Annotated in this window: 53 protein-coding genes (2 of these 53 only partly in view); 17 read left to right on the plus strand and 36 right to left on the minus strand. The window is 74.0% G+C overall.

Going from position 1 to position 54407, the window contains the following annotated elements; all coding sequences use genetic code 11:
* The 4 genes in view from ABZ478_RS10100 to ABZ478_RS10115 are tightly spaced (at most 47 nt apart) and all read right to left on the minus strand, a layout consistent with a single transcriptional unit that may run on beyond the window.
* Nucleotides 1-46 carry the start of a YciI family protein gene (locus tag ABZ478_RS10100; RefSeq protein ID WP_359547067.1) on the minus strand. Its footprint begins 503 nt before the window's first position, so 46 of the gene's 549 nt are visible here — the first part of the coding sequence; its start codon is at nt 44-46; the stop codon falls past the left edge of the window.
* A 47-nt stretch (nt 47-93) separates the two neighbouring features.
* Complete coding sequence (locus tag ABZ478_RS10105) at nt 94-564, minus strand: GtrA family protein (RefSeq protein WP_359547069.1); 471 nt, start codon at nt 562-564, stop codon at nt 94-96.
* On the minus strand, nt 564-1514 hold the full coding sequence (locus ABZ478_RS10110; RefSeq protein WP_359547070.1) for a glycosyltransferase family 2 protein: 951 nt from the start codon (nt 1512-1514) through the stop codon (nt 564-566). The genes ABZ478_RS10105 and ABZ478_RS10110 overlap by 1 nt, the downstream gene beginning before the upstream one ends.
* Nucleotides 1508-4120: a YfhO family protein gene (locus tag ABZ478_RS10115; protein ID WP_359547073.1), complete on the minus strand. Its 2613-nt coding sequence runs from the start codon at nt 4118-4120 to the stop codon at nt 1508-1510. Before ABZ478_RS10115 ends, ABZ478_RS10110 begins: the two co-directional genes overlap by 7 nt.
* A 303-nt stretch (nt 4121-4423) precedes the next feature.
* Here ABZ478_RS10115 and ABZ478_RS10120 point away from each other — a divergent pair, with 303 nt between their 5' ends.
* The 3 genes from ABZ478_RS10120 to ABZ478_RS10130 all read left to right on the plus strand — a co-directional run bounded on the left by ABZ478_RS10120 (nt 4424) and on the right by ABZ478_RS10130 (nt 5716).
* The gene (locus tag ABZ478_RS10120; protein ID WP_359547075.1) at nt 4424-4858 is read left to right on the plus strand and encodes a carboxymuconolactone decarboxylase family protein; all 435 of its coding nucleotides are present in this window, start codon (nt 4424-4426) and stop codon (nt 4856-4858) included.
* A 160-nt stretch (nt 4859-5018) separates the two neighbouring features.
* Nucleotides 5019-5276, plus strand: coding sequence for a hypothetical protein (locus tag ABZ478_RS10125; protein WP_359547078.1), 258 nt, complete (start codon nt 5019-5021; stop codon nt 5274-5276).
* Nucleotides 5273-5716 (plus strand): DUF6314 family protein, encoded by a 444-nt coding sequence (locus tag ABZ478_RS10130; RefSeq protein ID WP_359547081.1) that lies wholly within the window; start codon nt 5273-5275, stop codon nt 5714-5716. The genes ABZ478_RS10125 and ABZ478_RS10130 overlap by 4 nt, the downstream gene beginning before the upstream one ends.
* On the opposite strand, the gene ABZ478_RS10135 is transcribed toward ABZ478_RS10130, so the two are convergent.
* The 3 genes from ABZ478_RS10135 to ABZ478_RS10145 all read right to left on the minus strand — a co-directional run bounded on the left by ABZ478_RS10135 (nt 5698) and on the right by ABZ478_RS10145 (nt 8357).
* Complete coding sequence (locus tag ABZ478_RS10135) at nt 5698-6291, minus strand: histidine phosphatase family protein (protein ID WP_359547083.1); 594 nt, start codon at nt 6289-6291, stop codon at nt 5698-5700. The genes ABZ478_RS10130 and ABZ478_RS10135 overlap by 19 nt on opposite strands.
* A gap of 73 nt (nt 6292-6364) precedes the next feature.
* Nucleotides 6365-6802 (minus strand): GNAT family N-acetyltransferase, encoded by a 438-nt coding sequence (locus tag ABZ478_RS10140; protein ID WP_359547085.1) that lies wholly within the window; start codon nt 6800-6802, stop codon nt 6365-6367.
* A gap of 82 nt (nt 6803-6884) precedes the next feature.
* A complete protein-coding gene (locus ABZ478_RS10145; RefSeq protein ID WP_359547086.1) occupies nt 6885-8357 on the minus strand; it encodes a PLP-dependent aminotransferase family protein in 1473 nt (490 codons plus the stop codon).
* On the opposite strand from ABZ478_RS10145, the gene ABZ478_RS10150 reads away from it, so the two are divergent.
* Nucleotides 8356-9270: a DMT family transporter gene (locus tag ABZ478_RS10150; protein WP_359547089.1), complete on the plus strand. Its 915-nt coding sequence runs from the start codon at nt 8356-8358 to the stop codon at nt 9268-9270. The genes ABZ478_RS10145 and ABZ478_RS10150 overlap by 2 nt on opposite strands.
* 19 nt (nt 9271-9289) lie before the next feature.
* The gene (locus ABZ478_RS10155) at nt 9290-9490 is read left to right on the plus strand and encodes a DUF1918 domain-containing protein (protein WP_359547092.1); all 201 of its coding nucleotides are present in this window, start codon (nt 9290-9292) and stop codon (nt 9488-9490) included.
* A 1-nt stretch (nt 9491) separates the two neighbouring features.
* On the opposite strand, the gene ABZ478_RS10160 is transcribed toward ABZ478_RS10155, so the two are convergent.
* Nucleotides 9492-10766 carry a family 10 glycosylhydrolase gene (locus tag ABZ478_RS10160; protein WP_359547093.1) on the minus strand — a complete coding sequence of 425 codons (1275 nt, stop codon included), beginning with the start codon at nt 10764-10766 and terminating at the stop codon, nt 9492-9494.
* Between the two features lie 177 nt (nt 10767-10943).
* Between ABZ478_RS10160 and ABZ478_RS10165 the strand changes: the two genes are divergently transcribed.
* Nucleotides 10944-11801, plus strand: a complete 858-nt coding sequence (locus tag ABZ478_RS10165) for a 3-hydroxybutyryl-CoA dehydrogenase (RefSeq protein WP_359547095.1) — start codon at nt 10944-10946, stop codon at nt 11799-11801.
* Between the two features lie 194 nt (nt 11802-11995).
* Complete coding sequence (locus ABZ478_RS10170; RefSeq protein ID WP_359547098.1) at nt 11996-12253, plus strand: hypothetical protein; 258 nt, start codon at nt 11996-11998, stop codon at nt 12251-12253.
* Here the strand turns inward: ABZ478_RS10170 and ABZ478_RS10175 are convergent.
* The 9 genes from ABZ478_RS10175 to infC all read right to left on the minus strand — a co-directional run bounded on the left by ABZ478_RS10175 (nt 12250) and on the right by infC (nt 21986).
* A complete protein-coding gene (locus ABZ478_RS10175; protein ID WP_359547100.1) occupies nt 12250-12795 on the minus strand; it encodes an NUDIX hydrolase in 546 nt (181 codons plus the stop codon). The genes ABZ478_RS10170 and ABZ478_RS10175 overlap by 4 nt on opposite strands.
* A 65-nt stretch (nt 12796-12860) precedes the next feature.
* On the minus strand, nt 12861-14201 hold the full coding sequence (locus ABZ478_RS10180; RefSeq protein WP_358932138.1) for a transcriptional regulator: 1341 nt from the start codon (nt 14199-14201) through the stop codon (nt 12861-12863).
* 292 nt (nt 14202-14493) lie between these two features.
* Nucleotides 14494-17016: a phenylalanine--tRNA ligase subunit beta gene (pheT, locus tag ABZ478_RS10185; RefSeq protein ID WP_359547102.1), complete on the minus strand. Its 2523-nt coding sequence runs from the start codon at nt 17014-17016 to the stop codon at nt 14494-14496.
* Nucleotides 17016-18137: a phenylalanine--tRNA ligase subunit alpha gene (pheS, locus tag ABZ478_RS10190; RefSeq protein WP_359547105.1), complete on the minus strand. Its 1122-nt coding sequence runs from the start codon at nt 18135-18137 to the stop codon at nt 17016-17018. The genes pheT and pheS overlap by 1 nt, the downstream gene beginning before the upstream one ends.
* Nucleotides 18138-18283: 146 nt before the next feature.
* Nucleotides 18284-19429: an ATP-binding protein gene (locus ABZ478_RS10195; RefSeq protein WP_359547108.1), complete on the minus strand. Its 1146-nt coding sequence runs from the start codon at nt 19427-19429 to the stop codon at nt 18284-18286.
* A 50-nt stretch (nt 19430-19479) separates the two neighbouring features.
* Nucleotides 19480-20340 carry an RNA methyltransferase gene (locus ABZ478_RS10200; RefSeq protein WP_359547514.1) on the minus strand — a complete coding sequence of 287 codons (861 nt, stop codon included), beginning with the start codon at nt 20338-20340 and terminating at the stop codon, nt 19480-19482.
* A 204-nt stretch (nt 20341-20544) separates the two neighbouring features.
* Nucleotides 20545-20928 carry a 50S ribosomal protein L20 gene (gene rplT, locus ABZ478_RS10205; protein WP_030381833.1) on the minus strand — a complete coding sequence of 128 codons (384 nt, stop codon included), beginning with the start codon at nt 20926-20928 and terminating at the stop codon, nt 20545-20547.
* A 100-nt stretch (nt 20929-21028) separates the two neighbouring features.
* Nucleotides 21029-21223 carry a 50S ribosomal protein L35 gene (gene rpmI / locus ABZ478_RS10210; RefSeq protein ID WP_003977225.1) on the minus strand — a complete coding sequence of 65 codons (195 nt, stop codon included), beginning with the start codon at nt 21221-21223 and terminating at the stop codon, nt 21029-21031.
* A 112-nt stretch (nt 21224-21335) separates the two neighbouring features.
* Nucleotides 21336-21986 (minus strand): translation initiation factor IF-3, encoded by a 651-nt coding sequence (gene infC / locus ABZ478_RS10215; protein ID WP_351664179.1) that lies wholly within the window; start codon nt 21984-21986, stop codon nt 21336-21338.
* 363 nt (nt 21987-22349) lie between these two features.
* Between infC and ABZ478_RS10220 the strand changes: the two genes are divergently transcribed.
* Nucleotides 22350-22706, plus strand: a complete 357-nt coding sequence (locus ABZ478_RS10220; protein ID WP_351664041.1) for a DUF1844 domain-containing protein — start codon at nt 22350-22352, stop codon at nt 22704-22706.
* Nucleotides 22707-22744: 38 nt separating this feature from the next.
* Here ABZ478_RS10220 and ABZ478_RS10225 read toward each other — a convergent pair whose 3' ends face one another.
* Nucleotides 22745-23524 (minus strand): SseB family protein, encoded by a 780-nt coding sequence (locus ABZ478_RS10225; protein WP_359547111.1) that lies wholly within the window; start codon nt 23522-23524, stop codon nt 22745-22747.
* A gap of 138 nt (nt 23525-23662) precedes the next feature.
* Here ABZ478_RS10225 and ABZ478_RS10230 point away from each other — a divergent pair, with 138 nt between their 5' ends.
* Nucleotides 23663-24700: a serine hydrolase gene (locus tag ABZ478_RS10230; protein WP_359547114.1), complete on the plus strand. Its 1038-nt coding sequence runs from the start codon at nt 23663-23665 to the stop codon at nt 24698-24700.
* Nucleotides 24701-24706: 6 nt separating this feature from the next.
* Here ABZ478_RS10230 and ABZ478_RS10235 read toward each other — a convergent pair whose 3' ends face one another.
* The 7 genes from ABZ478_RS10235 to ABZ478_RS10265 are packed head-to-tail and all read right to left on the minus strand — an operon-like array spanning nt 24707 to nt 32681.
* Complete coding sequence (locus ABZ478_RS10235) at nt 24707-25633, minus strand: hypothetical protein (RefSeq protein ID WP_359547116.1); 927 nt, start codon at nt 25631-25633, stop codon at nt 24707-24709.
* Nucleotides 25582-26850, minus strand: coding sequence for a cytochrome P450 (locus ABZ478_RS10240; protein WP_359547119.1), 1269 nt, complete (start codon nt 26848-26850; stop codon nt 25582-25584). The genes ABZ478_RS10235 and ABZ478_RS10240 overlap by 52 nt, the downstream gene beginning before the upstream one ends.
* The gene (locus tag ABZ478_RS10245) at nt 26847-27284 is read right to left on the minus strand and encodes a nuclear transport factor 2 family protein (protein WP_359547121.1); all 438 of its coding nucleotides are present in this window, start codon (nt 27282-27284) and stop codon (nt 26847-26849) included. Before ABZ478_RS10245 ends, ABZ478_RS10240 begins: the two co-directional genes overlap by 4 nt.
* The gene (locus ABZ478_RS10250) at nt 27281-28366 is read right to left on the minus strand and encodes a ketoacyl-ACP synthase III family protein (RefSeq protein WP_359547124.1); all 1086 of its coding nucleotides are present in this window, start codon (nt 28364-28366) and stop codon (nt 27281-27283) included. Before ABZ478_RS10250 ends, ABZ478_RS10245 begins: the two co-directional genes overlap by 4 nt.
* Before the next feature lie 2 nt (nt 28367-28368).
* On the minus strand, nt 28369-31137 hold the full coding sequence (locus ABZ478_RS10255) for a PEP/pyruvate-binding domain-containing protein (protein ID WP_359547126.1): 2769 nt from the start codon (nt 31135-31137) through the stop codon (nt 28369-28371).
* A gap of 3 nt (nt 31138-31140) precedes the next feature.
* Nucleotides 31141-31782, minus strand: a complete 642-nt coding sequence (locus ABZ478_RS10260) for an isoprenylcysteine carboxylmethyltransferase family protein (protein ID WP_359547129.1) — start codon at nt 31780-31782, stop codon at nt 31141-31143.
* The gene (locus ABZ478_RS10265) at nt 31779-32681 is read right to left on the minus strand and encodes an AfsA-related hotdog domain-containing protein (RefSeq protein WP_359547131.1); all 903 of its coding nucleotides are present in this window, start codon (nt 32679-32681) and stop codon (nt 31779-31781) included. The genes ABZ478_RS10260 and ABZ478_RS10265 overlap by 4 nt, the downstream gene beginning before the upstream one ends.
* Nucleotides 32682-33058: 377 nt before the next feature.
* Here ABZ478_RS10265 and ABZ478_RS10270 point away from each other — a divergent pair, with 377 nt between their 5' ends.
* Nucleotides 33059-33937 carry an NAD(P)H-binding protein gene (locus ABZ478_RS10270; protein WP_359547133.1) on the plus strand — a complete coding sequence of 293 codons (879 nt, stop codon included), beginning with the start codon at nt 33059-33061 and terminating at the stop codon, nt 33935-33937.
* A 47-nt stretch (nt 33938-33984) separates the two neighbouring features.
* Here ABZ478_RS10270 and mycP read toward each other — a convergent pair whose 3' ends face one another.
* Together mycP and ABZ478_RS10280 are read right to left on the minus strand one after the other, a co-directional pair.
* Nucleotides 33985-35184 (minus strand): type VII secretion-associated serine protease mycosin, encoded by a 1200-nt coding sequence (gene mycP / locus ABZ478_RS10275; protein WP_359547136.1) that lies wholly within the window; start codon nt 35182-35184, stop codon nt 33985-33987.
* Nucleotides 35181-37238, minus strand: a complete 2058-nt coding sequence (locus ABZ478_RS10280) for a hypothetical protein (RefSeq protein WP_359547139.1) — start codon at nt 37236-37238, stop codon at nt 35181-35183. Before ABZ478_RS10280 ends, mycP begins: the two co-directional genes overlap by 4 nt.
* A 270-nt stretch (nt 37239-37508) precedes the next feature.
* Between ABZ478_RS10280 and ABZ478_RS10285 the strand changes: the two genes are divergently transcribed.
* Entirely contained in the window at nt 37509-38711 is a 1203-nt protein-coding gene (locus tag ABZ478_RS10285) for an amino acid deaminase/aldolase (RefSeq protein WP_359547141.1), read from the plus strand.
* A gap of 31 nt (nt 38712-38742) precedes the next feature.
* Here ABZ478_RS10285 and ABZ478_RS10290 read toward each other — a convergent pair whose 3' ends face one another.
* The 4 genes from ABZ478_RS10290 to ABZ478_RS10305 are packed head-to-tail and all read right to left on the minus strand — an operon-like array spanning nt 38743 to nt 43536.
* Nucleotides 38743-39972, minus strand: a complete 1230-nt coding sequence (locus tag ABZ478_RS10290; protein ID WP_359547143.1) for a haloacid dehalogenase-like hydrolase — start codon at nt 39970-39972, stop codon at nt 38743-38745.
* Nucleotides 39973-39998: 26 nt separating this feature from the next.
* Nucleotides 39999-40781, minus strand: coding sequence for a 3-oxoacyl-ACP reductase (locus ABZ478_RS10295; protein ID WP_358932098.1), 783 nt, complete (start codon nt 40779-40781; stop codon nt 39999-40001).
* Nucleotides 40778-42151: an aldehyde dehydrogenase family protein gene (locus tag ABZ478_RS10300; protein ID WP_359547146.1), complete on the minus strand. Its 1374-nt coding sequence runs from the start codon at nt 42149-42151 to the stop codon at nt 40778-40780. The genes ABZ478_RS10295 and ABZ478_RS10300 overlap by 4 nt, the downstream gene beginning before the upstream one ends.
* Before the next feature lie 26 nt (nt 42152-42177).
* The gene (locus ABZ478_RS10305; RefSeq protein ID WP_359547149.1) at nt 42178-43536 is read right to left on the minus strand and encodes a glutamine synthetase family protein; all 1359 of its coding nucleotides are present in this window, start codon (nt 43534-43536) and stop codon (nt 42178-42180) included.
* 96 nt (nt 43537-43632) lie between these two features.
* Here ABZ478_RS10305 and ABZ478_RS10310 point away from each other — a divergent pair, with 96 nt between their 5' ends.
* Both ABZ478_RS10310 and ABZ478_RS10315 read left to right on the plus strand, forming a co-directional pair.
* Nucleotides 43633-44385 (plus strand): FCD domain-containing protein, encoded by a 753-nt coding sequence (locus ABZ478_RS10310; protein ID WP_359547151.1) that lies wholly within the window; start codon nt 43633-43635, stop codon nt 44383-44385.
* 67 nt (nt 44386-44452) lie between these two features.
* Complete coding sequence (locus tag ABZ478_RS10315; protein ID WP_359547516.1) at nt 44453-45127, plus strand: gamma-glutamyl-gamma-aminobutyrate hydrolase family protein; 675 nt, start codon at nt 44453-44455, stop codon at nt 45125-45127.
* Between the two features lie 30 nt (nt 45128-45157).
* Here the strand turns inward: ABZ478_RS10315 and ABZ478_RS10320 are convergent, their stop codons facing one another.
* A complete protein-coding gene (locus tag ABZ478_RS10320; RefSeq protein ID WP_359547153.1) occupies nt 45158-46087 on the minus strand; it encodes a LysR family transcriptional regulator in 930 nt (309 codons plus the stop codon).
* A 70-nt stretch (nt 46088-46157) separates the two neighbouring features.
* Here ABZ478_RS10320 and ABZ478_RS10325 point away from each other — a divergent pair, with 70 nt between their 5' ends.
* Nucleotides 46158-47315: a TDT family transporter gene (locus ABZ478_RS10325; protein ID WP_359547156.1), complete on the plus strand. Its 1158-nt coding sequence runs from the start codon at nt 46158-46160 to the stop codon at nt 47313-47315.
* On the opposite strand, the gene ABZ478_RS10330 is transcribed toward ABZ478_RS10325, so the two are convergent.
* The 4 genes from ABZ478_RS10330 to ABZ478_RS10345 form a co-directional block, all read right to left on the minus strand.
* The gene (locus ABZ478_RS10330; RefSeq protein ID WP_359547517.1) at nt 47227-47946 is read right to left on the minus strand and encodes a helical backbone metal receptor; all 720 of its coding nucleotides are present in this window, start codon (nt 47944-47946) and stop codon (nt 47227-47229) included. The genes ABZ478_RS10325 and ABZ478_RS10330 overlap by 89 nt on opposite strands.
* A gap of 8 nt (nt 47947-47954) precedes the next feature.
* Nucleotides 47955-48527 (minus strand): helix-turn-helix domain-containing protein, encoded by a 573-nt coding sequence (locus ABZ478_RS10335; RefSeq protein WP_143635319.1) that lies wholly within the window; start codon nt 48525-48527, stop codon nt 47955-47957.
* A gap of 417 nt (nt 48528-48944) precedes the next feature.
* A complete protein-coding gene (locus tag ABZ478_RS10340; RefSeq protein WP_359547159.1) occupies nt 48945-50756 on the minus strand; it encodes an ABC transporter permease/substrate binding protein in 1812 nt (603 codons plus the stop codon).
* On the minus strand, nt 50749-51828 hold the full coding sequence (locus tag ABZ478_RS10345) for a glycine betaine/L-proline ABC transporter ATP-binding protein (RefSeq protein WP_359547161.1): 1080 nt from the start codon (nt 51826-51828) through the stop codon (nt 50749-50751). Before ABZ478_RS10345 ends, ABZ478_RS10340 begins: the two co-directional genes overlap by 8 nt.
* A gap of 123 nt (nt 51829-51951) precedes the next feature.
* Here ABZ478_RS10345 and ABZ478_RS10350 point away from each other — a divergent pair, with 123 nt between their 5' ends.
* The 3 genes from ABZ478_RS10350 to ABZ478_RS10360 all read left to right on the plus strand — a co-directional run.
* Entirely contained in the window at nt 51952-52872 is a 921-nt protein-coding gene (locus tag ABZ478_RS10350; RefSeq protein WP_359547162.1) for a 5'-3' exonuclease, read from the plus strand.
* A 42-nt stretch (nt 52873-52914) separates the two neighbouring features.
* Nucleotides 52915-53763: a siderophore-interacting protein gene (locus tag ABZ478_RS10355; RefSeq protein ID WP_359547164.1), complete on the plus strand. Its 849-nt coding sequence runs from the start codon at nt 52915-52917 to the stop codon at nt 53761-53763.
* A gap of 97 nt (nt 53764-53860) precedes the next feature.
* On the plus strand, nt 53861-54407 hold the 5' portion of the coding sequence (locus ABZ478_RS10360) for an RluA family pseudouridine synthase (protein ID WP_359547166.1). The gene runs 407 nt beyond the window's last position; 547 of the gene's 954 nt are visible here — the first part of the coding sequence; the start codon lies at nt 53861-53863; the stop codon falls past the right edge of the window.

The following is a 54407-nucleotide window of genomic DNA, read 5'->3' on the forward strand; positions in this document are numbered from 1 at the left end:
GTGCCTCGGAGCCGGGCCGGTCGCGGTGGTGGCAGAAGAACTCCATGCCGCGGACCCTGGCGCAGCGAGGGCCGGTGCCTCAACCGGATTACGTCACGCGGGCGTCCCCGGCCGCTCCCGGACCTTCCTGCCGCCGGGCAGCATGATGCGGCGGGAGACGACGAACGTCACCGGGATCGCCGTCGCGGAGGCGAGCAGGGGGGCGAAGCGGTTCCCGGCGTGAAGGACGTCCACGATCACGTACACACCGGCGGTGGTGACGAGGAAATTGGTGACGTTCGTCAGCGGGAACAGCAGGAATTTCCGCCAGGTGGGCCGCGTCCGGTAGGTGAAACGCGCGTTGAGGAAAAAGGATCCGGCCATGCTGAGCAGAAATGCCAGAACGTGCGCGCCGAGATAGGGAATCCAGTGCAGGAACAACAGATAGAGGCCGTAGTACACGGCCGTGTTGACGGCACCGACCACGGCGAAGGTGACGATCTGTCTCGACGTCGCGGTCTGAATCGACGTCGCGGTCTGGCTCGGCCCCACGGTCTGGCTCGGTCCCACGGTCCGCTTCGGCATCAAGGGATGAGGTCTTTCGTTCGTTCCACGTTGGTCGCCTTCACCAGGAAGTGCGGACGCCCCTTCACCTCGTAGTAGATGCGGCCGGTGTACTCCCCGATGACTCCCAGCATGACCATCTGCACGCCCGCGAGGGCCGTGACGGCGGTGATGATGGTCACATAGCCGGGCGTGTCGACGCCGTGGACGAGGGCGGCGCCCACGATCCAGGCGGTGTACAGGCCCGCGCACAGCAGCAGTCCGGTGCCGAGCCAGAGGGCGGCGCGCAGCGGCCGGTTGTTGAAGGACAGCAGTCCGTCGAGGCCGTAGTTGAGCAGGCTGCGCAGATTCCAGGAACTGCGGCCCGCCTCGCGCGTCGCGTTCTCGTACTCGAAGGTGGTGCTCGGGAAGCCGACCCAGGCGAACAGGCCCTTGGAGAAGCGGTTGTACTCGGTGAGGGCCAGCACCGCGTCCACCACACGGCGCGACATCAGACGGAAGTCGCCCACGCCGTCGACCAGTTCGACGTCGACCAGGCGGTTGACGAGCCGGTAGTACAGCCGGGCGGTGAGGGTGCGGGTGAGCCGGTCGCCGGTGCGGGTGCGTCGGGCGATGACCTGGTCGTGGCCCTGTTCGCGCAGCCGGACCATGCGCTCGATCAGCCCGGGCGGGTGCTGGAGGTCGGCGTCCATCACGACGACCGAGTCGCCGGAGGCGTACCGGAGACCGGCGAGGAGGGCCGCCTCCTTGCCGAAGTTGCGGCTGAAGGAGACGTACCGCACCCGGGAGTCGCGCCCGGCGAGGTGCTTCAGCACGGCGAGGGTGCGGTCGCGGCTGCCGTCGTCGACGTAGACGAACTCCATGTCGTGCCCGAGCGGCAGCAGTGCGTCGGCGATCCCCTGGACCTCCTCGTGGAACCGCTCCAGGACGGCTTCCTCGTTGTAGCAGGGCGCGACGATCGATATCAGCATGGCGGGTCTCCCCCAGGACGCGTTCGGAGTGCGGCGGTCACGCGCTCGCGTGGCGGTGTGGTCGGGCGCGGTGCCGGGACGCGCCGGCGGCGCACGGTCCCGAGCGCGCCGAGCAGGGCGAGCGTCAGGAGCGAGGCGGCTCCGACGGCCGTGCCCAGGCGCAGGCCGGGCGGGTGGAAGGTGCAGGTGAGTGAGGTGGCGGTGCCGTCCAGGGGGACGGCGATCAGCCCGTGGAAGGACTCGGCGGGCCGGGGCCGGCCGCCGCCCGCCGCGCACCGCCAGCCGGCGATCCGGGGTGCCGCCACGACGGCGATCCCCCGGCTGTGGGCGGGCAGTTCGGCGCGCAGGGTGCCGTCGGAGACGGTGACCTCCTCGGCGCCGGTGGCCTTCAGGCGGGCGGCCGCGGCACGCAGGCGGCCGGTGTCCAGGCAGCCGACGGCGCCGCCGGGGACGCGGCCGGGCCGGTCCGGGGTCAGCGTGACACGCAGCGGCCCGGACGCCGGGGCCGGTCCGAGCGGCTCCATGGCGGCGCGGTTGCGCGGGTACGCGGACCGGAAGCGCGCGCCGGCGCCGGCGCCGTCCAGGCGCGCCGTGCCCGAGAAGCGCGGGGCCCACAGGTAGACCTGGCTGCCGGCCGGGCAGACGGCCGTGACCGTCGGACGGACCAGGGCGTTCCCGACGCCGACCCGGCCACCGCGGACGGCCCGCCCGGCGTCGTCGCGCACGGCGGTCCGGGGCACGGTGTAGACGCGGCTGCCGAGCAGCAGTTCCTGGTTGCGGTACGGCGACGGCCCGAAGCCCGTCCGTGCGGGGGCGCCGCGCACGGTCACCAGGGGCGGCACGTCCCGGCGGGTGACGGTCACCGGGCCGCCGTCGCCGTCGTGCGGCGGCTTCGACCGGTGCGGGTCCGGCGGGGAGTGCACCCGGGCGCCGACGGAGAGGACGACGTCGGTGACGGGGTTGTCCAGGCTCTGCACGCTCCGTCCGCGCGAGGTCCAGCCGCCGCCGAGCGCGGTGAGGGTACGGCTGAGCACGTCGGAGGTCAGGCTGCTGTAGTACTGGGCGCCCTGGCCGCCGACCAGCATCGGGTCGTTGGCCACGGTCTGCTCGCGGCCGGGGTCGGTGCGGTACCGGGGCCAGCCGTCGGCCCGGGCGGTCGCCGCCGCCTGCCGCTGCTGCCGCTGCCCCCAGGGCGCGTAGTCGTCCAGGTGGGCGAGGCGCGTCCGGGTGGCCACGGCGGAGGTGGCGGCGCTCTCGCCGAGCTGGGCGCCGATGAGGAGTACGGCGGCCAGGCCGGCCAGGGCCCGCGCCCGCCGTCCGGCGTCCGCGCGGCGCAGCAGGGCGAGGCCGCCGAGCGCGCCGGCGGTGGCGAGCAGCAGCACCGGCCAGGTGTGCGGGCGCACCATGTGGCTGCGGCTCGCGAGGGCCGTGATCAGGGCGAGCAGCCCGGCGGCCGCGGCCAGGACGCGCGGGGGCGGCGGGCCGTACGACAGGGTCTGCCAGGCGGCGATGACCAGCAGCCCGCACAGCACGAAGGCCTGCCGGTAGGGACTGCCCTGCGGAGTGGCGAAGGCGTGCCAGACGAGATGGGTGGGCGCCCACTGCAGCGACAGGGCCACCGCGAGCACGAGCAGGGTCCAGCCGGTGCGCACCCGGGCCGGGACCGCGCGGTGGAACGGCAGGGCGAGGGCGAGCAGCAGGGCGGTCATGCCGACGTAGAGGGCCGGGGAGCCGAAGCCGTACGTGGCCGGCAGCAGCCGTGCCGACAGGTCCTCGGCGGGCACCGGGGCGAAATCGCGGATCCGGCCCGGGTAGGCGTGTGCGGTGCCGAAGTAGACGACCGTGACCAGCGGGGCGGCCAGGCCCACGCCGAGTGCGGCCGTGAGGGTGGCGCGGCCGGCGGCCGCGAGCGCCCGCCGGCGGGGCAGGTCCGCGAGCAGCAGGCGGAGCAGCAGGACCAGGGCGGCGCCGAGGGTGGCCATGTAGGCGGTGTAGAAGTTGGCGGTCCAGGCGAGGGCCACGACGAGGGCGCCGAGCACCCGGCGCCGTCCGGCGAGGGCCCATTCGCCGGCCAGGCAGAGCAGGGGCAGGGCGATGAGGCCGTCGAGCCACATGGGGTTGTACGAGGCGTCGGCCAGGCTCCAGCCGCACAGGGCGTAGGAGGCGCCGAGCAGGCCGGCCGCCCACCGGCGTCCGGGCCCGAGGGCCAGGAGCAGGCAGGCCATGACGGCACCGGCCGACGCGGTCTTCAGCGCGGTGATCACGTACACCGCGAGGTCGATCTCGTGCCGGGGGAAGACGGCGACGAGCGGGGCGAACGGGCTGCCCAGGTAGGTGCCGAGGTCGGGCAGGAAGCCGGCGCCGTATCCGGACTGCCAGTTGACGAGGAGGCCGCCGTCGGCGTGGCCGTGCAGCAGGTCCCACAGGTGGGCGTGGAACGGCACGTACTGGTTGCCCAGGTCGTTGACGCTCCGGGTGCGGGGGCCGAACGGGTAGCTGCCCGCGAGGATGTCGGCGGCGCAGAAGGCGGTGAGGGTGACGGCCGCGGCGAGCAGGGCGGCTTGTGCCGTGGTGCGGGGCCCAGGGGGCCGGATCGAGCGGTCCATTGATCGGCAGGCCCCCAGCGAATTCATTTCCTCGATTTCGCCGGATTAGACGGGGCGGATTTCCGGATGGTTGTGCGCTCACCGAAAAGTGAGGACTCTCGCTCCGAATAGGGGAAACGCATTGTGAATTTCTCGTCGGGCAGGGAAACGCCGGATTTCACAGGGATGTTTTCAAGGTGAACCGGGCCCATGCGCGGCACCACCGGGGGCCGGGCTTGACCTGGAGTGCGCTCCAGCTCCTAGCGTTCCGGCAACGGCGAACGGCCGCCGCGCCGAGCGACGGCCCGGAAGGGATGTAGCGACATGAGCGAGAGCACCACCCGTGACGAGCGTTTCGCCCATGGCCTCGCGGTCCTGTGGAAGGTCGACGGCGAGGCCGGGCAGCGGGTCGTCGACTCGCTCTCGGACATCAGCCCCGAGCTGGGCCACCAGGTCGTGTCCTGGGCCTTCGGGGAGATCTACGACCGGCCCGGACTGGCGCCGCGCGACCGCCAGCTGGTCACGCTGGGCGTGCTCACCGCGCTCGGCGGCTGCGAGGCCCAGCTCGACGTGCACGTGGGCGCGGCCCTGAACGTGGGCCTCACCCCGGAGGAGATCACGGAGGCGCTGCTGCACTCCGCCGTCTACTGCGGCATGCCGAGGGCACTGAACGCCACGTTCGCCGCGAAGAAGGTCTTCGCCGAGCGCGGGCTGCTGCCGGTGGGGGAACAGCCCGCGCCCGGGGCTGCTCCCGCTTGATCTGGAGGAGGTGACGGAGTTCGCCGGGAAGGTGCGGGTGAACCTGTCGGCGACCCCGCGGAGGTCCGGGCGTAGCCGCCGTCCTCGGCGCTCCGGCTTCCGCCGCCTCAATGGGGCGGGCGCACCGGGGCGGCCGCGTGCCCGCTCGTAGACTCGGGGCATGCATGCGCTGACGCCGAATCTGATCGTGCTCGGCTGCCTCGCCGTGGTGCCCGTGGTCCTGATGAGACTCGCCCGTGCGATCCGGCGCCGCGGCTCGGTCGGCGGCGGTGTGGGCGCCGCACTTGCCGCCTACGAGGAGGCCTTCCGGGCGACGAGTCACGCCTCGCACATCGAGATCCGCGCCCAGGCCGACCGCAAGTCGCCCACCGGGTCGCCGGACGGTCCGCGACCGGGGTCCTGGAAGGGCCCGCGGTGAGCGGGGTCCGGCCCGTGCCCGATGTGCTGGCCCATCTGGCCGGGCGCTGGCGGGTGGAGCGGAGCGTGCGGGATCTGGCGGGCGGGGACGAGGGGCGCTTCGCGGGGGTCACCGTGTTCAGCCCGCTCGACGGCGGCGGGCTGCTGCACGAGGAGTCGGGGGAGTTCACCTGGCGCGGAGTGACACGGCCGGCGACGCGGACGCTGCGGTTCCTGCCGGGGCGGGAGCCGGGCACGGCGGACGTGCGGTTCGCGGACGGCAGGCCCTTCCACGAGCTGGACCTGACCTCGGGGCGGTACGTCGTCGGCCACCCCTGCGCGGCCGACTTCTACCGGGGCGAGTTCACCGTGGCCGACGCCGACCACTGGCGCACGGTGTGGCACGTCGGCGGACCGGCCAAGGACCTGGTGCTCACCACGGACTACGTGCGCGAGGGCTGAGCGAGGACGCCGTCGAGACGGAGGTTCCAGCGGCCCGAGCGGCCCGTGACGGTGGTCACCGACAGCGGGCGGACGTCGATGTTCCAGTACGCGGCGGGCGGCGCCTTCAGGGCGTACACCAGGGCCGCGCGGATCACGGAGGGCTCCGCGACCGCGACGATCCGGCCGCCGTCGTCGGCGGGTCGCGTGTCGAGCCAGCCGCCGACCCGGGAGATGAAGGCGAGCAGCGACTCGCCGCCGTGCGGGGTGGAGCGCGGGTCGGCGAGCCAGGCGTCCACGGACTCCGGCTCGCGGGCCATCGCCTCGCCCAGCGTCAGCCCGCGCCAGCGGCCCATGCCGCAGTCGCGCAGGGCGAGCTGGACCAGCGGGGCGTAGCCGAGGGCGTCGCCGGTGGCCCGGCTGCGCGGGGTCGGTGAGCAGTAGCGCAGTTCGGCCGCCGACAGCGGCAGCAGGTCCCCGGCGGCGCGCTGCACCTCGTCCCAGCCGGCCTGGTCAAGCGGCCGGTCGTCCTCGAAGCGCTCCGCGAGCAGCGGGGAACTGCGCGCGGCGGCGACGAACGTCACCCGAAGTGGCATGCGGTGATGGTGGGCCTCGTGGGTACGCAGGTCAAGAGGCGCCGTCCGGTGGTTACCGAGGGTATGGGCGTGCTCACTCGAAGGTGTGCACCATCCACCGCTCCGGGTGGTCGACCGCCCGGAAGCCGAGCCTGGCGTACACCTGCTGCGCGTCCTCGGTGGCCAGCAGGACGCGGCGCAGCCCGTACGGCCGCAGGTGCTCGCGGATCCGGCCGACGAACGCCGTACCGACCCCCTTGCCGCGTACGGCGGGGTCGACGTACACGTCGGCGAGCCAGGCGAACAGCGCCCGGTCGGTCACCACCCGCGCGTACGCCACCTGCTCGCCCGAGGCCGCGTCGTACACCCCGAAGTTGATCGACTCCGCCATCGCGCGCTCGTGCTTCTCGCGGGGCCGGCCGATCGCCCAGTAGGCGTCGGAGGACAGCCAGGCGTGGACGCGGTCCACGTCCACGCGGCCGGTCTCGGCGGAGAACTCGTAGCCTTCGGGCAGCTCGGGTGCGTCGCTCATGCCGGAATCCTCACAGCCCGCCGCGGCCGGCGTCGACTCGATTTCCCCGGCCGGACAAGGATGTCCGGGCCACGGCGTCCGGTCAGCGGGGTCCGGTCCCGAACACCTCGTCGCAGGCGGCCCGCAGCCGGCGCACCCCCTCCGTGATCTCCCCCGTGCCCGCGACCGCCGCGAAGCTCAGGCGGAGGTGGCCGGCGGGGGGTTCGGCGCTGAAGTAGGGGCGGCCGGGGGCGACGGCGACGCCCGCGCGCAGGGCGGCGGCGGTGAGCGCGGACTCCGCCTCGGGGCCCGGGCCGCCGGTGCCCGCCAGGCCCTCGGGGAGGCGCACCCACAGGTGGTAGCCGCCGGACGGGATGTGGGGCAGGGCGAGTTCGGGCAGACGGCGGGCGAGCTCGGCGGTCATGACGTCGCGGCGGGCCTTCAGCTCGGCCGACAGGGTCCGCAGATGGCGCGGCCAGGCCGGGGAGCCGACGAGTTCCAGCGCGGCCTCCTGGAGCGGCCGGGGCACGAAGAAGCTGTCCACCACCTGGATGGCGCGCAGCCGTTCCAGCACCGGCCCCCGGGCGGCCAGCGCGCTCACCCGGAAGCTGGGCGAGGTCGCCTTGGTCAGCGAGCCGACGTGGACGACGACGCCGTCGGGGTCGTCGGCGGCCAGCGGGCGGGGCAGCGGCCCGGCGTCGGCGTGCACCAGGCGGCGCACGAAGTCGTCCTCGACCACGAACGCGCCCGCCGACCGGGCGATCCCCAGCACCTCGGCGCGACGGCCGGGGGCGAGGACGGCGCCGGTCGGGTTCTGGAAGAGCGGCTGGCAGACGAAGACCCGGGCGCCGGTCGCCCGGAAGGCGTCGGCGAGCAGGCCGGGCCGGACCCCGTCGGGGTCGACCGGCACCGGGACCGGGCGCAGCCCGGCTGCGCGGGCCAGGGCGAGCATGCCCGGGTAGGTGGGCGACTCGACGAGCACCGGGGCGCCGGGCGGGGCGAGCGCCCGCAGGGCGGTGGCCAGCGCGGACTGGCCGCCGGCGGCGACGAGCACCTCGGCGGCGGTGACGGCCCCGCCGATGCCGCGCGCGAACCACTCCCGCAGCTCCGGCAGCCCCTCCAGCGGAGGCCTGCCCCAGGCGCCGGGACGCCGCCCGGCCCGGGCCAGGGCGGCGGACATCGCCCGCTCGGGCTGCAGGGAGGGGTGCGGATAGCCGCCGTTGAACTCCAGGACGCCCGGCGGCGGCGCGGCCAGCGAGACGGTGACCCCGGAGGCGTCCACGGTGCGCGGGACCAGTTCGGCTCCGTCGGCGCTCAGCGCGACCTCCTGCCAGGAGGTGTCCCCGGCGGGCGCGGTGGCGGCGCGCGGTCCGGCCCGGAAGGCACCGGCGCCGGGCCGGGTCACCACCAGCCCCTCGGCGGCGAGCTGGGCGAGGGCCCGGGAGACGGTCACCGGGCTCACCCGGAACCGCTCGACCAGGGCCCGGCTGGACGGGAGTTTTCCACCGTGGGAGTAGCGGTCCAGTTCCCGGCGCAGCCGTTCTGCCAGTTCACCCACACTGCTACTCTGTTCCATGAGAGTACAGAGTAGCGCTACTGCCACCACCCCGATAGCAGTCACCGCCCCCGCCGCCGAGCGCCGGGGCTTCGGCACCGGGCAGGCCGCGCTCGGTGTCCTCGCCTTCTCCCTCACCTTCCCGGCCACCGCCTGGGGCCTGGAGGGCTTCGGGCCCTGGACGCTGGTGGCCGTCCGCAGCGTGCTCGCGGCGCTCGTCGCCGGCGGCTGCCTGCTGGCCCTGCGCGTGCCGCTGCCCGAGCGCCGGCATCTGCCGGGTCTCGCGGTCGTCGCCGCCGGAGTGGTGTTCGGCTTCCCGCTGTTGACCACGCTGGCCCTGCAGACCTCCACCACCGCGCACGCCGCCGTGGTGGTGGGCCTGCTGCCGCTGACCACCGCCGTCTGCTCGGCCCTGCGCACGGGCCACCGGCCCGCACGGCGGTTCTGGCTGGCGGCGCTGGCGGGCGCGGCGGCCGTGGTCGCCTTCACCGTCGGCCAGAGCGGCGGCGCGCTCACCGTCGCCGACGGCTATCTGTTCGGCGCGCTGCTGGTGTGCGCGGCCGGGTACACCGAGGGCGGCAGGCTGGCCCGGGTGATGCCCGGCTGGCAGGTCATCGGCTGGGCGCTGGTGCTGTGCCTGCCGCTGAGCGTCCCGGCCGCCGCGCTGGCGCTGTCGTACGAGCCGGTGCGGCTGACCGCGCACGGGGTGACCGGTCTGCTGTGGGTGGCGCTGGGCTCGCAGTTCCTCGGGCTGGTGGTCTGGTACCGCGGCATGGCGGCCATCGGCATCCCGAAGGCCAGCCAGTTGCAGTTGGCCCAGCCGCTGCTCACACTGGTGTGGTCGGCGCTGCTGCTGGGCGAGAATCTCACGGCGGCCGCTCCTGTGACAGCCGTCGCCGTGCTCGTGTGCATCGCCGTCACCCAGCGGTCGTGAGGTGAGGAGGAGGGCTCCGATGCATGCATCCGTAGGAGACCAGCTTGTCCAGCACGGCCGGGTTGTCGGCCAGCACGACCACGTGTCGGTAGTCGTGGAGGTGATGGGCGCGGAGGGCAACCCGCCCTACCGCGTCCGCTTCGCCGACGGACACGAGGCCGTGATGTCCCCCGGCCCGGACTGCCAGATCAAGCACAAGGAGAAGGAACAGCGGCTGTAGCTCAGCGCGGGACCCTCGCCGGCTGCCGGTAGTGGTCGGCGACCACCCGTGCCATCGCTCCGATCGGGTCCGCCGCCACCTCCTTGGCGGCGAAGAAGACGTGCCCGCGCACCTGCGGGTACCGGGCGGCGAGTGTGAGGTGCCGGGACAGTTCGACGGGGTCCTGCCACTGCGAGGGCTGCCCCGCCGCGCCCGCCTTGTACAGCGCCTCCCCGATGTACAGCCGGGTGCCGGTGCCCCGCGCCACCTCGGCCCACCAGTCGACCAGGGCCGCGTAGTCGGCGGCGGCGAAGCCGATGTTCCAGTAGAGCTGCGGGACGATGTAGTCGATCCAGTGGTTGCGCACCCAGGCGCGGGTGTCCGCGTGCAGGTCGTCGTACGTCTGCACGCCGGCCCGGGTGTCCGAGCCGAGCGGGTCGGTCGTGGCGTTGCGCCACACCCCGAAGGGGCTGATCCCGAACCGGGTGGCGGGCCGGACCCGCCGGATGCCGGCCGCCGTCTCCCGCACCAGCCGGTCGATGTTGTCCCGGCGCCAGTCCGCCCGGGCGGCGAAGTCGCCGCCGTACCGGTCGTAGGAGGCGTCGTCGTCGAAGGTCTGTCCGGCGACCGGGTAGGGGTAGAAGTAGTCGTCGAAGTGGACGGCGTCGACCGGGTACCTGGCGACCGCGTCCAGCATCGCGCGCCGCACGAAGGCCCTGACCTCGGGCAGCCCCGGGTCGTAGTAGAGCTTGCCGCCGTAGGGCACCACCCAGTCCGGGTGCAGCCGGGCCGGGTGCGAGGCGGCCAGCCGGCCGAGGTCGGTGTGGTTGGCGACGCGGTACGGGTTGAACCAGGCGTGCAGTTCCAGGCCGCGGGCGTGGGCCTCACGCACCGCGGTGCCCAGCGGGTCCCAGCCGGGGTCCTGGCCCTGGGTGCCGGTGAGGTACTGGGACCAGGGCTCGTACGGGGAGGGCCACAGCGCGTCCGCCGTCGGCCGCACCTGGAGGATCACCGTGTTGAGCCGGTTCCGGACCGCCCGGTCCAGATGGGCGATCAGCTCGGCGCGCTGCTCGGCGGCGGTGAGGCCCGGCTTCGAGGGCCAGTCCCGGTTGGCCACGGTCGCGACCCACACGCCCCGCATCTCGGCGGGCGCGCGGTGCCCGCCCGCCGCGCCCCGCCCGGCGTCGGCGGCCCGTCGGCCGGGGGCCGCCACCGCGCCCTGGGCCCCGGCCGCCTGGGCCGCCGCCATTGTCGACAGCGCCACCGCGGCGAACGCCCGGCGTGAGATCCGCCCCATTCCGCACCCCCATACGCTCCGGATCCGCGCCCTCACGGATCGTTCCCGCGCCCCAGGATGCCCCCACCCGCGCGATCGATCATCGATACCTGGCGGTAACGTGCACGATCGGAGCAGGGGCCGACCCGGAGTCCCGCCACACCCGGACAAAGCCGGAGAACCAGCGAAGGGGACGATGTGACCGACATCGAGCGCGTCGGAGTCGTGGGCTGCGGCCAGATGGGCGCGGGCATCGCCGAGGTGTGCGCCCGCGCGGGACTGGACGTGAGGGTCGCCGAGACCACCGGCGAGGCCCTGGAGATCGGCCGTACCCGGCTGCTCAACTCCCTGACCAAGGCCGCCGAGCGCGGCAAGATCTCCGAGGAGGAGCGGGACGCCACGCTCGCGCGGCTGAGCTTCACCACGGACCTCGGCGAGTTCGCCGACCGCGACCTGGTGATCGAGGCCGTGGTGGAGAACGAGCAGGTGAAGACGGAGATCTTCCAGGTGCTCGACCAGGTGGTGACCCGCCCGGACGCGATCCTCGCCTCCAACACCTCCTCCATCCCGCTGGTGAAGCTGGCGGTCTCCACCTCGCGGCCCGACCACGTCGTCGGCGTCCACTTCTTCAACCCGGCCCCGGTGCAGAAGCTGGTGGAGCTGATCCCGGCGCTCACCACCTCCGAGGGCACCCTCAGCCGGGCCCAGGCGTTCGCCGAGAAGCTGCTCGGCAAGCACGCGATCCGCGCCCAGGACCGCTCCGGCTTCGTGGTCAACGCGCTGCTGGTGCCCTACCTGCTGTCGGCGATCCGCATGTTCGAGTCCGGCATCGCCAGCCGCGAGGACATCGACAACGGCATGGAGATGGGCTGCGCCCACCCGATGGGCCCGCTGAAGCTGTCCGACCTGATCGGCCTGGACACCATCGTCTCCATCGCCAACTCCATGTACGCCGAGTACAAGGAGCCCCTGTACGCCGCTCCCCCGTTGCTCCAGCGGATGGTCGAGGCGGGCCGGCTCGGCCGGAAGACGGGGTCGGGCTTCTACAGCTACTGATTACCGTCCGCTACACCCGTGGGCCCGGCACCGGATTTCGGTGCCGGGCCCATCTGTTTCACACACCGTGTGCGCGCCGGGCCCGCATATGCCCGTCACACACGCTCCCCACGCGCTTACCAGCCGAGTTGACTCTGCATGCGCATGCAAGAGGTGCGGAACCACCACGTCCGACTACGGAAAGGAGTGGACCCGTGAGCGCCGAACCGGAGCATCCCGTGGTCCATGGAGAACTCGCAGAGTTACGGCGCCGTCTCGACGTGGCGTACGCCCGCGTCGAGGGAGGACTCGCCCTGCTCAGTCACCGCGCCGAGGAGACCGCCAAGGAGGTGGACGACCTGCACACGCGCATGAGCTCACTGGAGCACGCACGCTGGCCCCTGCCCTCGCTGGCCGTCCTCACCGCCCTCGGCGCACTCGTCGTGACGGTCTGGCAGGCGCTGGGCCGCTAGGCGGCCCGGTCGTCGGCGAGCCTCATGTGGTGCAGCAGGAGTAACGCGGCCGCCATGTTGGCGGCCGGGACCTCCCCCCGGGCGATGAGGTCGGGGACGATCTTGAGCGGGACCCACTCCCGGCGGTCCGACTCGAAGTCGTCCACGGGGTGCCCGACGTACTCGCCGTGGCCGGACCAGTAGATGTGGTGCCGGGCGTCGGTGAGGCCGTTGGACGGCTCCACGCTCATCAGGTGGTGCAGCGGTCCCGGCCGCCAGCCGGTCTCCTCCTCCAGCTCCCTGGCGGCCGCGCTCGCGATGTCCTCGCCGTCCTCCACCACGCCGGCGGCCAGTTCCCAGCCCCAGCTGTCGGTGATGAAGCGGTGCCGCCACAGCAGCAGGACCTCGTTGGCCTCGTTGACGACCGTGGCGACGGCGACCGGCCGCAGCCGGATGAGGAAGTGGTCGAGGTGCCGGCCGTCCGGCAGCTCCACATCTGCGAGATTGACGCTGAACCAGCGGTTTTCATACACAGTTTGTTCGTTCTGTTTCGTCCACTGCACGGTTCTGCCACCTTCCACCGAGTAAGGGGCAATATCGCAGCAGGGGCTGTGCAACTGCAGTGGGCCTACAGCGGTACGCGCAGTGCGCCGTCGATGAGTTCGGCGGCTTCGGCGGTCCCGGCCGAGCCGCAGCGCACCAGGTGCTCGCGCACCGCGCGGAGTCTGTCGCGCAGTCGCTGGGACTCCATCCCGCGCGCCTGCTCGGCCATCTGCACGGCCGTGGCCACCGCGTTGTCGGCGTTGCCCTGGCGCAGCTCGATGGTGCTGAGCATGGCGAGCCGGTGCACCCGGCCGCGGTCGTGCGCGGGGTTGTCCACCGCCGCGGCCGCGTGCTCCCGGGCGGCGGCCAGCTCCCCGAGGCTCAGCAGCGCCTCGGCCACCTGCACGTTGACCAGGCCGGGCTGTACGTAGCCGGTCTCGTCGGGCTCGTATCCGCGCCGGATGCGGTCGGCGGCCGTCTCGGCCCGGCGGATGCAGGACAGGGCGCTGCCGGAGTCGCCGAGATGGGCGTACGCCTTCGCCTGCATCGCGTAGAGGTCGGAGGCGAGGGCCGGGGTGATGTGCCTGCCGGCCGCGCGCAGGGCGGCCTCGGCGAACGCCACCGCCTGCCGGTACTCCCGCATGAACACCGCCTGGTTGACCAGCAGCGCGATCACGTAGGCGCCAAGTCCCCAGTCACCGCTGGCCTTCGCCAGCCGGAGCGCCTGGTGGAAGTAGCGCTGGGCCAGGCCGTGCGCGTCGGAGTCGTAGGCGCAGATACCGGCGATCGCCACCAACCCGCCCGTCGCCCGGTGCAGTTGGCGTCCGGTGGCGTCGGTGTAGCTGCCGCGCAGCAGCGGGGCCGCCTCGGCGTTGAGGAAGCCGACGATCCGCGCCCGGGTCGCCACGCCGCCGGCCTTCCGGTACATCTGCTCGTAGTGGGTGCGGGCGGCGCGCAGCAGTTCGAGGTCGGCCGCGGTGACCCGGTGCCGGCCGCCCCGGGAGACGTCCACGTCCTCGGGCGGGTTCTCCCACTCCCACACCGGCATGACGGCCGGGGTGCCGGTGACCGCGGGCGCGCCGAGAACGTGCGGGCGCTGCTGTTCGTCCGAACGCCACAGCGCGGTGGCCCGTTCCACGAAGCCGGACAGCGAGCCGGTGTGCGGGGTACTGGGCTCGCCGGGCACGCCGAGGCCGATGTCGTCCAGGGTCACCGGCCGGTGCAGTCGTCCGGCGAGCACCTCGCAGATCAGGTCGGGCACCTGGCCGCGTGGCCGCTGACCCTTCAACCACCGTGCCACGGCGGTGTGTTCGTAGCGGAGCGCGAGGCCCCGTCCACGACCGGCCTGGTTCACATGGGCGGCGAGGCCGGCGTGCGAGATCCCCGCCTCGTCCAGGATCGCGTCGAGCAGAGTGTTGGGCTGCATGAATGCCCCCCGAATGGCCTGGTGTCCGTCAGCGTAGTGGCTCGGCCCTCACACGGGGTGTGAACGGAGTACGCGCATCCGCACCGTGCGCGCACTGTCGCGGAGCGTCGCGCTGCCGGTTGACTGGTCATCCGGCCAAGCCGCCGGCTCCCCCTCAAAAAGCGGTGGCTTGGCCGGGTCGGCCTCCGGCGGTCCGGGGCGGCGGACAACGCGAACGGACCGGCCCCTCAGGGGCCGGTCCGTCGCTGCCGACCGGCGGACGAGCCGGGTCAGCGGGCCGCTTCGACGCGGATCAGCCGCGCAGCACGGCTCCGGTCCGCTCGCCCGCGAGGGCCACCGCCGCGTCCCGGGCCGCGGACGCCTCGTCCACGGTCAGCGTCCGGTCACCCGCGCGGAAGCGCAGCGCGTAGGCCAGGGACTTGCGGCCGTCGCCGAGCTGCTCCGCGTTCTCGTACACGTCGAACAGCCGGATGGACTCGAGCAGTTCGCCCGCGCCCTCACGCAGCGCGGCCTCCACCTCGGCGGCGGGGACCGGCCGGTCGACGACTAGGGCGACGTCCTGCGTGGCCACCGGGAACGTGGAGATGCTCGGCGCCTGCGGAACGCCGTCGCCGGCCGCCTCCAGGGCGTCCAGGTCCAGCTCCATCGCGCAGGTGCGCTCGGGCAGACCGAGCGCCTTGAGGACCCGCGGGTGGAGTTCGCCCGCGTGTCCCACGACCCGCTCCGTGCCGTCGGCGGCGACGACCAGCTCGGCGCAGCGGCCCGGGTGCCAGGGGCCGTACTGGCCCTTGCGCACGATCAGGTCGGCGCCGGTCTCCGCGGCGACGGCGCGGCCGGCCTCGATCGCGTCGGCCCAGTCCGCCGGGCGGCCCTTGCCCCACCAGCCGGCCCGCTCGCGAGCGCCCGCGAGCACCACGGCGACGTGCCGGGGCTGTTCGGGCAGCGCGCCGTTCAGCGACGCGATCTCCTCGTCGGTCGGGCGGCGGTCGACGGACAGGTGCCCACCGGCACGCTGCTCTTCACGCGGCTGGAACACCAGTCCGGTCTCGAACAGGGCCAGGTCGTGCGAGCCGCGGCCGTCGTTGCGCCGCAGCGCGCCCAGCAGGCCCGGCAGCAGCGTCGTACGAAGCGCGGGCTCCTCGTCGTTGAGCGGGTTGACCAGCTTCACCACGCGGCGGGCCGGGTCACCGGACTCCAGGCCGAGCTGGTCGAAGACCTGCTCGCCGACGAAGGGGTAGTTCGGCGCCTCGACGTAGCCGGCGCCGGCCAGCGCGCGGCCGACCCGGCGGTGCAGCCGCTGGCGGTGGGTCAGGCCACGGCCCGAGGGCGGCTTCGGCAGCGTGGAGGGCAGGTTCTCGTAGCCCTCCAGGCGGATGACCTCCTCGGCGAGGTCGTTGGCCTCGGTGAGGTCGGGCCGCCAGGACGGCACCGTGACGACCAGCTCGTCCTGGCCCTGGACGTCGCAGCCGATCTCCTGCAGCCGGCGCACCACGGTCTCGCGGCCGTAGTCCACGCCCGCGACCCGGTCCGGGTGGTTCGCGGGGACCGTGACGGTCCGCGGGGCGGTGGGCGCGACGACCTCGGTGACACCGGCCTCGGCCGTGCCGCCCGCGAGCAGCACCAGCAGGTCCACGGTGCGCTGCGCGGCGGCCGCGGCGGCCCGCGGGTCGACGCCGCGCTCGAAGCGGCGGGAGGCCTCGGAGGACAGCTTGTGACGGCGGGCCGTACGGGCGATCGAGACGGCGTCGAAGTGGGCGGCCTCGATGACCACGTCGGTCGAGGCGTTCACCCCGTTCCCGGTGTCCTCGTGGTCCGCGATCTCCGTGTTGGCGCCGCCCATGACGCCGGCCAGACCGATCGGGCCGCGCTCGTCGGTGATGACCAGGTCCTCGGAGTGCAGCTCGCGCTCGGTGCCGTCGAGGGTGACGAGCTTCTCGCCCTCCTCGGCCCGGCGCACGCCGATCGTGCCCTGGACCAGGTTCCGGTCGTAGGCGTGCAGCGGCTGGCCCAGCTCCATCATCACGTAGTTCGTGACGTCGACGGCGAGCGAGATCGGGCGCATGCCGACCTTCTGCAGCCGGCGCCTCAGCCAGATCGGGGAGCGTGCCTCGGGGCTCAGGCCGGTGACCGTGCGGGCGGTGAAGCGGTCGCAGCCGACCGGATCCGCGACCTGCACCGGGTAGCCGAAGGCGTTCGGGGCGGGCACGTCGAGCAGCGCCGGGTCGCTGAGCGGCAGGCCGTAGGCGATGGCGGTCTCGCGGGCGACGCCGCGGATGGACAGGCAGTCGCCGCGGTTGGCGGTGACGGCGATGTCCAGCACCTCGTCGACGAGCTGGAGGAGCTCGATGGCGTCCTTGCCGACCTCGGTCTCCGGCGGCAGCACGATGATGCCGTGGGTGCCGTCGTCGCCCATGCCCAGCTCGTCGCTGGAGCAGATCATGCCGTGGGACGTCTTGCCGTAGGTCTTGCGGGCGGCGATGGAGAAGCCGCCGGGCAGCGTGGCGCCGGGCAGGACCACGACGACCTTGTCGCCGACGGCGAAGTTGCGGGCGCCGCAGACGATCTCCTGCGGCTCGCCGGTGCCGTTGGCCCGGCCGACGTCGACGGTGCAGAAGCGGATCGGCTTCTTGAAGCCCTCCAGCTCCTCGATGGTCAGCACCTGGCCGACGACCAGCGGCCCCTTGAGGTCGGCGCCGAGCTGCTCGACGGTCTCGACCTCGAGGCCGGCCGAAATGAGCTTGGCCTGGACGTCACGGCCGGTTTCGCTCGCCGGCAGGTCGACGTACTCCCGCAGCCAAGAAAGCGGGACCCGCATCAGATCTCCATCCCGAACGGCCGGGTGAACCGGACGTCACCCTCGACCATGTCTCGCATGTCTTCGACGTTGTGGCGGAACATCAGCATCCGCTCGATGCCGAACCCGAAGGCGAACCCGCTGTACTTCTCCGGGTCGACACCGCAGGCGGCCAGCACCTTGGGGTTGACCATGCCGCAGCCGCCCAGCTCGATCCAGCCCTCGCTGGAGCAGGTGCGGCAGGGCCGGTCGGGGTTGCCGACGGACTCGCCGCGGCAGACGTAGCACACCATGTCCATCTCGGCGGACGGCTCGGTGAACGGGAAGAAGTTCGGCCGCAGCCGGGTCTTCATGCCCTCGCCGAAGAGCGACTGGACCATGTGGTCCAGGGTGCCCTTGAGGTCGGCCATGGTCAGGCCCTCGTCGACGGCGAGCAGCTCGACCTGGTGGAAGACCGGGGTGTGGGTGGCGTCCAGCTCGTCGGTGCGGTACACGCGGCCGGGGCAGATCACGTAGACCGGCAGCTCACGGCTGAGCAGCGAGCGGATCTGCACGGGCGAGGTGTGGGTGCGCAGCACGACGCCGGAGTCGGCGGTGCCGTCCGGGCCGGTCACGAAGAAGGTGTCCGCCTCGCCGCGGGCCGGGTGGTCCGGGCCGATGTTCAGGGCGTCGAAGTTGAACCACTCGGCCTCGACCTCGGGGCCCTCGGCGACCTCGTAGCCCATGGCCACGAAGACGTCCTCGATGCGCTCCGAGAGCGTGGTCAGCGGGTGCCGGGCGCCCGCGGGGACGCGGTCGTGGGGCAGCGTGACGTCGACGTCCTCCTCGACCAGCACGCGGGCGTCCCGCTCGGCCTCCAGTTCGCCCTGGCGGACGGCGAGGGCCTTGTTCACGGCGCCGCGGGCCATGCCGACGCGTTTGCCGGCGTCGGCCTTGGCGTGCGGGGGCAGGGCGCCGATCTCGCGGTTGGCGAGGGCCAGCGGGGAGGCGGGGCCCGTGTGGGCGACCTTGGCCTCGTGGAGCGCGTCGAGGGAGTCCGCGGCGGCGAAGGCGGCGAGCGCCTCGTCCCGCATGCGCTCGATCTCTTCCGGTTTCAACGCCTCGACCTCGACAGGGTCGTACGACTTATTCGGTGCCGACATCTCTTCCCGTGCTTCCGATTGGCTGGCGGACGGTCCCCGTCACCGACTTCGAGCCGGCTGTGGCTCTCGGCGGGCCGTGTGCAGGACACAAAGGTGCCAAAGGCCGATTCTAACGGGGTGGGGGTGGACGAATGGCCCGTGGGCCGCTAGGCGAGATACGCCGGCGTGCACACGGGCAACGTAAATCGGAACTCGGCGCCCCCGCCGGGGGCGCGGCCGACCGTGATGGTGCCGCCGTGGGCCTCGACGATGCCCTTGACGATGTACAGCCCGAGGCCCGTCCCGCCGCGCTTGCTGCCCCGCCAGAAGCGGGTGAAGACGCGGTTCATGGACTCCTCCGGGATGCCGGGCCCCTCGTCGCTCACCGTGACCGACGTGGCCGTTTCCTCGCCCTCGCGCGGGGACGGCGCGGGCGTGACGTCAATGGTGACGGTTCCCTCGCCGTGCCGCACCGCATTTTCCAGCAGGTTGCTCAGCACCTGGTCGACCTTGTCGGGGTCGGCCCACAGGGCGGGCAGCGGCTGCTCGACGCGCAGCAGGAAGCGGTCGGCCTGCTGGCCGGCGGCGACGTAGGCCTGGATGTGCCGGCCTACGGCCGCGCCGATGTCGACGGGCTGCCGGCGCACCTCGAGCCGCCCGCTGTCGATCCTGGAGATGTCCAGCAGCTCGGCGATGAGGCGGGTGACGCGGTCGGCGTCGGCGTCGACGGTCTCCAGCATCAGCCGCTTCTGGTCGTCGGTGAAGCGTTCCCACTTGGCGAGGAGCGTGGCGGTGAAGCCCTTCACCGAGGTGAGCGGGGAGCGCAGCTCGTGCGCGACGGTCGCTATCAGCTCGGCGTGGCTGCGCTCGGTGCGGTGGCGGGCCTCGGTGTCCCGCAGGGAGACGACCACCCCGCGCACGGGTCCGAGGGGTTCGTCGCGCACGTACCGCGCGGAGACCAGCACCTCCCGTCCGCCGGGCAGCAGCAGGTTGCGCTCGGGCTGCCGGACCCGGATGGCGAGGCCGCCGTAGGGGTCGGTGAGCTGCCACCAGCGCCGGCCCTCCAGGTCCTCCAGCGGCAGCGCCTTCTCCAGGTGCCGGCCGAGGGCGTCCTCGGCGCGGAGGGCGGTGATGCGTTCGGCGGCCGCGTTGAAGCAGGTCACGCGGCCGTTTTCGTCGGCGGTCACCAGGCCGTCGGGCAGCTCGTCGGGGTCGATGCCGGGGCCGGTGCCGGCGCGGTCGGCCTGCCGTGGCGCGGATGTGCGGCGCACGTCCCGCCCGTCCGGCGCGGTGCTGCTGCCGACCACCCTCATCCCCGTACCCCACCTCTCAGACGGCGCAGGGCCCCGAGCCGGACACCCTACTAGCTCTGGGTGACGGAGCGGCACCCTGCGGAGGCGCGCTGGGCGCGCGCCGACGCGTAGAGACATACGGCGGCGGCGGTGGCGAGGTTCAGGCTCTCGGCCTTCCCGTGGATGGGGACGCGCACGACGGCGTCGGCCAGTGCGCGGGTCTCCTCCGGGAGCCCCCAGGCCTCGTTGCCGAACACCCAGGCGGTGGGGCCGCCCATGGTGCCCTTGTCCAGTTCCTCGTCCAGGTCGCGGTCGCCCGCTCCGTCGGCGGCGAGGATGCGCACTCCGGCGTCCTTCAGCCCCTCGACGGCCCGCTCGACGGGCACGCCGACGGCGACCGGCAGGTGGAAGAGGGAGCCGACGGAGGCGCGTACGGCCTTGGGGTTGTACAGGTCGACGGAGGCGTCGGTGAGTACGACGGCCTCGGCGCCGGCGGCGTCGGCGCAGCGCAGCACGGTGCCGGCGTTGCCCGGGTCGCGCACGTGGGCGAGTACGGCGACCAGCCGGGGCCGGGCGGCGAGGACGGCCTCGAAGGGGGTGTCCAGGAACCGGCAGACGCCGACCAGTCCCTGCGGGGTGACGGTGGTGGAGATGTCCGCGATGACGTCCTCGGAGGCGAGGTGCACCCGGGCACCGGCCTCGCGCGCCGCCCCGACGATGTCGGCGTACCGCTCCGCGGCCTCGACCGTGGCGAACAGCTCGACGAGCGTGGGCGTCCCGTCCACCCGGTGCCCGGCGGCCTCCCGGACGGCCTGCGGCCCCTCCGCGAGGAACAGCCGGTCCTTCCCCCGGAAGTTCCGCCTGCCGAGCCGCCGGGCAGCGGCGACACGACCGGACCGGGAAGAGATCAACTCGGGGCTGACGGGGGGCATCTTCTTCTTCACCTTCAGGAGAACCTCGACGTACGGTTCCATCCACCGCGCCGGCAGGGAACAGCGCCCCCCAAGGGGCGCGGGGAACTGCGCGACCAGCCACGACGGGCCCGCAGCCGGACGAATCGCTCCGCCGGGCAACAGCAGGACCCGCAGGCCGTCACGGCCTGCGGGTCCATGAGCCGGCCTAGAGCCAGCGCAGCGTCACGCGGCCTTGGGCGCGTTGACGTCGCTCGGCAGAGCCTTCTGGGCGACCTCGACCAGCGCGGCGAACGCGTTGGCGTCGTTGACGGCCAGCTCGGCCAGGATCTTGCGGTCGACCTCGACGTTCGCGGCCTTCAGACCCTGGATGAAGCGGTTGTAGGTCATGCCGTTGGCGCGGGCAGCGGCGTTGATGCGCTGGATCCACAGCTGACGGAAGTCGCCCTTGCGCTTCTTGCGGTCGTTGTAGTTGTAGACCAGCGAGTGGGTGACCTGCTCCTTGGCCTTGCGGTACAGGCGCGAACGCTGACCGCGGTAGCCGGAGGCCTGCTCGAGGATCGCCCGGCGCTTCTTGTGGGCGTTGACTGCCCGCTTGACGCGTGCCACTTCTTAACTCCTTGTAGCGGGGCCGCGGGGATACTCACGCGGCCCGGAAACGAATGGGTCCCGGTCCAGACGTACGGCGTCGCTCAGGCGACGCCGGGCGTCACTTGCCGAGAAGCTTCTTGATCTTCGCGGCGTCGCCCGGGGCCATCTCGGCGTTGCCGGTGAGGCGACGCGTCACACGGGACGACTTGTGCTCGAGCAGGTGGCGCTTGCCGGCGCGCTCACGGAGCACCTTGCCGGAGCCGGTGATCTTGAAGCGCTTGCTGGCACCGCTGTGCGACTTGTTCTTCGGCATAGCGCCGTTCTCTCCTCGTCGGTGGCGCTCCGGTGCCCGGTCGTGAGAACCGGGCACGGTGGAGCGTCGCTCTTGTTTCGGTTACATCCTCGGGGACTCGCGTCCCCCGGGATCACGCCTCGGCAGGTTCCTCGGACGGCGCCTCGGCCTCGAGACCGGCCTCGGCGGCGTTCTGCGACTTGCCGGGGTTGGCCTTCGCGTCAGCCTTGCGGGCTTCCTGCGCCTGGCGAGCCTCGGCCATCGCCTCGGTCTTCTTCTTGTGCGGACCGAGGACCATGATCATGTTGCGGCCGTCCTGCTTCGGGTTCGACTCCACGAAACCGAGGTCCTGGACGTCTTCCGCGAGACGCTGCAGCAGCCGGTAGCCCAGCTCGGGGCGGGACTGCTCGCGGCCACGGAACATGATCGTGATCTTGACCTTGTCGCCCTGCTTGAGGAACCGGACGACGTGACCCTTCTTGGTGTCATAGTCGTGCGGGTCGATCTTCGGCCGGAGCTTCATCTCCTTGATGACCGTGTGCGCCTGGTTCTTGCGCGCCTCACGGGCCTTCATGGCCGACTCGTACTTGAACTTCCCGTAGTCCATGAGCTTGCACACGGGCGGACGGGCGTTCGCCGCGACCTCGACCAGGTCCAGGTCGTACTCCTGCGCAAGCTCCAGTGCCTTGGCCAGCGGGACGATGCCCACCTGCTCGCCACTGGGACCGACGAGTCGCACCTCGGGAACGCGAATCCGGTCGTTGATGCGGGGCTCGGCGCTGATGGATCCTCCTCGGTAGCACCACGCGACCGCCTGGCGGACAGCCGCGTATTGTCTGTTTCGACAGACCTAACCGCACCGAGACACGAAAAATGCCCCGGGCGATCACAGGCGGGGCTCCCATAGCTACCGGAGCACCGCCGCGGAGACCGCGGGGCGCGATTCGGACGGCTCCATCGTCCGTACGGAACGATGGTGGCCGTCTGACCGGAGACCCGCCGTCCCGGGGGGCGGTCGGGTGGGAGATCGGAGCCTCCACTTGTGGGCCGGGCACAGCGTGTCCGGCCGGTCGTGAACAAGGTTAGCAGGATCGCTTGACAAGGGCTAATTGAGAAGGCGCAACGCGGAACGCCTATCGTGTGGGGCATGAGTGACACCCCTCCTGAGTCCCCCGACTTCGACGCGATGACCCGGGACATCGCCGAGGTCCCCGCCGTCGAGGTGATCGTGACGGTCGCCGTCAACCTGATGAGCGCCGCCGCCGTGAAGCTCGGGCTGAGCGAGGAGGGCGAGAAGTACAAGGACCTGGACGAGGCCCGCAAGCTGATCGGCGCGCTCGCCGGTCTGCTGGACGCGAGCGCCACCGAGGTCAGCTCCTTCCACGCGGCCCCGCTGCGGGACGGCCTGAAGTCGCTGCAGCTCGCGTTCCGCGAGGCCTCGATCGTGCCGGACGAGCCGGGCCAGGGCCCGGGCGAGAAGTACACCGGCCCGGTCTACGGCTGACCCGGCCCCCGTACCCGTCCCGTACGCGACCCGCGTACTCACTCCCGCACGAACAAGGGCTCGCCCGGAGGCGTCGTCCCGGCCGGCAGCAGTGCCAGGTCGAGGCCGCGCACCAGGCGGGCCCTCAGTGTCTCGTCGGCGGCCAGCCGCCCGGCGACCGCGCGGGCGGCCTCGGCGGGCGCGGCGGCCGGGTCGAGGACGAGGACGAGGGTGCCGTCGGCCTGCCCGGGACCGAGGTGGGCGCGCAGGACCGCGGGCTCGGCGGCGACGGCGCCGCGCACGGCCCCGAGAACGGCCGGGTCGGTGAGCGGGTCGGTGCTGGTACGGCCCTCGGCCAGGGCGAGCAGCGCGGGGCCGGTCAGCTCGAAGGGCACCGGTCCGGCGAGGTCGAGCACGACCGTGTCCGCCTTCTCGTGCGCGGCGGCCTCCAGCGCCTGGTGCAGGGGAACGGCGACGGGCCGGGCCGACGGGTCCCAGCGGGCCAGGGATTCGGTGGAGGTGAAGGCGGGCAGGGCGGTGCGGTCACCCGCCTTCAGCGTCGGCACCGCCATGTCGCTGGTCTTCTCGCGGCGCAGTCCGCCCACCCGTCTCCCGCCACCGCCCTTCCGAGGAGCTTCGCGCCCCTCGTGACCGTCCTCCTCGACCTCCCCGAGCACGGCCACGACCGGAACCAGCAGCCGGGCGCCCTTCAGCGCCGCGAGGACCGGCCCCACGGCCGTGCGGTCCCCCGCCCAGGCGGCGAGCGCGGCGCTCAGCCGGGGGTCGGCGGAGCCGTCGTCGTCGGAGTAGCCGGAGTCGGGAATGTTCTTCTTCGCCACGGTCCCGACCCTATAGGGAGGCCGGCGCCGTGCCCGTCCCGGCCCGGAGCCGGATTCACAGGGGGCTCCGGGATTCGCTGACGTGGTTCTCAGGTCCGTCCCACGGAGCGCACAGCGACCGCCCCGAGCATCGCGGCCATGGAGTCCTCCGGATCCGGCCGTCCTGGCCGCCGCGCCCGCCGCTCTCGCCGCCCGCTGCTGTTCGCCGCCCTGGCGGTCGTGGCGATGGGCGGGGTCACGGCGGGCGGCACGGCCTATGTGACGGCGCGCGCGCACTCCGGTGCCGGGACCGTATCGTCGGCCTCGTCGCCGTCGGCCTCCTCCTCGGCCGCGGCGGGTGAGGAGGCGTCGGTGGAGAGCACGGCACAGCCGGTGACGGTGGACCGTGAGGCGCTGCTGGCGCGGTCCATGGCATCGGTGACCGTGCCGCCGGGGGCCCGGGTGTCGGCGGCGGTGCTGCAGACGGGCTCGGGAGAGAGCGCCACGTCCGGGACGGACGCCTTCGACACGGCGAGCATCGTCAAGGTGGACATCCTGGCCGCGCTGCTGCTCCAGGCGCAGGACGCCGGCCGGGAGTTGACCGCGGCGGAGCGGGCGTACGCCACGAGGATGATCGGGAACAGCGACAACGCGTCCGCCACCACGCTGTGGCATGCGATCGGCCGGGCCGGGGGGCTGGACGCGGCGAACGAGCGGTTCGGGCTCTCGCACACCTCGGGCGGCGACGGTGAGCTGTGGGGGTTGACGCAGACCACCGCGGCCGATCAGCTTCTGCTGCTGCGGCAGGTGTTCGGGGAGGACTCGGAGCTGAGCGCCGCGTCGCGCGCGTACGTGCGGAAGCTCATGGGGGCCGTGGAGGCCGATCAGCAGTGGGGGGTGTCGGCCGCCGGTACCTCGTGGGCGCTGAAGAACGGGTGGCTGGCGCGCAGTACGACCGGGCTGTGGGACGTGAACAGCGTCGGACGGGTGACGGTGGACGGCACCGCGTACCTGGTGGCGGTGCTGTCGCGGGGAACCGCCACGCAGGCCGAGGGGATCTCGCTGGTGGAGGCGGCCGCGAAGGCCGCGGTGTCGGCCTTCACCCGGGACGGCTCCACCGCGTCCCCGGGGACGGGTTCCACCGCCTCGGGCACGGGCTCCGCCGCCTCGGAAACGGAGCCCGCCGCCGGTTCGTGAGGCCGGTCAGCCGTAGGCCAGGCTCAGTGCCAGGTAGCAGGCGAAGGTGGACAGGACGTAGTAGGCGGCGGAAGCGGCCGGCCAGCGCGGGGCGTGGGCCCGGAAGAACCGCCAGCCGGCCCGGGCGGGCAGCAGCAGCGGCAGCAGGGCGAGCGGCACCAGCAGCGCCTCCGGGCGGGCCTGCGTGACCAGCAGGAGCACCGACAGCACGGGGGCGGCGAGCGCCACGGCGACGGTGCCACCGAGGCCGAGGGTGCTGACGTAGCTGCGCTCACCGGGCTTGAGCCTGCGGGTGATCTTCTTGGCGAACTCCAGGTGGACGGTGACCAGCACCGTGATCACGATGGCCAGCACTCCCCCGCGCCCGGCGCTCTGCCCGGTGTCGCCCAGGTAGCGGGTGTAGAGGTAGATGTGCAGCAGCAGTTGGGCGGGGAAGCTGATCAGGAGGCTGAGCAGCAGCCGGTCGCCCGGGGGCCAGTCCAGGGCCCGGTCGGCGGCCAGCACCAGGACGCAGTAGAGGAGTTGCCCGGCGAGCACCGCGAGGGCGGCCGGGCGGCCCGCGTTCAGGACGAGGACGAGAACCGCGCCGGCCGCGCACAGCACGAGCAGGTCGCGCTCGCGCACGACGCCGGAGGCCAGCGGCCGACGGGGGTTGAACGCGCGGTCGTAGGCGAGGTCCCGGATGTCGTCCACGGCCCGCATCAGCAGCAGCGTGACGGTGAGCGTGAGCGCCGCGGTGAGCGTGCCCAGGCCGGGGCGCCAGGCGGGGTGCGTGGGCTGGACGACCGCGAACAGCCCGGAGACGCCGTAGGCCCACAGGAACGCGAACGCCACGGACGGCAGCGGTGGGTAGCTGCCCGCCACGAAGCGGGCCCAGCGGCTCAGCACGGCCGTGCCCGACCCGCCGGGCGGACGCGCACGGGGAGTTCCCACACGCCGCGCATGAACATCCGGTCCCGCCAGTCCAGTTCGGCCGGGTCGACGGCGAGTTCCAGTCCGTCGAGCCGGCCGAGCACGGCGGTGAGGCCCTCCTGGAGCTCCACGCGCGCGTGGGCCGCGCCGAGGCACAGGTGGCGGCCGTGGCCGAACCCGATGTGCGGGTTGGGCGAGCGGTCGGCGCGGAAGACGTCCGGGTCGGGGAAGACGTCCGGGTCGCGGTTGGCCGCGTCGGTGAGCGGGACGACCACCTGGCCGGCGGGCAGGACGTGGCCCGCAAGGGCCACCTCCTCGGTGGTGACGTGCGGCTGGCCACCGGTGCCGGCGAACCAGACCCAGCGCACCAGTTCCTCCACGGCGGCCGGGACCGCCGAGGGGTCGCGGCGCAGCCGGTCGGCGAGGCCGGGCGTGCCGAGCACGTGCAGCACGCACATGGCGAGGTGGGAGGCGGTGGTCTCGCCGCCCGCCATCATCAGGCCGAAGCCGAAGACGGCGATCTCCTCGTCGCTGAGCCTGGTGTCCGGCGGCGCGGTCAGCAGCTGGGTGAGCAGGTCGTCGCCGGGCCGGCCGGCCTCGACGGCCGCGCGGCGCTCGGTGAGCTGCCCGAAGAAGTAGTCGTACATGAAGGAGTGGGCCCGGGCGCTCTCCTCGGGGGTGAAGCGCCCGGCGGACATCATGACGGTGACCTCGGGCAGGAGCCGGTCCAGGTCGGCCACGGGCACGCCGAGCATCTCGCAGATCACCCGGTACGGGAACGGGGTGGTGAACTCGGCGATCAGGTCGACGGGGCCGTCGGCGGCGCGCAGCCGGTCCAGCAGTTCCGCGGCGATCGCGGCGATGCGGGGCCGGTCCTCCTCGGCCCTGCGGTGGGTGAAGCGGGCCTGGACGCGGCTGCGGCGCCGGGTGTGGGTGGGCGCGTCGCTGGTGACCAGGGCCAGGGCGCTCGACTTCCGGGCGAACAGGGTGCCGCCGGCCCAGGCCTCGCGGCTGAAGCGGTCGTCGGACAGCACCGTCCTGACGTCCTCGTGACGGGTCACGAGCACCGCGTCCCGGCCGTTCCCGAGCCGCACCGGCACCAGCGGCTCCTCGCGGAGGCGGGCGAGCCGGCCGGGGTCGAGGCTGATGCCGGGCAGGTCCGGGAAGGGGTAGGCGGGCGGCTGCCGGTCCGGGCCGGCCCCGGTGACCGGGCACCGCACGGCGGGCGCCCCGGTCATCGCAGCCACCCCTCGGCGGGCTCGAGCTCCTGGTCCGGGGCGCCGTGCCAGTACTCGTGGAAGGAGGCGCAGCGGCCGTCGGCGGCGAAGCGGAGCACCAGGCAGCCGGCCGCGTTGCGGGGCGCGCCGGTGGCCGGGTCGTACAGGACGCACCACCATTCCACGGCGGCCCGCCCGCCGGAGACGACGGGCTCGCCGAACCACATGCGGGCGTCCTTCTGCCGGGACAGGGTGGTGCGCCAGTGCGCGGCGACGGCGTCGCGGCCGGTGTGCGGGGCGCCGTAGGGGCCCTGGTGGTAGACGGCGTCGTCGGTGAAGAGGGCGGCGATGGCGTCCGCGTCGCGGGCCCGCCAGCCCTCCTTCAGGGCGTCGATCCACCGGTCCACGGCGGTCGTGGCCCCGAGTGCCGGGGTGAGGGTCTGCTGCTGGGTCATGTCCGTTCCTTGTACGGGGAGGGCGTCCCGGTGGCCCAGGACGGGGTGGCGGTGATCTCGACGACGGCGGCGAACAGGGAGACGCCGAAGCTGTTGTTGAGCATCAGCACCCGGTCGCCGGGGCCGACTTCGCGGGTCTCCACGAGGTGGTGCAGGGCGGCGAAGTGGTCGCTGGTGGTCATGTGACCGAGGGCGCGGCCGAACTCGAGGACGCCGCGGGCCGGGTCGATGCCCAGGGGTTCGAGGACCGAGCGGATGTACTCGGGGCCGCCGGACAGGACGTGGGTGACGCGGGTGATGTCGCCGGGCCGCAGTCCGGCGTCCTCGATGGCGCGCAGTCCGGTCTCGGTGCGGGCCGCGTCCACGGCCTTGCGGGCCAGGGTGGCGGCGCCGGGGTCGCTGCGGGCGTAGTCGATCATCCGGGCGACCAGGTCGATCCGGCCGGTGCGGGTGCGCCGGGGCGGGAAGAGGGGGCCGCGCGGCCGGTTCATCTCCTCCAGTTCGGGCAGCGAGCCGGAGACGAGGGACAGGACGCGGGCGAAGCCGCCCCGGGTGGACAGCACGGCGGCGGTGGCCGCGTCGCCGAGGATGGACGGGCGTTTCATCCGGGCGCCGCTCTGGTAGCGCCAGCGGTCGACGCGTTCGGTGCCGAAGTTCTCGGCGGCGGTAACCAGCGCGGCCGTGCGGGACGGGTCGGCGCTCAGGTGGCCGTGGGCCAGTTCCATGGCGCCGAGGGCCGCGTTGCAGCCCTGCCGGACCTCCATGGCCGGGACCCGGGTGCCGACCGCGTGCCGGAGCACGTACTGGTGCGGGGTCCACAGTTCGGGTCCCTGCTCGTGCAGCGAGGCGTGCAGCACGAGCGCGATGTCGGCGGCCGGGTGCGCGGAGCGTTCCAGTGCGGTGCGGGCGGCCTCCACCGCCATCTCGGGCGGCGATACGGCGCCCGCGACGGCGGCGCCGGTCCAGCCGCCGGCCCGCCACTCGTCCTCGGCGTAGCGGCCCTCGGCGACCGCGCGGTCGGCCGGGTGGGGCCGGGGCAGGTAGCAGCCGAGGCCGTCGATGAACAGGTTGGTCACGCGCACGGTCAGTCCTCCCCCGCCGCGGTGCCGTCGCCGGGCAGCAGCCGTACGGTGCCGTTGGTGCCGTCGAGCTCGATCCAGGCGCCGTCCTCGATGGCCGTCATGGCCTCGCGGACCGCGACGACCGTGGGGACGCCGAGCAGCCGGCCGCTGATGGCGGTGTGCGAGACGAGGCTGCCGCGCTCGACGACGATGCCCTTGGCGGCCATCATCAGCGCCAGCCAGCCGGGGTCGGTCTCCTTGGCGACGAGGATCCGGCCCACGCAGCGCTCGGGCGGTACGTCGGTGTCCCGGACGACGAGGGCGCGGCCGCGTGCCGTGCCGCTGCTGGAGGCGATGCCGCGCAGCACGCCGTCCGCGTCGGGTCCTCCGGCCGCCGCGGTGTCCTGCCGGGAGGCCAGCGCGACCGGCACGGGCAGGCCGCCGGGGACGGTGAAGTACGCGGGCGGGTCGGCGGCGGCCGCGCTCCCGGCGAACCGGGCGGCGCGCCGGCTCACCAGCGCGCGCAGGTCGGTGTCGGGCAGGGTGCCGTCGAAGGCACCGAGCACCTCCTCGGTCTGGAGGTGGACGACGTCCTCGGCCCGGTCCAGCAGTCCCGCCTCGACGAGCCGGCGGGCGAGCCCGCGCATGACCTCGCGGGAGACGCCGTAGAGCTGGCTGCGGCAGAACCGGGTGTCCTCACGGGCCTTGACGCTGAACCGCAGCGAGGCCAGCACGGCGCCGAGCGCGGCCCGCTTGAGCGGGGCGGGGCAGGCCTCGCGCAGGGCGTGCCGGGCGGCGTCGCGGGCGGCGGCCTCGTCGGCCTCGTTGGCGGCGACGGTCAGCCCCTGGCCGATGAAGGGGCGCAGCGCGGTGACGATCTGCCAGGGTTCCTGGCGCGGGGTGAGGACCTCCAGTTTCAGGTCGTGCAGCGCGCGGTCGCCGTAGGTCCGCAGGTGCCGGGCGAAGGCGTCGGCGGTGGCGGTGCCGTACTTCCCCTCGGTGATCTCGCGCCAGACCTCGGGCGCGGGGCGTTCCAGGACGGCGGTGCGCAGGGCCGGGTCGGCGGCCGCGCGTTCGGCGAGGGCGAGGGCCGAGCGGACGGAGGCGAGGGTGCGGTTGGGGCGGCCGCCGCCCATGAGGCGGGGCAGCAGCGCGCGGCCGTCCGGCACCCAGCGCTCCAGGAGGGCGTCGGCGCAGGTCAGGGAGACCAGGGCGAAGTAGCTGGCGACCATGGTGACGCCCCAGCGGTGTTCCGCCTCGGCCCACATGGTGCGGTAGCGGGCGATGAGTTCGTCGGTGGTGCAGTCCTCGAAGGACGGCCAGCGCGCCATCAGCTCGTCCCACCAGCGCAGGAACTCGCGCAGCCGGCGCGGCTGGGCCACGTAGGCGCGGGTGAGGCGGGGGGCGGCGCGCAGGACCTGCTTCCAGGCGCGGCGGCGGGCCGCCCGGTCCGGGGCGGTGTCCTGCTCGTGTTCGGTGAGGCCGAGGGAGCGCTGCCACATGGGGCGGATGAGGTCGAAGCCGGGGATCTGGCCGTGCAGCGCGAACCAGGCGTCGAGGCGGTAGTAGACCCGCCCGTCGAGGTGCCCGATCATCCGGCTGAGGTGGTGCTGGCCGCGGCGCAGGGAGTCCTCGGGCACGCCGAGCCGCCGGTAGAAGTCGGCGAAGCCGGTCCGGTAGAAGACGCGGGCCTGGGAGTAGGTCAGCGTGGAGGTGACGCCGGGGAAGGACTCGGTGAGGTTGTGGTTGGTCCACGGCACCGGCGGCGCGCTCTCCTCGCGCGGGGCCGCGGCGCGGACCACGGGCCGGGCCTGGACGAGGTGGATCCGGCCGTCGGCGGTGAGGGTGCCCTCGATGTCCTGGGGGCCGCCGAAGAGTTCCTCGGCGCGGGCGGCCAGCGCGCCGATGGCGCGGACCTCGTCGTCGGACAGCACGGGCGGTCCGCCGAGCGCGTCCGGGACGGACAGCAGCACCGGGCCGGCGTCCGGCCGGGCCGGGTCCAGGCCCGCCATCACGGACTTGACGGTGAGTTCGGCCCGTACGGCGCCGGTGGCGCGGTCCATGAAGAAGTGGTCGATGTCGGCCTTCTCCTGCACGATGCCCTCGCCGATGCCGTGTGCGGCGGCCACCACCGCCTGGTCGGCGCCGCCGCGCGGATCGCTGGTGAACATCACGAAGGACCGCACGCCGGGCACCATCCGCTGGACGCCGACCGCGACCCGTACGGCGGTGGCGTCGACGCCGCGCCGCACGCGGTAGAGCACGGCCTCGGGGTTGTAGGCGGAGGCCCAGCAGTCCGCGACACGGTCCAGGAGGGCTTCCCGGCGGACGTACAGGTAGCTGTCGGAGAGTCCGGCGAACGGGTCGTCGGCGCCGTCCTCGCCGCTGCCGTCCGGCTGGGCGGCGACGCAGCCGCGTACGGCCACCAGTCCTTCGGGACCTGCGAGTTCGTCGAAGCCGGCGAGCACCTGCCGGGCGAGGCCGGGCGGCAGCGGGGCGGCGCGGACCTCGTCGCGCGCGGCGCGGGCCCAGGCGGTCAGCTCCTCGGTGCCCGCCCCGGCGCCCGGGAAGCCGGCGGGTACCGGCACGCAGGCGGTGTACGCCTCGGCGGTCAGCGCGAAGAAGGCGGGGACGGGTAGCCCGGCGCGGCGCATCTCGTGCTGCCGGGAGAACTTGTGGCCCACCAGGGCCGGGTCGGCCGGCGCGGTGCCGGGATCGCCGCCGGTGCCGGCCAGCAGCGGGCCGTGTCCGGTGGCCGGCCCGGAGTGGGCGAGCGGGGTCGTGGAGGCCATGGACTACCACACCCCCGGCAGCAGCCGCGCCCGGCCGCCCGCGTACCCCGGGTAGCCGGGGACGGCCCACAGCACGCGCTCCTCGACCCGGATCCGCCACACGATCACCGTGGCCAGGGCGAGCAGGAACAGCACGCTGAGCGGGTTGCAGAAGAACGCCACGAACGCGGCGTTGGCCAGCAGCATCCCGGTGTACGCCGGATGCCGTACGTGCCGGTAGGGGCCGTGGGTGACGATGGAGTGGTCGGAGTAGCGGACCACGTGGTGGGAGTAGAAGCGGCCGAGGGTGCGGATGGCGGTCAGGCGCAGCGCGACGGACGCGGTGAACACCACGACGGGCACGGTCAGCCACACCGACCAGGTGTGCCAGGGCAGCGGCCACAGCACCGCGGAGACACCGGTGCCGGCCCGGGTCAGGGCGTACGGCAGCAGCGTGCTGTTCTCGGCGGCGGACTGCTTGGGGTGGCGCACGGTGATGCCGGTCTCGGCGAGGATCCACAGCACGTAGAGGCCCGCGAACAGGGCGGCCACGGCGTGCGGTCCCGCGGTGTCCGAGGTGAGCTGGAGCGCGATGGCGAGGGCGAACAGGGCGCAGGTCACCGGCAGCAGGGCGCGCAGGACGAGGACGACGAGGCGCTGGTTCATGCCGCCGCCCCGGCACCGGCGCGGAAGGACCGGTAGGCCTCGGGGGTCAGGCCCTTGCTGACGTAGACGAGGCTGCCGATCCTGGTGCCCGGCCCCTCGCCGGCGATCAGCTCGAAGGTGAGCCGGGCCTTGTCGTCGGACATGCGGGTCTGCCGCCAGCGCAGCGCCAGCGGGAGCGTGGCGGGCAGGTCGGCGGGCAGGTCGGCGGTGAGCCGCAGCCACAGCATCTGCACCTCGTCCGGCCAGCCGCCGACCCGGTGCGAGAGCCAGGTGGCGAACTGGCGGCCGGCCTCGACGACCGACTTCACCGAGCGCCGGCCCGGGCGCCGGCTCGCCAGGGTGTGCCCGGCCTCCGGCAGCAGGACCGCGGCGGTGAACACACCGTCGTCGGCGAGGGGTTCGCCGAGCATGACGTTCTCCGGGCGGGTGCGGTGCACCAGGAAGGCGCGGGCGGGCTCGGCGGCCGGGGCGGACGGCGGGGGCGCCGCGCCGGGCCGGTCGCCCTCCGCGTCCGTGGTGAGGGTGAACCAGCTGTCCGAGACGACGGTCGGGCCCTGGGTGACGCGCAGGGTGTGGCGGCCGTTCTCCGGCGGCGCGGCGTAGAGCACCAGGCCCGGGTTCAGCTCGGGCATCACCCGGAAGTTGACGACCCATTTCACCCGGGAGCCCGCCGGGACGTCGACGCGGTCGCTGACGGCGTCCGCCATGGCGCACACCAGGAGCATGCCGGGGACGTGGTCCAGCGGGTGGTCGTAGAAGAACGGGTCGCCCTGGTCGACGGTGAGGTGGGTGAGCCAGGAGTCGGCGTCGTAGCCGCGGGCCGCGGGGTGCGGTGCCCCGGCGGGGCCGTGGCCGGTCTGCTGAACGCGTGTCTGGGCTCGGGTCGTTGGCGTGGTCATCCGTCTTCCTCGATTCCTGACTGTGCTGTCGCTCGGCTCGGGCCGGCCCGCGGCGTCGTCGTCCCGCGCTCGCGGTGGCGGCGCGCCGCGCGGCCCCCGGTCCACCGCGTGGGGCGCGTCCGCGGCGCCGGGCCCGGTTGGCCGGCCGCTTCGGTGCGGGCCGTCGTCGGCCCGGTGTTCGCGGCAGTCTTGACGAGCCACCTGACATGCCGCTGACCCCTGCCGGCGGCAGCGTCGTCCGGCATGACAGCGTTGTCCGCATGTCAGCGACGGGTCAGCGGTACGGACCACGATCGGTCGTCCGTTCACTTTTCGAGGGTCCGTACGCGGTCGCCGGCCGGGTCCGTTCCCCGTGATCCCGCTGGGGAGGTCTCCGCATGATTCTGGTGACGGGCGCGACCGGTGTGGTGGGCGGCGAGGTGGCGAGGACGCTGGCGTCGGCCGGCCCCGTGCGGTTGTTCTGCCGTGACCCGGCCCGGCTGCCGGAGCTCGGCCCGGGCGCGGAGGTGGCCGTCGGCTCGTACCAGGACCACGGCTCCCTGCTGCGCGCGCTCGCGGGGGTGGACCGGGCGTTCCTGGTCACCCGTGATCCCGGCGGCGACAGCGACGCGCGCTTCCTGCGGGCCGCGGAGGCGGCCGGGGTGCGGCACGTGGTGAAGCTGTCCGCGTACGCGGCCGGTGAGGACGACGCCGACGACCTGATCACGCGCTGGCAGCGGGACTGCGAGGACCTCCTGCGCGCCTGCGGCCTGGAGTGGACGCTGCTGCGCCCGCGCGCGTTCATGTCGAACACGCTGGCGTGGGCGGGCTCGATCCGCTCCGAGGGTGTGGTGCACGCCCTGCACCCCGGGGCGCCGACCGCCTGCGTCGATCCCCGTGACCTCGCCGAGGTCGCGGTGGCCGCGCTGACCTCAACCGGTCACGCGGGCCGGATCCACGCGCTCACCGGCCCGGAGGCGATCTCCGCCGAGGGGCAGACCCGGCAGCTTTCCAGGGTGCTGGGCCGTCCGCTGGTGTGCCGCGAGCTGACGGCGGAGCAGGCCGCGGCCCGCTGGTCGCGCCGTCATCCGCCGCATGTGGTCGAGGCTCTGCTGCGCGGCGCCGAGCGGCAGTCGAGGGGCCGCAAGGCCAAGGTGGACCCCGCCTTCGTCCGCCTCACCGGCCGTCCGGCCCGGCCGTACGCGCGGTGGGCGGCGGACCACCGGGAGGCGTTCGCACCGGTGCCCGCGGTGCTCTCCGGAGCCGCGCGGGTCTAGGCCGTGTCCGCGAAGTCGCGCTTGCGTCGCGACTTCGCGGACACGGCTTAGAACTCCTCGTTCCGCCGCCGGCCCTGGTGCCGGCCCCGCCACAGGACCGCACCGGCCACCAGCAGCACCGCGCCGGTGCCGCCCGCGAGCGGGCCCGCCCAGCCGGACGTGGACGCGGTGGCCCTGGCGGTGTCCGGGCCGGGGCCGAAGTACTTCTCCCCGTACGACGCCGGGCGCAGGCTCCGGGGTTCGAGGCGGGCCGCGGCCTTCAGGGCCGCCGCGGGGTCGATCATGCCGAAGCCGCGGGAGTCGTCCCGGCCGCCCACCGGGGCGTCGCGGGCGGTGTCCTCCAGGATCTTCTTGACCTGGGCCGGGGTCAGCTCCGGACGGGCCGCCTTGACCAGGGCCGCCGCGCCCGAGACGTACGCGGCGGCGGCCGAGGTGCCCCAGCCCTCGTAGTACTTGTGGTCGGGGTCGGCGATCACGACGTTCACGCCGGGCGCGCTGACCGCCGCGTACCAGCGGCGGGTGGAGAAGGAGGCGCGGGTGCCGTAGCGGTCGACGGCGGTGGCGGCGATGACGCCCGGGTAGGCGGCCGGGTAGGAGACGTGGTCGCCCTTGGCGCCGCCGTTGCCCGCGGAGGCCACGACCACCACGCCCTTCTTCAGGGCGTACTGCACGGCCTCGTCCTCGCTCGGCTCCGGATGGGCGGAGTCGGAGTCGTCGCCGAGGGAGAGGTTGATGACGTCGGCGCCGTGGTCGGCGGCCCAGCGGATGCCGTCGGCGAGGGCGTTGCCCCGGGTGGTACGGGCCTTGCCGCGGGCGGAGTCGCCGTCCTCGAGGATGACCCGCACGGGCAGGATCTTCGCCTCGGGGGCGACGCCCATGACGCCTGCGGTGTGTCCGGCGCCGTGGCCGTGTCCGGCGATGATGCCGGCCATGGCCGTGCCGTGCCGGGCCCAGTCGCGGTCGCCGGGACCGGCGCCGAAACCGATCATGTCCTTGGCGGCGAGGACGTTGCCGGCCAGGTCCGGGTGGCCGGCCTCGACCCCGGTGTCGAGCACGGCGACGGTGACACCCCGGCCCTTGGTGGTCTGCCAGGCCTCGTCCAGGCGCAGGGCGGACAGGCTCCACTGCTGGGCACGGATGCCGTCGGCGTGGGCGGCGGCGGACGGCAGCAGGACGAGGGAGCCGGCGAGCAGCAGGCTCACCGCCGACCCGGCCCCGCGCGGGCGGCGGCGCGTCGTTCGCCTCATGAGGGGCTCTCCGTGGCCGGTCCGGCGGTCTGGCGCAGCCGGCGTTCGACGCGGTCGGCCAGCCCCTGCGCCTCCTGGCCGAGGCCGGCCTGGGCTGCTGCCGAGCCGGCGCCGGACCGTGCGGCGTCGGCGGCGGGCTGCGGCGAGTCGACCGTACGGCCGTCGGCCCAGCCGGACACGGCGTAGGCGACGACGGGGGCGTCGGTGAGGACGGAGACGGTCCAGGTGGCGCGCTGCCCGTCGCCGAACCGGGCCGCGGCGGTGCCCTTGGCGGCGTACGGCCGGGGCATCAGGTCGGCGCGCCGGTCCAGGTGTTCGTCGCGGAAGCGGGCCGCGAGCGCGGACATGGCGGCGGGGTCGCCCTTGGTGAACAGCAGGCCCACGGTGGTGACGTGGCTCTGGGTGGCGTCGGTGTAGGTGGCGCGCAGGAGCCGCCGGCAGCCGACCGGGGCGAGGACCTTGCGCAGCAGCGGGTCGAAGGCGCCGGCGCAGGCGCTGTCCGGGGCGACGGCGATCCGCGTCCAGGTCCGGTCGGCGCCGCCGGGACCGGCGCCGGTGCCCTGGACGGTGGGCGGGAACAGCCGGTCCACGGGCACGCTGTGCCACAGCGCTCCGGCCGCGCTGAACCCGGTGCCCGCCTTGCCGTCGGAACCGTCGCCGGTGAGCCAACTCCCGGTCACCGCACCGCCGATGAGTCCGAGACCGAGGACCAGGCAGGCGGCGGCAGCGGCGGTGCGGGGCCGCAGCCACGCCGGGGTCCGGGTGCGCGGGCGCTCACCGTACTCGGGCTCCCCGAACGACACGACGGGCCGGGCGGCCCCGTCCGCGCTCCAGGACAGGACGGGGTCCGGCGACATCGGCGCGGGGCTCGCCGGGTGGGCGGGGTCGCCCGGACTCCACGCGGGCCGCCCGTCACGCGGGCCGGACCCCGGCGGCGACGCCGGGGCCGGCGGGGTCGCGGCGCGGGGGGACGGGGCGGGCTGCTGCCCGGAGGCCGGGCGGGCGGGCGGCGGCTGGGAGGCAGGGCCGGCGGGAGCCTGCGTGGAGGCCGGGTGGGTGGCGGCGGGCCGCTGGGCGGAGACCGGGCGGTCCGGACCGGACGCCGGGAGCGAGCCGCCAGGGCCCGGGGCGGCCCCGGGCGCGGAGCCGGAGCGGCGCTGCTCGGGCGCAGCCGGGACCGGCCGCAGCCGGGTCGTCGTCTCCGCCGCGGACTCGGCGGGTGCGCCCGGCCGCTCCGCCGCCGAGGCGGCGGAACCGGAACGACGCTGCTGCGGCGCAGCCGGAACGGGCCGCAGCCGGGTCGTCGTCTCCGCCGCGGACTCGGCGGGTGCGCCCGGCCGCCGGGACGGTGCCACGGCGCGTGCCGCGGTCGGCGGGGCGTCGGGGAAGCGGGCGGAGGCGGGCGGCGGAGGCGGGCCCGACGGGTCGGCGCCGCCGGGGACGGCGGCGGAGGGGAAGGCGGGGAAGCGGGGGCCGTCGGCCGTGCGCGCGGCGCCGGACCGCTCGCCGCCCTGCCGCGTCTCCACCGGGGCCCGGCCGGCCGGGTTCCGCGCGGCACGCGGTGCGAAGACCGAGGGCTCCTCGTCGTCGGCGTCGTCCGCCGGAGAGGCGGGCTCGGCAGGGATGGGTGCCGTCCCGGGCCGACGTGCGCCCGGCCGGTCGGCGATCCCCTGCGGGGTGCCCCGGCCGGCCGCCGGAGGGGAGGGCACGGCCGCGTCGGCGCGGGCGCCGCGGCCTCGGTGGTGGCTCGGCTCACCGGCACTCCCGGGCGCCGTGCCGCCCCGGCCCACGGGCCCGTGCCCGGGCCAGGACTCGCCGCCCCGCTCGCCCGGCTGGGCGGCGGGCGCGGCCGGGACGCGGTTCGTCCCCCGGCCGCCGTGGCCGCCCGGCTCCCCGTCACCGGCCGGCGGGGCGGACGCTCGTGCGCCCGGGGGCGCCGCGACGGTCTCCGGGGCGTGATTTCGGGGCGCGTCGGCCGGGCGCGGTGGGGTGGCGGGGCGGGGCGGGTCGGCGGGGCGCGGCGGGATCGGGGCGCGGCGCGCTTCCGTGCTCATGCACCCCCCGTTTCCTCGTGCCCGGGCCGTCTTCCGCGAGCGGGCCGCTGTGCTCCTCGGCCGTGCCCGGTGCGAAGCTCCGTCCGGGCACGCATACCCGTACGGCTGGACCGGCATCCCGGTTCAGGTGATGCGGCCGGGAGCGTTCCGCCGTCGTGCGCGTCACTCTACGGGTTGTCCGGGAGAGAACGAGAACCAGTCCACGAGCCGGTGGCATCTGCCCGTATCGTCCCCCTACCCTGCGGTAATCCTGTCTGGCACGCTTCCGTCATGACTGCGCGCGCCGCCGACCGGGCCCGTTACGACCGGGCCACCGCCCATCTGGACGCCCCTCTCGCGATCGTGGACCTGGAGGCGTTCGACGCGAACGCGGACGACCTCCTGCGCCGGGCCGGCGGCAAGCCGGTCCGGGTCGCCAGCAAGTCCGTGCGCTGCCGGGCCCTGCTGGAGCGGGTCCTGGCCAGGGACGGTTTCCAGGGCATCATGTCGTTCACGCTCGCCGAGTCCCTGTGGCTGGCCCGCTCGGGGTTCGACGACGTCCTCCTCGCCTATCCGTCCGCCGACCGGGCGGGTTTCGCGGAACTGGCCGCCGATCCCAAGCTCGCCGGCGCGGTCACCGTGATGGTGGACGACGTGGCGCAGCTCGACCTGATCGACGCGGCCCGCGACGGCGGACGTGAAGTGGTGCGCGTCTGCCTGGAGTTGGACACCTCGCTGCGGCTGCTGGGCGGCCGGGTGCGGGTCGGGGCCCGGCGCTCGCCGCTGCACTCCCCCGCCCAGCTCGCCGAGCTGGCACGGACGGTGGCCCGGCGGCCGGGCTTCCGGCTGGTGGGGATCATGGCGTACGAGGGTCATGTCGCCGGTGTCGGGGACGCGGTGGCGGGGCGGCCGCTGCGCTCGCGGGCGATCCGGCTGATGCAGGCCGCCGCACGGCGGGAGCTGGCCGAGCGGCGCGCGGCGGTGGTGCGGGCGGTACGCGCCGTGGCGCCCGGCCTGGAGTTCGTCAACGGCGGCGGCACGGGCAGCGTGCAGCACACCGCCGCCGAGGACGCGGTCACCGAGATCGCCGCCGGTTCGGGGCTCTACGTGCCCCGGCTCTTCGACAACTACACGTCTTTCACCGGGCGTCCGGCAGCCCTGTTCGCACAGCCCGTCGTGCGGCGGCCCGGCGTGGGGATCGTCACCGTGCTGGGCGGCGGCTATCCGGCCTCCGGCGCCGCCGGCCCAGACCGGCTGCCGGTGCCGTACCTGCCGGAGGGGCTGGCGTACGACCCGCAGGAGGGTCCGGGCGAGGTGCAGACCCCGCTGCTCGGCTCGCCCGCCGACGATCTGCTGATCGGCGACAAGGTGTGGTTCCGGCACGCCAAGGCGGGCGAGCTGTGCGAGCGGTTCGACGTGCTGCACCTGATCGAGGGCGACACGGTCACGGCGGCCGTGCCCACGTATCGCGGTGAGGGCCGCACCTTCCTGTGAGCCGCGCCCCCGAACCTCGCCCGCCGGGTGCTCAGGGCGTCCGGCCGGCCTGGTCCGGCACCACCGAGCCGTCGGCGCGCCGCACCGGTCCGGGCGTGCCGTCGGGCGCGGTCCAGGCGGTGGTCGAGCACGGGTACGGCTCGGTCCGGCGCGGCAGCGGGTCGATGAACATGGGGTTCACCAGCCAGCGGTGGTCGGCGTCGTCGTAGGCCCGGCACATCAGTTCCGGCTTGTCGCGGTCGATGACGAGGTGGGCGCCGGTGGCGTCGCCGACGAAGGTGACGTCGGTGTCGGCGTCGCCGGCCGCGAGCACGGGGCGCCGCTGCCAGGGCTGCCGCTGCCAGGCCGCGGCGCCCCGCACGCCGTAGACCTCCTGGTTGATCCAGCAGCGTTTGCCGTCGATGTACGGGATGACCGATCCCCGGGTCGCCGGGACGCCGCCGCAGCCCTCGGTCCGGGTGGTGATCCGGCCCCGGCGGTCCAGGACCGGGCGGATGGCGATCGTGTGCGCCGCGTCCACGCCGACGCCCCTGGACCAGACCTCGGTGACGGGCTCGGCGCCCGCGGAGACGACGTAGACCCGGAATCCGGCCCGGCGCAGGGTGCGGATGAGGTCGCGCTGCTGGGCGTAGTGGCGGACGTAGGCGGGGACGGTGTGGGTGCCGAGGACGCGGGTCGCGCCGACCGGGGCGGCCAGGGCCTCGCGGCGGGCGGCGCGGGCGTAGGAGGCGAGTTCGGCGGGGGTGCGGCCGGCGAAGAGCTGCGGGACCCAGGCGTACTGCGGGACCGTGCGCCGGTGGTTCCAGTGGCCCGCGAAGGCGCGGGCACCGCTCATGGTGGTGGCGTTCTCGCGGATCTCGACAATCTCGTCCGTGCAGCGCGGCTCGGCGGAGGTCCTGAGGGGCGCGCCCGCCCCGGTGCCGCAGGCGGCCGTCAGGGCCTTGTCGGCGGCCTCGGTCAGCCAGGCGCTGGTGTCCTTCCAGCGGGCGGGACGCGGCAGGCGGTCGTGGCGCAGGGCCCAGGAGAGGGTGGCGTCGGTGACGTCGTTCTTGGTGACCGTGTTGTCCCAGTCGAACGCGGCGACCGCGCCGGTGTGGCCGGAGCAGGTGCCGCGGGCGTCGATGACGTGTTGCAGACGGGCGCGGTTGTCGCCGTGCCAGGAGGTGGTCAGTCGGGGGCAGCCGGGCCGCGCCGACGGCGCGGTGGGCGCGGCCGCCAGGGCGGCGGCCGCCGCCAGGGTCCACGCGAGAAGTAGTCGCATATGCGCGGAACCTACACCTCTGTCCCTTACAGGGGGGTGACGTACGCGCCCGAGATCCCGCCGTCCACCAGGAAGTCGGTGGCGTTGACGAAGGAGGAGTCGTCGCTGGCCAGGAAGGCGACGGCGGCGGCGATCTCCTCGGCCCGGGCGAACCGCCCGACGGGGATGTGCACCAGGCGGCGCGCGGCGCGCTCCGGGTCCTTGGCGAACAGCTCCCGCAGCAGCGGCGTGTCGACCGGGCCAGGGCACAGGGCGTTGACCCTGATCCCCTCCCGGGCGAACTGCACGCCCAGTTCACGGGACATGGCGAGCACGCCGCCCTTGGAGGCGGTGTACGAGATCTGCGAGGTGGCCGCTCCCATCCGGGCCACGAAGGACGCCGTGTTGATGATGGAGCCCCGGCCCTGGCGCCGCATGTACGGGATGGCGGCCTTGCAGCAGAGGTAGACGGAGGTGAGGTTGACCTCCTGGACGCGCTTCCAGGCCTCCAGGCCGGTGTCCAGGATGGAGTCGTCGTCGGGCGGGGAGATGCCGGCGTTGTTGAAGGCGACGTCGACGCTGCCGTAGGTGTCGTGGGCCGCCGCGAACAGCGCCTCGACCTGCCCGGGGTCGGTGACGTCGGCCTTCACGAAGAGCCCGCCGGTCTCGTCGGCGGCGGCCTTGCCGTGCTCCTCGTCGACGTCTCCGCAGACGACGTGGGCTCCTTCGGAGGCGAGCCGGCGGGCGGTGGCGAGGCCGATGCCGCTGCCGGCTCCGGTGACGACGGCGGTACGGCCGACCAGGCGGCGGCAGACGTGTTCTGCGTTCACTGTGCGGGGCCCTCCGTGCTGATGAAGACGTTCTTGGTCTCGGTGAAGGCGGTCAGGGCGTCGGGTCCGAGCTCGCGGCCGAGTCCGGACTGCTTGAAGCCGCCGAAGGGGGTCCAGTAGCGGACGCTGGCATGAGAGTTGACGGACAGGTTGCCCGCGCGGACGGCCCGGGAGACGCGCAGGGCGCGGCCGACGTCCCGGGTCCAGACGGAGCCGGACAGGCCGTAGGGGGTGTCGTTGGCCAGGCGGACCGCGTCCTCCTCGTCGGTGAAGGGCAGCAGGACGGCGACCGGTCCGAAGATCTCCTCGCGGGCCGCCCGGGAGTCGGGCCGTTCGCCGGTGAGCACGGTCGGCGGGAACCAGAAGCCGGGGCCGCCGGGGGCGACACCGCGCAGGGCGGGGGCGTCCTCGGGCACGAAGGACCGTACCCGGTCCAGCTGCTGACGGGAGATCAGCGGACCCATCCGCGTCTTCTCGTCGGCCGGGTCGCCCACGACGACGGCGGCCAGCGCGCCGGCCAGGAACTCGCGGGCCTCCTCGTACACCGATTCCTGCACCAGGACGCGGGTGCGGGCGCAGCAGTCCTGGCCGGCGTTGTCCAGGAAGGAGAAGGGGTCGAGGGCGGTCTCGAGGTCGGCGTCGGCGAAGACGACGTTCGGGCTCTTGCCGCCGAGTTCCAGGGTGACCGGCTTGACCAGCCGGGCGCAGCGCTCCATGACCTCGCGGCCGGTGCTCGTGGAGCCGGTGAACACGATCTTGGCGATGTCCGGGTGGTCCACCAGTGCGCGTCCGGCGGTGTGGCCGTGACCGGGCAGCACCTGGAAGAGGTGCTCGGGAAGGCCGGCCTCCAGGGCGAGTTCGGCGAGGCGGAGGGCGGTGAGCGGGGTGGTCTCGGCGGGCTTGAGGACGACGGCGTTGCCCGCGGCGAGCGCCGGGAAGGAGCCCCAGGCGGCGATGGGCATGGGGAAGTTCCAGGGGGCGATCACCCCGATGACGCCGAGGGGTTCGCGAAAGGTGACGTTCCAGCCGCCGGGCGCCGGGATCTGGCTGCCGAGGACGCGCTCGGCACCGCCCGCCGCGTACAGCAGCAGGTCGCGGGCGTTGCCGGCCTCCCAGCGGGCGTTGCCGATGGTGTGCCCGGCCTCGCGGACCTCCAGCCGGGCCAGTTCCTCGACGTGGCCGTCGACGGTGTCGGCGAAGCGGCGCAGCAGCCGGGCCCGGTCGGCGGGCGCGAGCGCGGCCCACCGGGGCTGGACGCGCGCGGCCCGGGCGACGGCGGCGTCCACGTCCGGCGCGCCGGCGGCGGGGAGAGTGGCGACGACCTCCTCGGTGGCGGGGTTGAGGACCTTCAGCTCGTGCGGGTCGGACACGTGGGGACCTTTCACAGGCGTTCGCATCACAGGCGTTCGAAGGAGCGGCGCAGTTCCCAGTCGGTGACCGCGGCGTCGAAGGCGGCGAGTTCGACGCGGGCCATGTTCCGGTAGTGGGCCACGACCTCGTCGCCGAAGGCGGCCTTGGCCACGGGGCTGTTCTCCCAGAGCTCGGCGGCCTCGCGCAGCGTGGTGGGCACGTGCTCGAAGTCCGCGGTGTAGGCGTTGCCGGGGCAGGGCTCGGGCAGTTCGAGTCGCTGCTCGACGCCGTGCAGACCGGCCGCGACCAGTGCGGCGACGGCGAGGTAGGGGTTGACGTCGCCGCCGGGGAGGCGGTTCTCGAAGCGCAGGGAGCGGCCGTGGCCGACCACGCGGAGCGCACAGGTGCGGTTGTCGTGGCCCCAGGCGACGGCGGTGGGCGCGAAGGAGCCGGGCTGGAACCGCTTGTAGGAGTTGATGTTGGGGGCGTAGAGGAGGGAGAGGTCGCGCAGGGCGGCGAGCTGCCCGGCGAGGAAGTGCCGCATCACGTCGGACATGCCGTCGGCTCCGGCCATGGCGTTGTCGCCGTCGGCGTCGGCCAGCGAGAGGTGGATGTGGCACGAGTTGCCCTCGCGCTCGTCGTACTTGGCCATGAAGGTGATCGAGACGCCCTCCTGGGCGGCGATCTCCTTGGCGCCGGTCTTGTACAGGGCGTGCTGGTCGCAGGTGACGAGGGCCTCGTCGTAGCGGAAGACGATCTCGTGCTGGCCGGGGTTGCACTCGCCCTTGGCGGACTCCACGGTCAGCCCGGCGCCCGCCATGTCGTTGCGCAGCCGGCGCAGCAGGGGCTCGACGCGGCCGGTGCCGAGGATGGAGTAGTCGACGTTGTACTGGTTGGCCGGGGTGAGGCCCTGGTAGTTCGCGTTCCAGGCCTGTTCGTAGCTGTCCTTGAAGACGATGAACTCCAGCTCGGTGCCGACCTGGGCGGTGTAGCCGAGCTCGGCGAGCCGTTCGAGCTGGCGGCGCAGGACCTGGCGGGGCGCGGCGACGACCGGGGCGCCGTCGTTCCAGGCGAGGTCGGCGACGAGCAGGGCGGTGCCGGGGTGCCAGGGGACGCGGCGCAGGGTGGCGGGGTCCGGGTGCATGGCGAAGTCGCCGTAGCCGCGGTCCCAGGAGGACATCGCGTAGCCGTCGACCGTGTTCATCTCGGTGTCCACGGCGAGGAGGTAGTTGCAGCCCTCGGTGCCGTGGTGCAGGACCTCGTCGAGGAAGAAGCGGGCGGCGAACCGCTTGCCCTGCAGCCGCCCCTGCATGTCGGGGAAGGCCAGGACGACCGTGTCGATCTCACCGCCGGCGACGAGTGCGCGCAGTTCCTCGACGCTCAGTGGGGGTGTGCGGTCTGCCACGGGAGATCCTCCTTCGGCTGTTCGGCACTTTTTCGGCCGGACCGGGAGCCATAAGGTATTGCTCACAACCTTTGCCTGGGAAGGGGGCACGGCCGGATGCCGCGGGAAACGGACGCACGGGGCGGGCGGGCGCGGGCGGCGGCCGACCGGCTCGCTCCGGTGCTGCGGCCGGTGCGGGCCGGCAACGGCTTCGAGGAGGCACTGGAGCGGATCCTCCAGGTGGTACGGCTCGGCCTGGTGCCGGGCGGTGAGCGGCTGCCCGCCGAACGGGAGCTGGCGGAGCGGCTCGGCATCAGCCGGGTGACGCTGCGCGAGGTGCTGAAGGTGCTGCAGGACCAGGGTCTGGTGGAGTCGCGGCGCGGGCGGTACGGCGGGACGTTCGTGCTGCCGCGCGCGGACGTGGGCGGCGAGGACGAGCTGCGGCGGCGGATCGCCGAGGTGGACATCGAGGACGTGCTGCGCTTCCGCGAGGTGCTGGAGGTGGGGGCGGCGGGGCTGTGCGCGGCGCACGGGCTGACCCCGGAGCGGGCCGGGCGGCTGCGCGAGGCCCTGCGCCGCACCCACGAGGCCCCGCTCCCCGACTACCGGCGGCGGGACACGCTGCTGCACCTGACACTGGCCGAGCTGAGTGGTTCGCCGTCGCTGGCCGCCCGGTACGCGGCGGTGCGGGCGAGCGTCAACGACCTGCTGGACTGCATCCCGCTGCTGGTGCGGAACCTGGAGCACTCGCAGCGGCAGCACACCGCGCTGGTCGAGGCGGTGCTGGACGGGGACGCGGACGGGGCGCGGGAGGTGATGCGCGAGCACTGCGCGGGCACGGCGGCGCTGCTGCGGGGGTTTCTGGCATGACCGGGCTCTGCAAAGGTGCACGGGTGGACCTTTGCGCTTCGGGAAGGGCGGTGGGACGGTGCGGCCGCTGATCGGTGTGAGCACGTATCTGGAGCCGGGTGCGCGGTGGGGGGTGTGGGAGCTGACGGCCGCGCTGCTGCCGGCCGCGTATCCGCGGCTGGTGCAGCGGGCCGGCGGGCTGGCCGCCATGCTGCCGCCGGACGAGCCCGCGCGGGCCGCCGCCGTGGTGGCCCGGCTGGACGGGCTGGTCGTGGCGGGCGGCCCGGACGTCGACCCGGCGCGCTACGGCGCCGAGCGGTCCCCCCGTACGGGGCCGCCCGCTCCGGAGCGGGACGCCTGGGAACTGGCCCTGATCGAGTCGGCGTTGACGGCCGGGGTGCCGCTGCTGGGGATCTGCCGGGGCATGCAGCTGCTGAACGTCGCCCTCGGCGGCACGCTCGTGCAGCACCTGGACGGGCACGCGGAGCTGGTCGGCGTCTTCGGAGGGCATCAGGTGAAGCCCGTGCCGGGGACCCGGTACGCCGGGATCGTCCCGGAGGAGGTGACCGTGCCGACGTACCACCATCAGGCGGTGGAGCGGCTCGGGCAGGGGCTGGTGCCCTGCGCGCACACGGCGGACGGGACCGTGGAGGCGGTCGAGCCGCCGCCCGGGGAGGGCTGGGTGCTCGGGGTCCAGTGGCATCCGGAGATGGGGGACGACACCCGGGTCATGCGGGCGCTGGTACGGGCCGCCACGTCCTGAGCCGGACCGGGGCCCGGTCCGGGCGAAGCCCTAGCCCCGCGTCAGCGACAGCAGTTCCCGTGCCGGTCCGGTGGGCCGGTGTCCCGTCGGCCACACCGCGCGCAGGTCACGGCGCAGGGCGACGCCCTCGACCGGGATGCGCACCAGACGCCGCATCGCCAGCTCCTCCCCCACCGCCAGCTCGCTCAGCACCGACGGGCCGGCGCCGCTCACCGCCGAGGCCTTCACCGCCGTGGTGGAGGACAGCTCGATCAGCGGCCGGGCCAGGCCGCCGAGCGCCGTGTCCAGCACCTGGCGGGTGCCGGAGCCGCGTTCACGCAGGATCAGCGGGGTGGCCGCCAGTTCGGACGGGGTGAGCGGGCGCCGGCGGCGGGCCCAGGGATGCCCGGGTGCCGTGACGACGATCAGACGGTCCCGGGCGATCACCGCCGAGTCCAGGCCCGCCGGAACCGTCAGGCCCTCCACGAAGCCCAGGTCCGCCTCGCCGTCCAGGAGCAGTTCCGCGACCTTCGCCGAGTTGCCCGCGAGCAGGGACACCGCGGTGTCGGGCCGCTCGGCGTGCAGGGCGAGCAGCCAGCCCGGCAGCAGGTACTCGGCGATGGTCATGCTCGCCGCGACCCGCAGCCGGGAGTCCCGCCGATCGCGCAGCGCCCGCGCGCCCGCGTCGAAGGCCGCCGCCGCCTCCACCACCCGCCGGGCCCAGTCCGTCACCAGGGCGCCCGCGTCAGTGAGCCGGGAACCGCGCGGTGAGCGGTCGACCAGGGCCACACCGAGCTGCCGTTCCATCGAGCGCAGCCGGCTGCTGGCGGCGGGCTGGGTGATGCCCACCTCCCGGGCCGCCGCGCCGAGGCTGCCCAGCCGCGCCACGGCCAGCAGCAGTTCCAGCGCGCCGAGGTCGGGCACCCGGTGCGCCAGCGAGCCGCCGGGCAGGCCGTCGTCCGTCGCGTTCCGCTCGCTCATAAGACCAGCTTATGCCCCCATACACCGGTACTCCCTGGCCGGCCGGGACCGGCGGCGGGATCGTACGGACATGGTCATCGCAGCCCACTCCCTGCCCACCGCACGTGCCGCCCGGGTCCGGCACCTCGGCCCCAACTGGTACGCCTGCGTCATGGGAACCTCGGTCGTCGGCACGGCCGGTGCCGCGCTCCGCGCGCAGGTCCCCGGGCTGCGCGGGGCGTGCACCGCGCTGTGGGCGCTGTCCCTCGTCGCGCTGGTGGCCCTGCTGGCCGCCCGCGCCCGGCACTGGACGCACCACCGCGACCGGGCCCGCGCCCACCTCCTGGACCCGGCCGTGGCCCCCTTCTACGGCTGCCTGTCGATGGCCCTGCTGGCGGTGGGCGGCGGTGCGGCGACGGTCGGCCGGGACTGGATCGGCACCGGCCCCGCGCTGGCGCTCGACGCGGTCCTGTTCACCGCCGGTACCGCGGTGGGGCTGGCGGCCGCCGTCGCCGTGCCGTACCTGATGGCCGCGCACCACCGGGGCGGGCCCCGCGAGGCCGGCCCGGTCTGGCTGCTGCCGCTCGTCGCGCCGATGGTCTCCGCCGCGGTCGGGCCGCGCCTCGTGCCGCTGCTGCCGCCGGGGCAGCCGCGAGAGACGCTGCTGCTGGGGTGCTTCGCGCTGTTCGGGCTGAGCCTGCTGGCCACGCTGGCGACACTGCCGCTCGTCTTCGCCCGGCCGCTGGTCTCCGGCCCGCTGCCGCTCGCGCTCACCCCGGGGCTGTTCCTGGTCCTCGGTCCGCTCGGGCAGTCCACCACCGCCGTCGGCCTGATCGCGGACGCGGCTCCCGGGGTCGTACCGGCACCCTACGACCGCGGCCTCGGGGTGTTCGCGGTGCTGTACGGGGTGCCGGTCATGGGGTTCGCGCTGCTGTGGCTGGCGCTCGCCTCCGCGCACGTGGTCCGGGCCAGGCGGCGGGGCATGGGGTTCTCGATGACCTGGTGGGCGTTCACCTTCCCGGTGGGCACCTGCGTCACCGGCGCGGCCTCCCTCGCCGGGCACACCGGGCTCGCGGTGTACGACGCGCTGGCCACCGGTCTCTACGGCCTGCTGACCGCCGCATGGCTGGCGGCCGCGGCGGGGACGGTACGGGGGCTGCTCAGCGGTGAGCTGCCCGAAGCGCCCCGCCCAGCACCCGCGGCGCCTCGGCCAGCGACGGCCCGTACCAGGTCAGGTGGCGTCCGCTGACCAGTGCGCAGCGCAGGCCGGGGAAGGCCTCGGGGCCGTCCCCGGCGGTGAAGCGGTAGGGCTCGTCCGGCAGGACGACCAAATCCGGGTCCGCCGCGACCAGTTCCGCCAGGGGCACCCGGGGGTAGCGGTCGGCGTGGCCGGCGTACAGGTGCCGTACGCCGAGGCGGGCCAGCACGTCGCCCGCGAAGGTGTCCCGGCCCAGCACCATCCAGGGGCGGCGCCAGACGGGCACGACCGCCGTCGTCGGGGCCGGGGGTTCGGGCAGCTCCGCCCAGGCCGCCTCCGCCTGGTCCAGCCAGCGGGGCCGGGCCGGCGCGCCGCACGCCCTGAGCACCCGGTCCAGCTCGCGGAACGCCTGGGGCACCGCCCGCACCTCGGTGACCAGCACCTCGAGCCCCGCCGTACGCAGGGCGTCCAGGTCGGGAGCGCGGTTCTCCTCCTCGTTGGCGATCACCAGGTCGGGGGCGAGGGCGACGATCCGGTCGACGGCCGGGTTCTTGGTGCCGCCGATCCGGACGGCCCCGGTGTCCGGCGGGTGCGTGCACCAGTCGGTGACCCCGGCCAGCACGCCGGGCAGCGATTCGGCCACCGCCTCGGTCAGCGAGGGCACCAGGGAGACGACGCGCACCATGGCAGCTAGCGCGCCCGGTCCTGCACGGCCTCGATGTGCTCGGCGACCGCCACCACGATCACCCGGGTGTCCGGGACCGTCGCGCGCCAGCGGTGGCGGACCCCGCCGGTCAGGTACAGGGTGTCGCCGCGGCCCAGGCGGTAGGCGCGGCCCTCGGCCTCGATCTCGACGGCGCCGTCGGCGACGTACATCAGCTCGTCGTTGCGGTGCTGGAACTCGCGCCCGGCGTCGTGGTCGCCGGTGAACTCCGAGGCGTGCAGCTGGTGGTGGCCGCGCACCAGGGACCGGGTGCGGGGCAGGAAGTCGGACTCGGTGACGGGCTCGGCGCGTACGACGTCGACGCTGGCCGCGGGGTCGGCGGCGGCGAGGAGTTCCACCGCCGTGGTGCGCAGGGCGTCGGCCAGCTTCTCCAGGGAGCCGCGGCTCGGGCGGGCCTTGTCGTTCTCGACCTGGCTGAGGAAGGGCACCGAGAGGCCGGTGCGCTCGGCCACGACGGCGAGAGTGAGCTCCAGCGCGCGACGCCGCCGCCGTACGGCCGCGCCCACCCGCACGGGCTGCTGCTCTTTGTGGTCGCCCATCGCTCCGGCTCCCTCCTTCACTCGTCGTGCCGCCGGCCGGACGCCCGTCGCCGGGCGGTCCCCTGAAGAGTTGTCTGCACCCTACGCATGTTCGGCAAACCGTTTCACGCGCCTGTCACATCCCTGACACGCCGGTGGGCCCGCACCCCCACGGTTCACGCCAGTGCGGCGGCTCGCGATGCGGGACGGGTCTTGCTTGTTCCAAGGCCCGGACGGCCCCCGATGTTCCGCGGGGGCGGTGTTCATGACTCTCCGTGGTTGGCCGGATCCTTACCGTGGATGATCCGGGGAGCGTCGGGAAAGCCACGACGGCGTGCCGGGGCCCGGAAAAACCGCGAGGGGTGGGTGCCGCGGGCACGTCCGCGGCAGGACGTGTTCGCGGCACCCACCCCTCGGGTGACGGCCGGGACGGTCAGGTCATCCGGCCGCCTGGCTCTCGTGGCCCTTGCGGTCGATCGGGGCCCACTTGTCGGCCATGCCCGGGTGCTGCTTCAGCCAGGTACGGACGGCGTCCTGCTCCTTGCCCTTGCCGGACTTCTGGATCTGCGCCTCCAGCCCGGTGAGCTGCTTCTCGGTCATCGAGAAGTTCTTGAGCCAGGCCCCGACCTCGGGGTTGTCGGCGGCGAAGCCCTTGCGGGCGAGGGTGTGCACGCCGTCGCCCTTGCCCCAGGCGCCCGCGGGGTCCTTCAGCTTCTTCAGGTCGTAGTCGCTGTACGCCCAGTGCGGCGACCACAGGGTGACGACGACCGGCTCCTTCTTGGCGTAGGCGCGCTTGAGCTCGGCGAGCATCGCGGGCGTGGAGCCGTCGATGACCTCGTACTTGCCCTGCAGGCCGTAACTCTTGAGGACCTTGTCCTTGAGCATGCCCATCATGCCGGCGCTGGGCTCGATACCGACGATCTTGCCGCCGAACTCGGAGGCGTGGTCCTTCAGGTCCGCCAGGGAGTTCACGTCCTTCACGTAGGACGGGACGGACAGCTCGAGGGAGGTGGGGCCGTACCACTTGCCGAGGTCGTCCAGCTTGTCGCCGTACTTCTTCCAGTACTCGGCGTGCGTGGTGGGCAGCCAGGAGTCGGTCTCGAAGTCGAGCTGGCCGGTGGCGAGGCCGGTGTAGAGGGGGCCGGCCGCGTACTGGGTGGTGTTCACCTTGAAGCCGCGCTGCTCCAGGAGCTCCTTCCACAGGAACGTGGAGGCGATGCCCTCGTCCCAGGGGATGTAGCCGATGTTGATCTCCTTGCCCCGGCCGATGTCGGTGCCGGAGGCCTCGGAGGTGCCGGAGGAGCCGAAGACGCCCAGACCACCCGCGACGAGCGCGAGGGCGACCACACCGGCGACGGCGACCACCGGGCGCGGACGGTACGACCAGGTCGTCGTCCGGGTCTTGGCGGCGGCCCTGCGGCCGAGCGGGGAGAGCTGGGTGCCGAGGGAGCTGGTGACCCGGTCCAGGTAGATGGCGAGGACGACGATGCCGACGCCCGCCTCGAAGCCGTAGCCGATGTCGACCCGGCCGATGGCCTCGTTGACCGCGCCGCCGAGGCCGCCGGTGCCGACCATGCCGGCGATGACGACCATGGACAGGCCCAGCATGATCACCTGGTTGACGCCGGCCATGATGGTCGGCAGGGCCAGCGGCATCTGCACGCGCCACAGGGTGTCGCGCGGCGTGGTGCCGAACGCCTCCGCGGCCTCGACCAGTTCGGCGTCGACCTGCCGGATGCCCAGCTCGGTCATGCGGACGCCGGGGGCGAGCGCGAAGATCAGGGTGGCGACGACACCCGCGGCGGTGCCGAGACCGAAGAAGAGCATCGCGGGGATCAGCAGGACCATCGACGGCATCGTCTGGAGCAGGTCCAGGACGGGCCGCACGGCCGCGCTGACCGCCTTGGAGCGGGCGGCCCAGATACCCAGCGGGATGGAGATCACCAGGGCGATCACCGTGGCCACCAGGACGAGGGCCAGCGTCGACATCGCCCGGTCCCACAGGTCCAGCGAGTCGATCAGCGCGAACCCGGCGAAGGCGAGGACGCCGCCGAGCAGACCGCGCAGCCACCAGGCGATCACGCCGAGGATGCCGGCCATGAGCAGCGGGGCGGGCGCGGCGAGGACGGCGTCGATGCCGTCGTACATGCCCTCCATGACCGCGCGGATCGCGTCGAAGAGCCAGGACAGGTGGTCGACGAGCCAGTTGACACCGGAGTCGACCCAGTCGCCGAGAGGGATCCTAGGCACGGGCGATCACCTTTCCGCCGTTGTCGTTGTCGCAGGCGGTGGGGTCGCCCTGTTCGTCGCCGAGGAGGCCGACCAGACGCTGCCGCGGCACGACGCCGACGAGCCCGCGGCCGGCGTCCACGACGGCGACGGGGTGGCTGAGCCGGGCGCTGATCGCGCACAGCTCGGTGAAGGGCGTGCCGGGGGCGGCCGTCTCGCAGCCGCAGTCGGCCTCGTCGCCGCGGACGTCGGTGTCCATCACCGCGGCGGCGGTCAGCACCCGGGAGCGGTCGACGTCCTTGATGAAGGAGGCGACGTAGTCGTCCGCCGGGCGCAGCAGGATGTCCTCGGCGGTGCCGGTCTGGACGATCCGGCCGTCGCGCATGACGGCGATGCGGTCGCCGAGACGCATGGCCTCGTTGAGGTCGTGGGTGATGAAGACGATGGTCTTCTTCAGGGTCTTCTGCAGTTCCAGCAGCTGGTCCTGCATGTCGCGGCGGATCAGCGGGTCGAGGGCGCTGAAGGACTCGTCCATCAGCAGCAGGTCCGCGTCGGTGGCCAGGGCGCGGGCGAGGCCGACGCGCTGCTGCATGCCGCCGGACAGCTCGTCGGGCCAGGAGTCCTCCCAGCCGGCCAGACCGCACAGGGCGAGCGCCTCGTCGGCGCGGCGCTCGCGCTCGGCGCGGGGCACGCCCTGCACGGACAGGCCGTAGGCGGCGTTCTCGCGGACGCTGCGGTGCGGGAAGAGCGCGAAGTGCTGGAAGACCATGCTGATCTTCTTCGAGCGCAGTTCGCGCAGTTCACGGTCGCTGAGCCCGGTCAGGTCCTGGCCGTCGAAGCGGACGCGGCCGGCGGTCGGCTCGAGCAGGCCGTTGAGCATCCGCAGCAGGGTGGACTTGCCGGAGCCCGACAGACCCATGACGACGAATATCTCGCCCGCCTCGACCTGGAAGGAGGCGTCGACGACGGCGGCGGTGGTGCCGTCGGCGCGCAGCTCCTCCCGGTCGGTGCTCTCGCGCAGTTTCTCCACTGCCTGGTCCGGTCGTCTGCCGAACACCTTGAACAGGTGCTCGGCCTCAAGCCTTGGTTGCACGCGTGCCTCTCGTCTCGGCCGTACATGACAGAAGCCGCGCCTCCCCAGTTCCTGATTGGTCAAACTTTTAAGTGTCTTACGTCACAACGAGGCCGTGTCAGTGCCGTACGGCATGATGCGAGCGTGACCGGACGACTCATGCTCCTCGACACCGCCTCGCTCTACTTCCGCGCCTACTTCGGCGTACCGGACTCCGTGAAGGCGCCGGACGGCACCCCGGTGAACGCGGTGCGCGGACTGCTCGACTTCATCGACCGGCTGGTGAAGGACCACCGGCCCCAGCGGCTGGTGGCCTGCATGGACGCCGACTGGCGGCCGCAGTGGCGGGTGGACCTGATTCCGACGTACAAGGCGCACCGCGTCGCCGCGGAGCACGAGGGCGCGCCCGACGAGGAGGAGGTGCCGGACACGCTCTCCCCGCAGGTGCCGGTCATCGAGGCGGTGCTGGACGCCATCGGCATCGCCCGGGTCGGGGTCGCGGGGTACGAGGCGGACGACGTGATCGGCACGTTCACCGCGCGGGCCGGCGGCTCCGTGGACATCGTCACCGGCGACCGCGACCTGTACCAGCTCGTCGACGACGAGCGCGGCGTCCGGGTGCTCTACCCGCTGAAGGGGGTCGGCACGCTGCAGCTGACCGACGAGGCGGTGCTGCGCGAGAAGTATGGGGTCGACGGGCGCGGGTACGCGGATCTGGCGCTGCTGCGCGGCGACCCGAGCGACGGCCTGCCGGGCGTGCCCGGGATCGGCGAGAAGACGGCCGCCAAGCTGCTCGCCGAGTTCGGCGACCTGGCCGGGATCATGGCTGCGGCCGACGACCCGCGGGCGAGGCTCACGCCGTCGCAGCGCAAGCGGCTGACCGAGGCCCGGCCGTACCTCGCCGTCGCGCCGAAGGTGGTGCGGGTGGCCGGTGACGTCCCGCTGCCGGACGTCGACACCACCCTGCCCGGCGCCCCGCGCGATCCGGCGGGCCTGGAGGCACTGGCGGCGCGCTGGGGACTGGGCGGCTCCCTGGGGCGGCTGCTGACGACGCTCGGCACGTGATGCTAACTTAGGTAAACCTAACCAATGCAGCAGGAGGCCGTGATGGCAGAGCGTCCGGGACGAAAGCCGCGCAAGCCCTATACCGCCCAGGTGGTGCGGACCGAGCGGCTGACCCCGCACATGCAGCGCGTGGTGCTCGGTGGCGAGGGTCTCGCCGGGTTCGCCGCGGACACCTGCACCGACCACTATGTGAAGCTGCTGTTCGGCCCCGAAGGCGTCACCTACCCCGAGCCCTTCGACCTGGAGCGCGTCCGGGCGGAGTTCCCGCGTGAGCAGTGGCCGGTGACCCGGACGTACACCGTGCGCGCCTGGGATCCCGAGCACCGGGAGCTGACGCTGGACTTCGTGATCCACGGAGACGAGGGGCTGGCCGGGCCCTGGGCCACGCGGGCGCGCCCCGGTGACACCCTGCGCTTCAACGGCCCCGGCGGCGCCTACGCCCCCGACCGGAGTGCCGACTGGCACCTGCTCGCCGGTGACGAGAGCGCGCTGCCCGCGATCGCCCGCGCCCTGGAGACGCTGCCGGCCGGCGCCCGGGCGCACGCCTTCGTGGAGGTGGCGGGCCCCGAGGAGGAGCAGAAGATCGACTCCGATGTGGAGGTCGTCTGGCTGCACCGCGGGAACCGGCCGGTGGGCCAGGCCCTGGTCGAGGCCGTACGGGCGCTGGAGTTCCCCGCGGGCCGGCCGCACGCCTTCGTGCACGGCGAGGCGGCGTTCGTGAAGGAGCTGCGCCGGATGCTCCGGGTCGAGCTGCAGATCCCGCGCGAGGACCTGTCGATCTCCGGCTACTGGCGCCTCGGCCACAACGAGGACGGCTGGCAGGCCGCCAAGCGGGAGTGGAACGCCCGCATCGAGGCCGAGCAGGAGAGCGGCGACGCGGCGGCCGCCTGACCCCGGCCCCCTCACGGCGACCGGCCCCCGGCCCTCAACTCCCCGGCACACGGCCGGAGGTGACCGGGCTTGCCGGCCCGCTCGTACCCTTGACGTCGTGAGACGCCGTACCCCGCCCCCGCCCGCCCCGCTCCCCCAGCGCCACGGTGTCGACCCGGTGCGGGTGCGGCTGCCGCACGGCGGGGCGTGGGCGACCGTGCGGGAACATCTCGTGGCACGGCTGACCGGCGCCGGGCCCGGCACCGTCGAGGCCATGTTCGACGCGGGGCTCTTCGTCGGCGCCGACGGGCGGCCGGTCGCCCCGGAGGCGCCCTACCGGCCGGGGATGTTCGTGTGGTTCCACCGGGAGCCGCCCGCCGAGGTGCCGGTGCCCTTCCCGCTGGAGGTCGTGCACCGCGACGAGCACATCGTCGTGGCCGACAAACCGCACTTCCTCGCGACGACCCCGCGCGGTTCGCACGTCACCCAGACCGCGCTGGCCCGGCTCCGTGACGAGCTGGGTGTTCCGGCGCTGACCGCCGCGCACCGGCTGGACCGGCTCACCGCCGGCCTGGTGCTGTTCACGGTGCGGCCCGAGGAGCGCGGCGCCTACCAGACGATGTTCCGGGACCGGCGGGTGCGCAAGGAGTACGAGGCCGTGGCGC

This window comes from Streptomyces sp. NPDC005706 (assembly GCF_040631045.1).
Taxonomy (GTDB): Bacteria; Actinomycetota; Actinomycetes; order Streptomycetales; family Streptomycetaceae; genus Streptomyces.

What these genes read in the sequence shown, in the direction of transcription:
- ABZ478_RS10105 (WP_359547069.1), bottom strand. Translation starts at nt 564, where the DNA reads ATGCCGAAGCGGACCGTGGGACCGAGCCAGACCGTGGGGCCGAGCCAG.
- ABZ478_RS10110 (WP_359547070.1), bottom strand. Translation starts at nt 1,514, where the DNA reads ATGCTGATATCGATCGTCGCGCCCTGCTACAACGAGGAAGCCGTCCTG.
- ABZ478_RS10115 (WP_359547073.1), bottom strand. Translation starts at nt 4,120, where the DNA reads ATGGACCGCTCGATCCGGCCCCCTGGGCCCCGCACCACGGCACAAGCC.
- ABZ478_RS10120 (WP_359547075.1), top strand. Translation starts at nt 4,424, where the DNA reads ATGAGCGAGAGCACCACCCGTGACGAGCGTTTCGCCCATGGCCTCGCG.
- ABZ478_RS10125 (WP_359547078.1), top strand. Translation starts at nt 5,019, where the DNA reads ATGCATGCGCTGACGCCGAATCTGATCGTGCTCGGCTGCCTCGCCGTG.
- ABZ478_RS10135 (WP_359547083.1), bottom strand. Translation starts at nt 6,291, where the DNA reads ATGCCACTTCGGGTGACGTTCGTCGCCGCCGCGCGCAGTTCCCCGCTG.
- ABZ478_RS10140 (WP_359547085.1), bottom strand. Translation starts at nt 6,802, where the DNA reads ATGAGCGACGCACCCGAGCTGCCCGAAGGCTACGAGTTCTCCGCCGAG.
- ABZ478_RS10150 (WP_359547089.1), top strand. Translation starts at nt 8,356, where the DNA reads ATGAGAGTACAGAGTAGCGCTACTGCCACCACCCCGATAGCAGTCACC.
- ABZ478_RS10145 (WP_359547086.1), bottom strand. Translation starts at nt 8,357, where the DNA reads ATGGAACAGAGTAGCAGTGTGGGTGAACTGGCAGAACGGCTGCGCCGG.
- ABZ478_RS10155 (WP_359547092.1), top strand. Translation starts at nt 9,290, where the DNA reads ATGCATGCATCCGTAGGAGACCAGCTTGTCCAGCACGGCCGGGTTGTC.
- ABZ478_RS10160 (WP_359547093.1), bottom strand. Translation starts at nt 10,766, where the DNA reads ATGGGGCGGATCTCACGCCGGGCGTTCGCCGCGGTGGCGCTGTCGACA.
- ABZ478_RS10180 (WP_358932138.1), bottom strand. Translation starts at nt 14,201, where the DNA reads ATGCAGCCCAACACTCTGCTCGACGCGATCCTGGACGAGGCGGGGATC.
- pheT (WP_359547102.1), bottom strand. Translation starts at nt 17,016, where the DNA reads ATGCGGGTCCCGCTTTCTTGGCTGCGGGAGTACGTCGACCTGCCGGCG.
- pheS (WP_359547105.1), bottom strand. Translation starts at nt 18,137, where the DNA reads ATGTCGGCACCGAATAAGTCGTACGACCCTGTCGAGGTCGAGGCGTTG.
- ABZ478_RS10195 (WP_359547108.1), bottom strand. Translation starts at nt 19,429, where the DNA reads ATGAGGGTGGTCGGCAGCAGCACCGCGCCGGACGGGCGGGACGTGCGC.
- ABZ478_RS10200 (WP_359547514.1), bottom strand. Translation starts at nt 20,340, where the DNA reads ATGCCCCCCGTCAGCCCCGAGTTGATCTCTTCCCGGTCCGGTCGTGTC.
- rpmI (WP_003977225.1), bottom strand. Translation starts at nt 21,223, where the DNA reads ATGCCGAAGAACAAGTCGCACAGCGGTGCCAGCAAGCGCTTCAAGATC.
- ABZ478_RS10220 (WP_351664041.1), top strand. Translation starts at nt 22,350, where the DNA reads ATGAGTGACACCCCTCCTGAGTCCCCCGACTTCGACGCGATGACCCGG.
- ABZ478_RS10230 (WP_359547114.1), top strand. Translation starts at nt 23,663, where the DNA reads ATGGAGTCCTCCGGATCCGGCCGTCCTGGCCGCCGCGCCCGCCGCTCT.
- ABZ478_RS10240 (WP_359547119.1), bottom strand. Translation starts at nt 26,850, where the DNA reads ATGACCGGGGCGCCCGCCGTGCGGTGCCCGGTCACCGGGGCCGGCCCG.
- ABZ478_RS10245 (WP_359547121.1), bottom strand. Translation starts at nt 27,284, where the DNA reads ATGACCCAGCAGCAGACCCTCACCCCGGCACTCGGGGCCACGACCGCC.
- ABZ478_RS10255 (WP_359547126.1), bottom strand. Translation starts at nt 31,137, where the DNA reads ATGGCCTCCACGACCCCGCTCGCCCACTCCGGGCCGGCCACCGGACAC.
- ABZ478_RS10260 (WP_359547129.1), bottom strand. Translation starts at nt 31,782, where the DNA reads ATGAACCAGCGCCTCGTCGTCCTCGTCCTGCGCGCCCTGCTGCCGGTG.
- ABZ478_RS10265 (WP_359547131.1), bottom strand. Translation starts at nt 32,681, where the DNA reads ATGACCACGCCAACGACCCGAGCCCAGACACGCGTTCAGCAGACCGGC.
- ABZ478_RS10270 (WP_359547133.1), top strand. Translation starts at nt 33,059, where the DNA reads ATGATTCTGGTGACGGGCGCGACCGGTGTGGTGGGCGGCGAGGTGGCG.
- mycP (WP_359547136.1), bottom strand. Translation starts at nt 35,184, where the DNA reads ATGAGGCGAACGACGCGCCGCCGCCCGCGCGGGGCCGGGTCGGCGGTG.
- ABZ478_RS10280 (WP_359547139.1), bottom strand. Translation starts at nt 37,238, where the DNA reads ATGAGCACGGAAGCGCGCCGCGCCCCGATCCCGCCGCGCCCCGCCGAC.
- ABZ478_RS10285 (WP_359547141.1), top strand. Translation starts at nt 37,509, where the DNA reads ATGACTGCGCGCGCCGCCGACCGGGCCCGTTACGACCGGGCCACCGCC.
- ABZ478_RS10290 (WP_359547143.1), bottom strand. Translation starts at nt 39,972, where the DNA reads ATGCGACTACTTCTCGCGTGGACCCTGGCGGCGGCCGCCGCCCTGGCG.
- ABZ478_RS10310 (WP_359547151.1), top strand. Translation starts at nt 43,633, where the DNA reads ATGCCGCGGGAAACGGACGCACGGGGCGGGCGGGCGCGGGCGGCGGCC.
- ABZ478_RS10320 (WP_359547153.1), bottom strand. Translation starts at nt 46,087, where the DNA reads ATGAGCGAGCGGAACGCGACGGACGACGGCCTGCCCGGCGGCTCGCTG.
- ABZ478_RS10325 (WP_359547156.1), top strand. Translation starts at nt 46,158, where the DNA reads ATGGTCATCGCAGCCCACTCCCTGCCCACCGCACGTGCCGCCCGGGTC.
- ABZ478_RS10335 (WP_143635319.1), bottom strand. Translation starts at nt 48,527, where the DNA reads ATGGGCGACCACAAAGAGCAGCAGCCCGTGCGGGTGGGCGCGGCCGTA.
- ABZ478_RS10355 (WP_359547164.1), top strand. Translation starts at nt 52,915, where the DNA reads ATGGCAGAGCGTCCGGGACGAAAGCCGCGCAAGCCCTATACCGCCCAG.